This window comes from Psychrobacter cryohalolentis K5, assembly GCF_000013905.1.
Classification (GTDB): domain Bacteria; phylum Pseudomonadota; class Gammaproteobacteria; order Pseudomonadales; family Moraxellaceae; genus Psychrobacter; species Psychrobacter cryohalolentis.
Genome location: NC_007969.1, coordinates 1,441,786 through 1,499,456, shown reverse-complemented (window position 1 = coordinate 1,499,456; position 57,671 = coordinate 1,441,786). Strand labels below are relative to the sequence as shown.

42 protein-coding genes (2 of these 42 only partly in view) are annotated in these 57,671 nt (G+C 42.9%); 24 read left to right on the top strand and 18 right to left on the bottom strand.

Annotated elements, in window-relative coordinates; genetic code table 11:
• Positions 1-29, top strand: the end of a protein-coding gene (locus PCRYO_RS06315; protein ID WP_011513564.1) for an IclR family transcriptional regulator. 817 nt of this gene lie to the left of the window's left edge; 29 of the gene's 846 nt are visible here — the last part of the coding sequence; the start codon falls outside the window, past its left edge; the stop codon is at positions 27-29.
• Positions 30-477: 448 nt separating this feature from the next.
• Positions 478-2,154, top strand: coding sequence for a regulator of chromosome condensation (locus PCRYO_RS06310; RefSeq protein WP_011513563.1), 1,677 nt, complete (start codon positions 478-480; stop codon positions 2,152-2,154).
• Between the two features lie 171 nt (positions 2,155-2,325).
• Here PCRYO_RS06310 and PCRYO_RS06305 read toward each other — a convergent pair whose 3' ends face one another.
• Positions 2,326-3,252 (bottom strand): bestrophin family protein, encoded by a 927-nt coding sequence (locus tag PCRYO_RS06305; protein WP_011513562.1) that lies wholly within the window; start codon positions 3,250-3,252, stop codon positions 2,326-2,328.
• 278 nt (positions 3,253-3,530) lie between these two features.
• Between PCRYO_RS06305 and PCRYO_RS06300 the strand changes: the two genes are divergently transcribed.
• Positions 3,531-4,238, top strand: coding sequence for a hypothetical protein (locus PCRYO_RS06300; protein WP_011513561.1), 708 nt, complete (start codon positions 3,531-3,533; stop codon positions 4,236-4,238).
• A 105-nt stretch (positions 4,239-4,343) separates the two neighbouring features.
• Here the strand turns inward: PCRYO_RS06300 and PCRYO_RS06295 are convergent, their stop codons facing one another.
• The gene (locus PCRYO_RS06295) at positions 4,344-5,894 is read right to left on the bottom strand and encodes an acetyl-CoA hydrolase/transferase family protein (RefSeq protein ID WP_011513560.1); all 1,551 of its coding nucleotides are present in this window, start codon (positions 5,892-5,894) and stop codon (positions 4,344-4,346) included.
• A 615-nt stretch (positions 5,895-6,509) separates the two neighbouring features.
• Here PCRYO_RS06295 and PCRYO_RS06290 point away from each other — a divergent pair.
• A complete protein-coding gene (locus PCRYO_RS06290; RefSeq protein ID WP_011513559.1) occupies positions 6,510-7,373 on the top strand; it encodes a universal stress protein in 864 nt (287 codons plus the stop codon).
• 161 nt (positions 7,374-7,534) lie between these two features.
• Here the strand turns inward: PCRYO_RS06290 and PCRYO_RS06285 are convergent, their stop codons facing one another.
• The 3 genes from PCRYO_RS06285 to PCRYO_RS06275 all read right to left on the bottom strand — a co-directional run bounded on the left by PCRYO_RS06285 (position 7,535) and on the right by PCRYO_RS06275 (position 16,518).
• Positions 7,535-13,822 (bottom strand): YadA-like family protein, encoded by a 6,288-nt coding sequence (locus PCRYO_RS06285; RefSeq protein WP_011513558.1) that lies wholly within the window; start codon positions 13,820-13,822, stop codon positions 7,535-7,537.
• A 312-nt stretch (positions 13,823-14,134) separates the two neighbouring features.
• Entirely contained in the window at positions 14,135-15,826 is a 1,692-nt protein-coding gene (locus PCRYO_RS06280; protein ID WP_011513557.1) for a sensor histidine kinase, read from the bottom strand.
• Positions 15,826-16,518: a response regulator transcription factor gene (locus PCRYO_RS06275; protein ID WP_011513556.1), complete on the bottom strand. Its 693-nt coding sequence runs from the start codon at positions 16,516-16,518 to the stop codon at positions 15,826-15,828. Before PCRYO_RS06275 ends, PCRYO_RS06280 begins: the two co-directional genes overlap by 1 nt.
• A 290-nt stretch (positions 16,519-16,808) precedes the next feature.
• Here PCRYO_RS06275 and PCRYO_RS06270 point away from each other — a divergent pair, with 290 nt between their 5' ends.
• Together PCRYO_RS06270 and ggt are read left to right on the top strand one after the other, a co-directional pair.
• Positions 16,809-17,330 (top strand): Spy/CpxP family protein refolding chaperone, encoded by a 522-nt coding sequence (locus tag PCRYO_RS06270; RefSeq protein WP_011513555.1) that lies wholly within the window; start codon positions 16,809-16,811, stop codon positions 17,328-17,330.
• A 272-nt stretch (positions 17,331-17,602) separates the two neighbouring features.
• Positions 17,603-19,540 carry a gamma-glutamyltransferase gene (gene ggt / locus PCRYO_RS06265; protein ID WP_011513554.1) on the top strand — a complete coding sequence of 646 codons (1,938 nt, stop codon included), beginning with the start codon at positions 17,603-17,605 and terminating at the stop codon, positions 19,538-19,540.
• Positions 19,541-19,550: 10 nt separating this feature from the next.
• Here ggt and PCRYO_RS06260 read toward each other — a convergent pair whose 3' ends face one another.
• Entirely contained in the window at positions 19,551-20,354 is an 804-nt protein-coding gene (locus tag PCRYO_RS06260) for a helix-turn-helix domain-containing protein (protein ID WP_011513553.1), read from the bottom strand.
• A gap of 329 nt (positions 20,355-20,683) precedes the next feature.
• Between PCRYO_RS06260 and PCRYO_RS06255 the strand changes: the two genes are divergently transcribed.
• The 10 genes from PCRYO_RS06255 to cysE all read left to right on the top strand — a co-directional run bounded on the left by PCRYO_RS06255 (position 20,684) and on the right by cysE (position 34,179).
• Complete coding sequence (locus PCRYO_RS06255) at positions 20,684-21,682, top strand: proline racemase family protein (RefSeq protein WP_011513552.1); 999 nt, start codon at positions 20,684-20,686, stop codon at positions 21,680-21,682.
• 97 nt (positions 21,683-21,779) lie between these two features.
• Positions 21,780-23,027, top strand: coding sequence for an NAD(P)/FAD-dependent oxidoreductase (locus PCRYO_RS06250; protein ID WP_011513551.1), 1,248 nt, complete (start codon positions 21,780-21,782; stop codon positions 23,025-23,027).
• A gap of 104 nt (positions 23,028-23,131) precedes the next feature.
• Positions 23,132-24,013 carry a 4-hydroxy-tetrahydrodipicolinate synthase gene (gene dapA / locus PCRYO_RS06245; RefSeq protein WP_011513550.1) on the top strand — a complete coding sequence of 294 codons (882 nt, stop codon included), beginning with the start codon at positions 23,132-23,134 and terminating at the stop codon, positions 24,011-24,013.
• A gap of 111 nt (positions 24,014-24,124) precedes the next feature.
• Positions 24,125-25,621, top strand: coding sequence for an aldehyde dehydrogenase (locus PCRYO_RS06240; protein WP_011513549.1), 1,497 nt, complete (start codon positions 24,125-24,127; stop codon positions 25,619-25,621).
• An 89-nt stretch (positions 25,622-25,710) separates the two neighbouring features.
• Positions 25,711-27,159, top strand: coding sequence for an alanine/glycine:cation symporter family protein (locus PCRYO_RS06235; protein WP_011513548.1), 1,449 nt, complete (start codon positions 25,711-25,713; stop codon positions 27,157-27,159).
• A gap of 332 nt (positions 27,160-27,491) precedes the next feature.
• Positions 27,492-31,235: a DNA polymerase III subunit alpha gene (gene dnaE / locus PCRYO_RS06230; protein WP_011513547.1), complete on the top strand. Its 3,744-nt coding sequence runs from the start codon at positions 27,492-27,494 to the stop codon at positions 31,233-31,235.
• Between the two features lie 92 nt (positions 31,236-31,327).
• Positions 31,328-31,708, top strand: a complete 381-nt coding sequence (locus PCRYO_RS06225; protein ID WP_041753088.1) for an Hpt domain-containing protein — start codon at positions 31,328-31,330, stop codon at positions 31,706-31,708.
• Complete coding sequence (locus PCRYO_RS06220) at positions 31,708-32,589, top strand: RNA methyltransferase (RefSeq protein WP_011513545.1); 882 nt, start codon at positions 31,708-31,710, stop codon at positions 32,587-32,589. The genes PCRYO_RS06225 and PCRYO_RS06220 overlap by 1 nt, the downstream gene beginning before the upstream one ends.
• Before the next feature lie 86 nt (positions 32,590-32,675).
• Positions 32,676-33,119, top strand: a complete 444-nt coding sequence (locus tag PCRYO_RS06215) for a YtoQ family protein (RefSeq protein WP_011513544.1) — start codon at positions 32,676-32,678, stop codon at positions 33,117-33,119.
• A 187-nt stretch (positions 33,120-33,306) separates the two neighbouring features.
• Positions 33,307-34,179, top strand: a complete 873-nt coding sequence (cysE, locus tag PCRYO_RS06210) for a serine O-acetyltransferase (RefSeq protein WP_267284373.1) — start codon at positions 33,307-33,309, stop codon at positions 34,177-34,179.
• A 61-nt stretch (positions 34,180-34,240) separates the two neighbouring features.
• On the opposite strand, the gene PCRYO_RS06205 is transcribed toward cysE, so the two are convergent.
• From PCRYO_RS06205 to pheA, 6 genes are all read right to left on the bottom strand, one after another.
• Positions 34,241-34,762, bottom strand: coding sequence for a 2-amino-4-hydroxy-6-hydroxymethyldihydropteridine diphosphokinase (locus PCRYO_RS06205; RefSeq protein WP_041753086.1), 522 nt, complete (start codon positions 34,760-34,762; stop codon positions 34,241-34,243).
• Positions 34,752-35,174: a dihydroneopterin aldolase gene (folB, locus tag PCRYO_RS06200; RefSeq protein WP_011513541.1), complete on the bottom strand. Its 423-nt coding sequence runs from the start codon at positions 35,172-35,174 to the stop codon at positions 34,752-34,754. Before folB ends, PCRYO_RS06205 begins: the two co-directional genes overlap by 11 nt.
• Positions 35,175-35,224: 50 nt before the next feature.
• Entirely contained in the window at positions 35,225-36,184 is a 960-nt protein-coding gene (gene rarD, locus PCRYO_RS06195; RefSeq protein WP_011513540.1) for an EamA family transporter RarD, read from the bottom strand.
• A 234-nt stretch (positions 36,185-36,418) separates the two neighbouring features.
• Positions 36,419-38,761, bottom strand: a complete 2,343-nt coding sequence (locus PCRYO_RS06190; RefSeq protein WP_011513539.1) for a bifunctional prephenate dehydrogenase/3-phosphoshikimate 1-carboxyvinyltransferase — start codon at positions 38,759-38,761, stop codon at positions 36,419-36,421.
• A 49-nt stretch (positions 38,762-38,810) separates the two neighbouring features.
• The gene (gene hisC / locus PCRYO_RS06185; RefSeq protein ID WP_011513538.1) at positions 38,811-39,953 is read right to left on the bottom strand and encodes a histidinol-phosphate transaminase; all 1,143 of its coding nucleotides are present in this window, start codon (positions 39,951-39,953) and stop codon (positions 38,811-38,813) included.
• Positions 39,954-40,093: 140 nt separating this feature from the next.
• On the bottom strand, positions 40,094-41,275 hold the full coding sequence (pheA, locus tag PCRYO_RS06180; protein ID WP_011513537.1) for a prephenate dehydratase: 1,182 nt from the start codon (positions 41,273-41,275) through the stop codon (positions 40,094-40,096).
• A gap of 443 nt (positions 41,276-41,718) precedes the next feature.
• On the opposite strand from pheA, the gene PCRYO_RS06175 reads away from it, so the two are divergent.
• Positions 41,719-42,660 (top strand): transaldolase, encoded by a 942-nt coding sequence (locus PCRYO_RS06175; RefSeq protein WP_011513536.1) that lies wholly within the window; start codon positions 41,719-41,721, stop codon positions 42,658-42,660.
• A 185-nt stretch (positions 42,661-42,845) separates the two neighbouring features.
• A complete protein-coding gene (locus PCRYO_RS06170; RefSeq protein WP_011513535.1) occupies positions 42,846-43,298 on the top strand; it encodes a hypothetical protein in 453 nt (150 codons plus the stop codon).
• A 295-nt stretch (positions 43,299-43,593) separates the two neighbouring features.
• Here the strand turns inward: PCRYO_RS06170 and PCRYO_RS06165 are convergent, their stop codons facing one another.
• Positions 43,594-44,163 carry an adenine phosphoribosyltransferase gene (locus PCRYO_RS06165; protein ID WP_011513534.1) on the bottom strand — a complete coding sequence of 190 codons (570 nt, stop codon included), beginning with the start codon at positions 44,161-44,163 and terminating at the stop codon, positions 43,594-43,596.
• 338 nt (positions 44,164-44,501) lie between these two features.
• Between PCRYO_RS06165 and PCRYO_RS06160 the strand changes: the two genes are divergently transcribed.
• Together PCRYO_RS06160 and PCRYO_RS06155 are read left to right on the top strand one after the other, a co-directional pair.
• Entirely contained in the window at positions 44,502-44,666 is a 165-nt protein-coding gene (locus PCRYO_RS06160; RefSeq protein ID WP_011280463.1) for a rubredoxin, read from the top strand.
• Between the two features lie 28 nt (positions 44,667-44,694).
• On the top strand, positions 44,695-45,732 hold the full coding sequence (locus PCRYO_RS06155; RefSeq protein WP_011513533.1) for an alpha/beta fold hydrolase: 1,038 nt from the start codon (positions 44,695-44,697) through the stop codon (positions 45,730-45,732).
• 108 nt (positions 45,733-45,840) lie between these two features.
• Here the strand turns inward: PCRYO_RS06155 and PCRYO_RS06150 are convergent, their stop codons facing one another.
• Positions 45,841-46,998 (bottom strand): WG repeat-containing protein, encoded by a 1,158-nt coding sequence (locus tag PCRYO_RS06150; RefSeq protein WP_011513532.1) that lies wholly within the window; start codon positions 46,996-46,998, stop codon positions 45,841-45,843.
• 367 nt (positions 46,999-47,365) lie between these two features.
• On the opposite strand from PCRYO_RS06150, the gene PCRYO_RS06145 reads away from it, so the two are divergent.
• Complete coding sequence (locus PCRYO_RS06145; protein WP_011513531.1) at positions 47,366-48,298, top strand: DMT family transporter; 933 nt, start codon at positions 47,366-47,368, stop codon at positions 48,296-48,298.
• A gap of 120 nt (positions 48,299-48,418) precedes the next feature.
• Here the strand turns inward: PCRYO_RS06145 and PCRYO_RS06140 are convergent, their stop codons facing one another.
• A complete protein-coding gene (locus PCRYO_RS06140; RefSeq protein ID WP_011513530.1) occupies positions 48,419-49,852 on the bottom strand; it encodes a solute carrier family 23 protein in 1,434 nt (477 codons plus the stop codon).
• A gap of 715 nt (positions 49,853-50,567) precedes the next feature.
• Here PCRYO_RS06140 and PCRYO_RS06135 point away from each other — a divergent pair.
• Entirely contained in the window at positions 50,568-52,001 is a 1,434-nt protein-coding gene (locus tag PCRYO_RS06135) for an L-serine ammonia-lyase (protein ID WP_011513529.1), read from the top strand.
• 141 nt (positions 52,002-52,142) lie between these two features.
• Here the strand turns inward: PCRYO_RS06135 and PCRYO_RS06130 are convergent, their stop codons facing one another.
• The 3 genes from PCRYO_RS06130 to xthA all read right to left on the bottom strand — a co-directional run bounded on the left by PCRYO_RS06130 (position 52,143) and on the right by xthA (position 54,980).
• Positions 52,143-52,541 (bottom strand): DUF4377 domain-containing protein, encoded by a 399-nt coding sequence (locus tag PCRYO_RS06130; RefSeq protein ID WP_011513528.1) that lies wholly within the window; start codon positions 52,539-52,541, stop codon positions 52,143-52,145.
• A 318-nt stretch (positions 52,542-52,859) separates the two neighbouring features.
• Positions 52,860-54,083, bottom strand: a complete 1,224-nt coding sequence (argJ, locus tag PCRYO_RS06125; protein ID WP_011513527.1) for a bifunctional glutamate N-acetyltransferase/amino-acid acetyltransferase ArgJ — start codon at positions 54,081-54,083, stop codon at positions 52,860-52,862.
• Positions 54,084-54,155: 72 nt separating this feature from the next.
• The gene (xthA, locus tag PCRYO_RS06120; protein WP_011513526.1) at positions 54,156-54,980 is read right to left on the bottom strand and encodes an exodeoxyribonuclease III; all 825 of its coding nucleotides are present in this window, start codon (positions 54,978-54,980) and stop codon (positions 54,156-54,158) included.
• A gap of 317 nt (positions 54,981-55,297) precedes the next feature.
• Here xthA and PCRYO_RS06115 point away from each other — a divergent pair, with 317 nt between their 5' ends.
• Positions 55,298-55,867 carry a thioesterase family protein gene (locus PCRYO_RS06115; protein WP_011513525.1) on the top strand — a complete coding sequence of 190 codons (570 nt, stop codon included), beginning with the start codon at positions 55,298-55,300 and terminating at the stop codon, positions 55,865-55,867.
• Positions 55,868-56,483: 616 nt separating this feature from the next.
• Positions 56,484-57,671: the 5' portion of a long-chain-fatty-acid--CoA ligase gene (locus PCRYO_RS06110; protein WP_011513524.1), read on the top strand. 510 nt of this gene lie beyond the right edge of the window; the window shows 1,188 of its 1,698 coding nt (coding positions 1-1,188); it begins with the start codon at positions 56,484-56,486; its stop codon lies beyond the right edge, outside the window.

Here is a 57,671-nt window from a genome sequence, read left to right as displayed (position 1 = left end):
GTATTGAGAGCAATCTTTACATTAGCTAGATCATGTCATTAATTATAGAGATCGCATAATTATTAACACTATAAGTGAGTATGCGATTTTATTATGAACTCAGTATCATGGAAACATACATATAATGCAGTGGCATGATCCGCGCTTTTACCATACTTCCAGATAGTCGCCTAGTCGCTATCTTTACCACCATATCATAAAGTCTTATTAAAGCTCTCTTCGCTACAGCCCTATAAAAATACTGATGGCAAATCCCTATAGGCAGCACCTCATCTGTACGCCGCCATTATCATATTTGCTGCTCTGATCCGTAACATAGCATATCTAATATACTGCCATTCTAATTTACATATTGATAATAGTTATCGTTTGTAATATTATTCGCTTAAATTATTACAGTCACTTTACTAAGTGCCCCTATCTTAGGATTGGCACCGCTACCCCTTTTATTTTTATTGATCACTGATTGAGACATTTATGCGTTTATCCACTCTGACCCAAGCAGTCGCTTTGATTACCGCTACTTTGATGTTGACTGCTTGCGGCGATGATTCTGATGTCAGTACAGAAATCATTGATGGGACACCGCCACTTTTGACAACGGATAGCAACTTTTCGAGTGGTTATAGCGCAGTTGCGGCCGTATTTGTCTCAGGTCAAGTGCAAGATAGCGGTGGCATAAAGTCTGTGACTTATACATTGAACGGTAGAGCACCTCAATCACTAACTATTGACAAAAATGGTTATTTTAACGATCGCATCTTGTTAGATTTAGGCGAAAACAGCATTGCCTTAGCCGCCACTGACAATGCAGGTAACATCATGCGCTCAACCAAAAATATGTATCTGGGTGATACGGTGGCAGCTGGTGGCTCACATACCGCAGCCCTTCATGATGGGCAGCTCTATGGTTGGGGGCGTAATAACTATGGGCAAACAGGCACCGCATATACCTCGACATTCACTGACACTATGGGACATCCAGAGTTACCGACACTCATGAATAATGCCGCAAAAAACCTAGTATCTATTAAATTTAATCAAAACCACTCACTTGCTATCGACGATAAAGGTCAAGTTTATAGCTGGGGTAATGATGCTTATGGACAATTAGGACGTGGTCAGTCAAATCGTCATTCTTGTGTTAAATCCGCTGATTGTCGTCTTGATATCAGCGCGATTGCCGGTATTGATAATGCGGTTATGTTAGCGGCTGGTTATAATCATAATTTGGTGTTGACCAAAGACGGCAGCGTTTGGGCATTTGGCGCTAATGCTCAAGGGCAGCTCGGTAATAACACCGCTATAGACAGCAGCATACCAGTCAAAGTTGACTTTTCGGCGTCAGAGGGCGTCGGTCATATCATACAAGTCGTAGCCAGTAGCAGTAGCTCATATGCCTTAGATGATAAAGGTCAGGTATGGGGTTGGGGCAGCGACGGGAGCGCCAATCTTGGGCGCGGTCAAGCATGTGATAAAGCCAACAATTGCATCAATGTTACTAATAAACCGTTACGTATCAACGTCATTGCACATGATTTGGCTGATAGTACTGCTCAAGGGGTAGAAAAAGAAATAGTCACTCAGCTTGCTGCTGGTAAAGATCATGTTTTAGCACTGACCAACAAAGACTCTGTCTATGGTTGGGGGCTAAATGCTAGCAGCCAAATAGGCTACAACGGAATTGGCTTTAAAAATACCGCAAAAGCATGGGCAAGCACCATAACTGCGCCAACCAAATTGCCTTGGTTTGCAGGTAAAGAGGTTCGCCGTGTCTACGCCAATGGCAATGCCAGCTATGTATTGTTGGACAATGTTGCAGCAAATAACAGTAACACCCAAGCGTCAGATGGCATCCTTTATGCTTGGGGCATGTTTGGTGAAACAGACGGCAAAGGCAAAACAAGTTATGAAAACTTAGATGAACCAACAAACAAGCTGACCAGCTTAAAAAACATCGATAATATGGCGATGGGTACAATGCATCTGATTGCACATGAAAAACCACGCAATCAAAACAATGGCATACCTTTTAAGAACGGCAATCTGTTTACGTGGGGCTGGAGCTTTGAGGGTTCATTAGGCAATGAAAACACCTCACATACTTGGATGTATAACTACCCTATCCCTGTAAAAATTCCTAGCCAGCTATAAGCAGTGATTATTGAGCGGCGCTCATAAAAGCGATACACAAGGACCTAGTACGTAAAAAGGGATCTTACTGAGCTTTTTAAAAGGTATTTAAGGCTAATAAGCAATCAAAGTGACATACAAACATAGAAAGACCGCTCCAATCGAGCGGTCTTTTATTATCTTACCCATTATTTATGGTAAGTAGCCCTTTATAGGGCTGATATCAGCTGGCAAGTCAGTTTCACCTAAGGCCTCTAACAAGTTGATTTCAATCGTGCGCGATAAAGCCGTTAATGGCAGCTGATTGTCCGCCAAGCCAAATGGTGATTCTAACTCTTCACTTAGCGCATCAAGTCCAAAAAAAGTATAGGCAATCACGCTGCAGATTAAGGGTGTCACCCAGCCTAGAGAAGATACCAGACCAAACGGCAGCATAAAGCAATAAAGATAAGTGGTTCGATGTACAAGCAAAGTATAAGCAAATGGCAGTGGCGTATTATGAATACGTTCACACGCCGCCAGTACCACCGTCATAGAGTTCAGACGCTCATCCATATTTTGTACCATCTGCTCTGATAGCAAATGCTGCTGTCGACAATATCCAAGCTCCTTACCCATCAAGCGCATCAGATAATCAGGCAGATTTTTTGCCTGCCGCATTTTGCTATGATATTTCGGATCAACAAAGCGCTCGATATCCTCCCAAGGCGAGGTGTTTCGCAATCGATGACGCACCGCATGAGTAAAAGCAATACTCAGATGAATCAGACGGCGCTGAGTATCTCGCCCTATTGGTTTGTCTTCGTCGATATAAGAAAGCGCTTGACGGCACAGGCTGCGCGCATCATAAACCAATTGTCCCCATAGCCCCCTTGCTTCCCACCAACGCTGATAGCTGGCATTATTACGAAAGCCCAAAAACAACGATAAAGCAATCCCAAGTAAGGTAAAAGGCGCGACGCTATAAGAAGAAAAAGAGCTTGGAAAGCCGTGCTGAATATTGGTAATAAGCGCACTGATAAGACCAATCAGCAAAATTTGAGGATATACTTTGGGAAGAATTGAGCCACGCAAGGTAAAGAATAGTTTAATGGCGCTTGGGTTTTGCTTGACGATCATATTGACTTCCTAACGCTGATACTTTTGCAGAGCGAAATGATAACAGACTCACCATAATGAGGTGCAAAAAGATGCTTATCATTGAACTGTGAATAAGTATTTATCGTAAAAATACACCACTATTTTTATCACCTTGTTGTGCAATAGATGTATAACAAATCATTGGTTGTTATAGTGATGTAATGATAGCAAGGACAAAGGTAGATAGCAGATGCCATGGCACAAAAATTCAATTATAGTAGACATAGATATGCTCATATAAACAAAATAAGGAATAAATGATGAAAAAATTAGGATTATGCGCCGCAGTGGCACTGAGCTTGAGCGCATGTGCTGGCGGGATAAACGGTGGCACCATTGGCAATAACAACCAAAATACTATCGTCACTCAATATCCTGTTGAAGCAGCGATGCTCAACATTTACACCAAAGCTCGTAGTCAAAGCTTGGTAGCGACCGTCGGCAATCAAACTGCTTCAGCTGATATTACAATTACCCCAAAAGGCAGTATGGTATTCAATAATAAACAAGTACAAGCTGCCGAAGTAAATACTATTAATAAAGTAAATAATCAAATCACTGATCAATCTGTTGCCATCAATTACTTTACGTTAAATCCATTGGTTTTCCATGGTTATACTGATAGCTCAGGCAAATACTCACTAGCGACCCAGAGCACGACGCTTCCTAAGCTGGCAACCGTTGGCTCCTCTAGTCAATTGATTGCAGAGGACGTATACGCCGATAGAAGTATGCGCAGAAAGATAGGTAGCTATAGACAAGGCTGGTCATTGACCAGAGACACCAATAACACTGCATGGTTTTGTGTCGACACCTCAGCCAATCTACTCGTTGCAAATGATCCCAATGGTGTCTCATCAGAATGCTATAAAATCAATGCGCGCGGCGATATCTTAGATAGTAAAGTGACGATTAGCCAACCGACAAACAACGGTACGAAAGCGATTGTATTTACCAGCCGCTAAATAATTCGTCAATAAATCACTTAACGTTGCACAAAAAAACGCCCCTTAAATTAAATAAGGGGCGTTTTTTTGAAATTTATTTATGCTGTTATAATATCTATTATATTAAACGGCAATTTTGTAAGCTGATTTTTTGATACGCATATCACCCGTTTCAACATAACGCTGATGCCATGATAAAGCTTCGTCCAAGATATGCGGCGTTTGCATACCGGCCGTATCTGAAGCACGATCAAAATAATCTTGTAGCATTGGGCGATAGTCAGGATGGGCACAGTTATCGATAATTGATTTTGCACGTTGACGCGGCGATAAACCACGCAAATCTGCCAATCCTTGTTCGGTGACAATGACCATCACATCATGCTCAGTATGGTCGTGATGCGAGACCATCGGCGTAATACAAGAGATGGCGCCATCTTTTGCCACTGATGGCGATACAAAGAATGACGTATAAGCGTTACGGGCGAAATCACCTGAACCGCCCAAGCCATTCATCATGTTAGTTCCCATGACGTGGGTTGAGTTGACGTTACCATAAAGGTCGCATTCAATCATGGCATTAATGGCCAATACACCTAAGCGACGCGCGACTTCAGGATGGTTGGTGATTTCTTGTGGACGCAATACAATACGCGCACGCAGCTCTTCGATATTGGCATTAAAACGCTCTAGCGCATCTGGGCTTAATGACAGTGCAGTGGCAGATGCCATGGTCATTTTGCCAGACATAATTAGGTCTAACATACCATCTTGCAATACTTCTGTGTAGCCGGTCAAATTCTCAAACGGGCTGTTTTGTAGTCCTGCCAATACGGCATTGGCTACGTTACCTACACCAGACTGGATCGGTAATAAATTTTCTGGCATGCGACCTTTTTTGACTTCATCATGGAAGAAATCAATGATATGACTGGCTATTTTGTTTGAACACTCATCAGGATCAGCAAACTTGCTGTTGCGATCAGGCGAGTTCGTTAGGACAACGCCAACCACTTTATCCAAGTCACAATGTAGATACGGCACACCAATGCGTCCGCCTGGGGTCACAAGTGGAATCGGCTTGCGGTTTGGCGGCATACCGATATCATTATAGACATCGTGCATACCTTCTAACATCAAGCTTTGCTGCGCGTTCACTTCTAAGATGATTTTGTCTGCATTTTCTAACCAGGCATTATTGTTACCGATAGAAGTCGATGGAATCAAACGACCATCTGGCAAAATACCCGACACTTCAACGACCGCTATATGCATCTTGCCATAGAAACCGATGGTGCTCTGCTGCGCTACATGCGATAAATGCATATCGAAATAATGCGCTTCACCTGCGTTGATTTGTTTACGTAAAGCAGGCTCTGATTGATATGGCGTGCGCCACTTGATGCCGTTCGCTTCTGCCAATACGCCATCACATTCGGTTGCGGTAGAGGCACCTGTCAATAAACCAATTTGAAAGTCTTCACCGCGAGCATGAGCCGCTTCCATATGTTTGGCAAGCGCAGCGGGTATCGCTTTTGGGTAACCGGCACCGGTAAAGCCACTCATACCGACATTCATGTCGTTTTTGATGAACGCTGCTGCTTGATCAGCAGACATAATTTTTTTGCTTAGACCGTCGTGAAGCACGCGACCTTCATGATTTAATGATGTCATACCTTTTTTCCTAGTAACTTCCATATTAAAATCAAACCACTTCGCGATGAAGCGTTTGATACGAAACCAACAATAAAATGCATTGCTGCATATTAGCAACTTTCCCGCAAAAAACAAGTTGAATGACTTAAATTTACCTGTAGAGATTTTATCTGTCTCATATAAACTAACATTAGTTCGTTTTTTAATATCGTTTATATAACGTTCTTTTTCTCTTTAAATTGCAGTCAGATCTATTTTTCTTTATCTCAAAGAGATATGCTTACCGTAAGGTATGATGGTTAAAAATCCTTATTATTTATTTTTCTTAGATAGGTATCAACGCATTTAAAAACTATACTTTGAAATATAGAATGGGGTATTTTTGATTAATAGAAAAACATTAACGATAATATTTCTGGTTTTTTGTCTATAGACCCAAAAAAATTATAGTAAGATTATCAGTGTCATATTTTTAAAAGGACTCTACGCATGTTATATTTTAGAAACTGGCAAAATTTTTTAACTAAAGGTTATACTGATAAAAACTGGTGCTAAATTTGATATGAAAGCAGTTCATTATTAGCTGATTGACATAAAGTTGGTAGCGAAAAAATAAGCATTTAAGGATGAATGATGACAACTCAACAGCACGTTTTGGCCTGTATTGACGGCTCAGCAGTGACAGAGTCTGTTTGTGACTATGCAGCATGGTATGCAAGGCGACTCAATATTTCGATAGGACTGTTGCATGTCAGCGATGTGGCAGCGTCTATTAGAAGAGACTTGTCTGGGGCGATTGGCATCAATAGCCGTCAATTCTTGCTAGATGAATTGTCTCAGCTGGACGAGCAAAGAGCCAAGGTAGTCAATAGCTATAGTAACGCCTTGGTGCAAGATGCCAAAAGCCATATCAAAAATCAGTTTGATGACGTAGATGTCTATGTTTATCAGCGCCGTGGCAAGCTATTGCCTGCTATTGAGCATTTTAAAGCGCATAATCGTGCCATCGTTATGGGACGCCGCGGTGAAGACCATAAACATAGTCGCATAAATATCGGCAGCCAAATCGAGACAGTTGCACGAGCGTCAAACGTACCGGTGCTTATTTGCTCAGAAAAATTCAAAGAACCTCACTCGTACATGATAGCCTTCGACGCCAGTAAAACTGCCATTAAAGCCATAACTATGTTGTCAGAGAGCAGCTTATTAAAAGGCATGCAAGGTCATATCGTGATGATCGGCAATGATAATGAATCTGCTAAAAAAAGTCTGGCTAATGCATGTACGCAGATGACATCGGCAGGTTTCTTGGTAGAGACCCATCATCTTCAGCAGCTTGATGCGGTCAATGGCTTATTAGCTTTTCAAATGGAACATGCAATCGATATTATTGTGGTGGGTGCTTATGGCAGCTCAAAATTACAGCATCTATTTCTTGGCAGCACTACGACAGAGATTATCGCCAGTACGCTGTCACCAGTGATTTTGGTACGCTAATAGCTGAAAATCCGGGTCGAGACGTTTGATAAATACCAATGACATTCTTTATAGCTTGATAAATAGTCACTAAAAAAGCAAGGCATCTGGTGCCTTGCTTTTTTATGTTTATCCAACAGATTTCATGGTTATTTGACTTAGATGTTTAGTCACATAGGTGCTTAGTCAAAATGGAAACCTGCACCGATGGCGGCACCTACGTTGCCTTGGGTGTCCGCTGTACCATTTAGCTTCATCACCCAGCGTCCATCATTAGACATTTTCGAGAAGCCAATCGCGACAGCACTTTCACCATTATAGGTCGCGATACCACCGCCTATCATCGGTTTACCGATAATGTACGCTTGTGGCAATGAAGACATCGCCATGGCGGCTGAGATACCGGCATTGGCGTCATCTTCGACTTCGCCAATTCTGTAGCCAAGCTCATTGATGCTGTTGCCTAGATTTCTATTGACTGCGTCCAATTGACCGAAGTTTACAGCGTCTCTAGGTTGCATGCCATCCGCAACATTGGTTATCTTAGTGCCAGCAGCATTGATACCAGCAGCCGTCATACTAGGAGCTGTTTCGGCATTACCAGTATATATACCGGTTTTAGTGATACTAGGGCCACCTGCAATAACGACTCCGTTTGTGCTGACGGTTGTATCACCAGTCGTCACGCTGTCGACATTAATGTTGCCGTTTAAGTCAAACTTGATGCTACTGCCTGCTGATGTCGTGGTGATATTATTGCCACCTTTAAACGTAAGTGGAGCAGAACCTGCTTTTTTGTTGATAACAGGACCAGTATCTGCATCGAAGTTGAGTCCAGAGCCCATCTCAGCTATCGCAGCTGTCTGTGTATTGATGGTAGATAAAACTTCAAATAACTGTCCACCATTGACGGCATCTTTACTCGCTACCTCAATGAAGCCATTAGCCACATTGGTGATCTTGTTACCACCAGCATCGACACTGGTTTTAGTAAATTTAGGGCCGCCTGCGATAGTTAGACCACTATTATCCATCGTAGTATTACCCGTTTTTACGCTATCTATAGCGATGTCTTTACTTAAATTAAAGCTAACATTATTACTCTCTGCTGTTTTAGAGACGGTTATATTGTTATCTGTATTGTTTAAGTCGACTGTATCGCTTGGTTTCACTGTGCTGGTATTTGCTCCTTGGGCGCTAATATTCCAACCTTTATTAGCATCAGCTGCACTTTGTTTGACTTCGTTTAACTGTTCAACATTAACAGCGTCAGTAAGCTCAGCACCTCGCGCAAGGTTGGTAATAACCTTACCACCATTATTGAGGCCGCTGCTACTTAAGCCTACTGTACTGTCACTAAAGCTGACACCACTAGTATTTACTATAGTAGCCCCTGCTCTTAATCCATTAGATGAGATCATAACATCACTGCCAAAGGCTGCACTATTGAGACCAGTTAAGTCTTTAGCTAATTTGACTGTTAAAGTGTTGGTAGTATTGTCAGCAATAACACCAATATTGTCATCAGATAAATTAGTGAGGTTAGTATTACCACCCGTAGTTTTCAATACTTGACCAGATTTACGTGTAATGACAGAGGTGGGGCCAGTATTATCACCAGTGAAATCCAAGCCTCGGTTCACTGCATTATTAGTAGTTTCTAGTTGACTATAATTAACGGCATCTAACGGATTTGAACCTGCTTTAACATTGATAACTTTTTTGTTACCAGCGTCAATACCAGCTTTAGTGACGCTTGGGCCACTAACAACATAAAGCCCAGTGCTATTTAGATTGGTAATGCCAAGAGGACTTGCTACCGTAACACCAGTAAGGTCTATTGAAGTATTAGCGAATGCATTTCCAGTTATCATACCTAAACGGTCAACAGTAGTGACAGGACCTAGACCAAGTGGCAAGCTGCTACTATTTCCCATTTTGACACTGCCATTAGTGTTTAAATCAAGGTTATTATTTAAGACAACTTTAACTTTGCCACTGGCAGCTGTAGTCGTAATATTACTATTAGAGCCAATAATTTCAACTACTTCGCCCAGATTTTTTTGGACGGTATTATTATCGGCTGCTTTGATGCCAAAGCCTAAAGTAGTAACGCCGCCAATAGCATTTTTCACGTCACCGATGTTTGCGGCATTTAGCTGGTTATTTATATCCGTAAGACTACCACCACTTAATACCCTCGTGATCTGCTGATTACCAGCATTGATGCCAGTAGCAGTAAAGCTTGGGCCACCAGCAATGGTTAGACCATTATTGTTAAGTACACTATTACCAGTTGTAACACTAGTAAGTTTGATATTGTCCGCCAGCTTAAAATCAATGACGTTACCAGTTTTAGCTACTTCAATGTTGGTTTCGCCAGCGGCAGTACCGATATCAACTGTGTCACCAGCTTTCACAGTACTAATTGTTGCACCATTAGTCTCTAAGCTAAAGCCTTTATCTAGTTCTGCGATAGCGCCTGCAACGCCAGTTTGGTTATTACCATTGATTTGATAGACTGGAGTGCTAACCGTACCATCAGTATTAACGACTGAACCACCGCCGAAGTTATTAGCGATAGACTGTGCGGTACCAAATAACTGACTACCGTTGATGGCATCAGTTGAAGTAGCGTTTACATCACCTTTACCTACATTAACGACTTTAAAACCGCCGTTATTAAGCCCAGTGTTTGTTAAGCTGACAGTTTTAGTTGGATCAGTGTTAGTGATCGTAAAACCTGTCCCGCTTAAGCTTACGGTACTGCCTGTAAAGCTGATGCCACTTGTATTCATGACAGTATTACCTGTCGTGACACTATTAAGACCAGTCAAGTCTTTAGCAAGCTTGATATCTAAATCATTACCATTAGCGACCACACCAATGTTATTACCAGACGCAAGCTTACTCGCATTACTCTCACCACCTTTGATGGTAAGGGTATCACCAAGCTGACGATTGATTACAGTTGTTGTATCATCGCCAGTAAAGTTTAAACCATCACCAACCGTGCTACCCAAATCACCAATAGCTGAGTTAGTAGCAGATAACTGACTGCCATTAATCGCGTCAGTACTGGTTGCACTTACAACACCCGGAGCGACGTTTTGGATTTGTCGTTCAGCACCGACAGTGCCAACCGATACCGTTCTAGCACCACTAATCAGACCAGCGACTGGCATAGTGTTTATGGCAAAAGTGCCGGTATGCTGAGATCCAGTGATAGAGCCGTTTCCTAACGCCACGTTACCTGACTGCCCTGCAATAGCGCCACGACCTAAAGCTGTAGCATTGCTGACTGCACTAGAGGCTTGACCAACAGCAGTACCGCCAATAGACGCTTTGGATTTAGAGCCAAGCGCTACCGCGTAGTTACCTGATGCAGAGTCATCACCCAAGGATACGGCATGGTTACCAGAATTCGATCTCACACCTATTGCTAGACCGTTTCTAGTACTAGCAGCGGCAGTTGCGCCTCTACCAATTGCGATACTATCTTCACCATTGATTATTGCACCCTCGCCAAGAGCGATTGAATTCTTATCACTGGCTTTGATCGTGACGTTATTGCCCAGAACAAAGGAGTTGTTAGCCGCGATGGCATTGTTATTACCAACCGCGTAACTACCCATACCACTAACGATATTAGGGTCACCAAATGCACCTGAATTATTACCACTAACAATATGGCCAGTACCCACAGCGATTGAGTTAGCGCCGTTCACTGTATTTCCTTTACCTATCGCTATTGACTCTTTACCACCTACTATACTTCGATCACCTAGAGCAACAGAACTGAGGCCATTTGCTTCTGAAACAAAGCCCATAGCCGTTGACCATTGTTTAGTTGCTTTAGAACCAACACCAACTGCGGTGCTTTGTATTCCAGTAGCGCGCGTACGTGAACCGATAGCAGTACCTGTAAGAGTAGTAGCTTGCGCACCTTCACCTATAGCCACTGAACGCTCACCTAAGGCTTTTGCATTTACGCCAATCGCTGTTGCATTTTTATTAGTAGCTTCAGCATTAAAGCCAACAGCTGATGCATTTTCACCTACGGCTTCAGAGAAACCACCTAAAGCCATGGCACCAGCACCGTCTGCTTTAGAGCGACGACCTAGCGCTACACTATCTTCGCCTCTAGCGTTTGCAGTAGGACCAACAGCTGTGGCACCTAAACCTTCCGCACTACTCCTGACACCTAGAGCAACTGATTCGCCACTTTTAGCTTTAGCTTCAAAACCTGATGCCAAACTGCTACGGGCTGTTGCTTCTGCACCTGCACCAAAGGCACTAGCCTGAATACCAATAGCTTTAGCATTCTCTCCAACAGCAGTTGAGCGGTCACCATTTGCTATAGCATTAGAGCCAACAGCAAGAGCATCAGTACCTGTTACTGACGTGGTGTATGGTTTTGCATTGCTAGAGCGGATAGGGAAATCAATGCCAGCAACGATAGTATCTAACGCTCTTAGCTGAGATACATTGACCGCATCACTATCATCTCTACCAGCTGCGACATTAACTATCTGACGGTTGCCGTCAGCATTATTGCCTACAGAGACAGCACCAAGTACAGTACTTCTAGTAGATTCAATAGCTAATCCACTTGCTGATGTTGGGACAAACACTGTACCTAAGCCAGTAGCAGTACGGTTAGCTACTGATTTCGATCCTAAAGCTACACCATTATTAACGTTAACTATAGAGCCATTACCTATAGCAGTTCCTTCGATAACAGTAAGAGTAGCAGACATTGTGGTGCCTCCTGCATCTGCGTTATCACCGTATGCTGCACCACCATTCCCTGCACGTGATCCTACACCAATAGCTTGTGACCCTGTAGCTAGCGAATTTTTCCCAATCGCAATAGCATTTTCACCACTGGCCTCAGCTCTATCACCGACAGCAATAGTACCTGTTGCTGAGGCGATAGATTGAACACCAATACCAATAGCATTAATTCCAGCAGAAACAGACCCACGTCCAAGCGCCATGCTACTGTGACCTTGAGCTGAAGAGTTAGTACCTACTGATATGCTGTTTTTACCGATCTGTCCGTTCTGGAAATTGCCAGCATTATTACCGATAGCTACTGTTAAATCATTAGTAATACCTGCACCAGCTTCATTACCGATCGCAACGTTTCTTATTCCACTGACGTTTTTACCAGCTTCAGTACCCAACGCTACGTTACGGTCACCTCTGACATTTGCACCAGCGAAGTTACCAATCGCTGTGTTATAGTCGCCACTGACAATAACGCCTGTATTCGGACCCATAGCAATGTTAGCGCTACCTTTCACATTGTTACCTGAAAAAGACCCGATAGCTGTATTTGCATTACCATCAACAACACGACCTGATCGCTCACCCAATGCTGAGTTGTAATTACCTGCTATGTCTCTACCAGCATCAGCCCCTATTGCAACGTTTTGTCCTTTAATAACAGGAAAGGGATTTATAGCAGATGTAGTTATAGATGTTATATTTGAGCCTGCACCTCTACCTATACCTACGTTACCCGATGATAGTACATTTTGACCTGAAGCATTACCTACAGATACTCCCTCTCGAGTACCTGCAGTTGATCCAGAACCAGAGTTCAAACCTATGGCTACTGTAGTCTGTCCAACTGCAGAAGCACCCTTACCAATCGCAATTGCGTCTGCACCTTGAGCACCTAGGTTATCTTCATTAGTGCCACCTGTTGAGTTGATACTGACGTATTTTATCTGGTTGGCTACAATATCACCAATGGTTGCAGCGTTATGTTGATTATTGGGATCTGTTAGTAAACCCCCACTAGCGACGTTCGTGATTTGATTACCGCCGTTGTTAAGACCAGCACTGGTTAAGCTGACAATTTTAGCTGGAACAGTATTAGTGATCGTGATACCTGAGTTATCAACCAAAGTATCCCCCATCGTTACACTTCCATCAGCGTCAAGGTCAATATCTTTAGCAAGCTTGATCATTAAGATATCGCCATCTGCGACAACACCGATATTATCATTATTGGATAAATTGTTTGCATCAGTCTCACCACCTAAAATATGAAGTGTTTCACCCTGTTTGAGTGCAATAGGATCACCAATATCACCTTCAAATTCTAGAATTATTGAAGTATCCGAATTATCACCTTCTTTCTTATGACTATTGTTAGTAGTATGAGTATGTTCACCAAGACCATGGGTATGAGTAAAAGGATAATCGATATTGTGATTACTCGAGTTACCATTATTTGGAATAGCACTCGCTTGTATACAAAAACCAGCCGCCATTAAACCCAGCCCGATAGCCGTGAGTTTGAAAGCACTGGTAGATGAAAGATTTTCTGTCGTGTTGATGGTAGCGTTTGCACTCACGCTAGATTTGGAAGATTTGCCACGTGCCTTTGCGTATTCACCAACTGCAGTGAAACAGTTTAAGGCTTCATTCCATATTACCTTATAGATGCGGTTCATGATGTATACTCCCTTATAGATTTGTCTGATTTAAAAAATCGAAGTTAAAATCCATTTTGTAGAGAGTTGATGTAACAAAAGAAAACAGTTATGAGGCAATAGGATTAGAAGTTAGGGTTAAAAAATTACTTAGATGATTATTTGAGACATAAAGCGTCTTATTTTGTAAATCATTATAACTCTCTGTATATTATTATTAACGAATATACAGAGAGTCTCAATACCACACATCGGCAATTTACTACCGTCCATCGGTTATATTCTTATTAGTGAATATATGTTGATGAAATACGTTCTCATTTGAGGTTATTTCTATTTAATAGGTAGTATTACTTTTATCACAAGCCCCAATATACCATCTTGGCGATTATGGACAGTGATCTGACCTCTATGTGCCATCACTACGGCATGGACGATTGCCAACCCCAGTCCATAACCGCCCGTTTCGCGATGGCGCGCCGTATCAAGCCTAACGAAAGGCTGAAAAATACGCTCCAGATCCTGTTCTGCAACACCGCCCCCCTCGTCAGTGATGCTTATTTCAATAGCTGACATTTTATTATTCATCTTCACTGCTTGTATCTCAGCCATCACTGCCGAATCAAAAGCAGTATGCATAAAAGCATTACGGATGATATTTTCAAGGGCACTATGCAGCTGTTCTTGATTGCCCATTACTGTGCAAGAATCTGGCAATAAAGACGGATTCACATGCCATTGCCAATATATATTTTTATGCTGAAACTCAAAACAGACATCTTGACCAATCTCATTGATAATTTCACAGATGTCTACTGCCTCATTTTCTAGAGTGTCGACGGTATATTGCTGCATTTGCAACGATTGAATACGGATAATTTGCTCAATCAGCTCATTCATCCGCGTTGACTCTTTATCGATACGGTCAAGATAACGACTGGCGTTGGGCGCAAAATCTCGTGTCAGCTCAGTCGCTACATCGAGACGGGCCAGCGGCGAGCGCAGCTCATGCGAGATATCACTTAACATCTGCTTGCGTGCCAGCTCACTGTCAGCGAGCCGCGTTGATAGTAAAGCGACATCTTTTGCTAATAACCCCAATTCGTCAGAACCCAGACTTGATAACTGCGGATTGACTTCATAGTTGCCATCTATCATCCGGTGTACGGTATCCTGCACACGCCCAATACGCCGAGTCAACGTACGACTGAGCCAAAAGCACACCAACACGCTAAAGAGTATAATCAGCAAGAGCCGCAGCATAAAATTGCCCCGCTGTAGCTCTAACACATCTTTAAATAATAGGTGCGGACGCAGCTGTATGATAACGCTGTCATTATTTGGCATAACCACTGTAACCTCAGCTAACTCAGGTCGGCTATCAATGTCAGCAATGGCTTTATGAGACGGCATTGGTTTTAAAATATCATCGAGGCTAAAAGGTTTATTATTTGGGTGCGCGCTTTTGACGCCATCCTTATCAAAGGAATACGCCCTATAAGGGTTCTTATCGACACGCTCTTTATCACTAATTTCATGATAATCAGATGTTTTATTGTCAGTACTGCTACTCACAGAATTGTGCATATTCAGTGGTACAGATGATTGCTCACCTTCTATCTGCAAGTCTATTGCCTTTATACTTGCCACGTCACGTGCTTGACGCCGCTTGACACGATTTTCTCGAAACCGATATCTTGGAAATATAATAGCGCCCTGCTCATCGTATATCCTGATTTGGCTCATGAGTCTTCGATCTTCGTTATAAATCTGCTTTACAGTAGATAAGTCACCCGCTTCCAAGGATATGACCAGCCGCTCACGCTGAATAAGCAGCTTATCAATTTGAGAATCCATACGATTAGCAAGCTCTCGCTCATTAAGCCAGCGCTCTACTGCTATAGATAAGATAGAAGTGATCAGAATCATAAATAGCAAACTCAAAAAGAGTCGCCAAAATAGCGACACAGGTATGCTCAGCTTCGATTTGTTTATCGCTGTAGGATTTTGGGCAGCTTCTGTCATTAGAGTACCAACTGATAGCCTTTACCACGAATTGCCTTGATTGGCTCATCATGGAAAGGTTGAAGTTTTTTACGCAGGCGCGAGACATGGACATCAAGGCTACGGTCAAAAGGCTGTAATTCTCGCTGCAAGACATGCTGTGATAGCCACGATTTACTGACTACCTCACCTTTTTGTCGTAATAAAGCCAGCAATAAATCAAACTCTGTACCTGTTAATTGCAGCTCAACGCCATCTATCTGGCAAAGCCTTTGCTGTTGGTCAAGATATAAGCGACTACTCGGCAGCGGTAATTGCTCGGTAAAACTGACCGCAATACTGGTGCGCTTAATCACCGCATTGATGCGTGCCAGCAGCTCACGTGGATTACAAGGCTTGGTAATATAATCATCAGCGCCAAGCTCCAGCCCGATGATACGGTCTATCTCCTCCCCTTTTGCGGTAAGCATAATGACAGGGATATCACTAATAGCAGGCAGCTGACGTAACACACTGAGCCCGTCTATTTTTGGCATCATGATATCGAGCACCAACAAATCATAAGGCGAACTATCTTGCATCGTCGTCTTTAATCGCTCTATGACCGCTTCTCCATCATGCACGCAGTCACAACGAACACCGTGATTATGCAGATATTCTTGCAGTAATTGAGTCAACTCTTCGTCATCGTCACCCAATAAAATATTTGACATTGTTATCACCTTATTATTGTACCTCTCAACCATTTTATGGCTCATATTATCAAGCAAGCGCTACCTATGCGCTATAAACGTTACCTTTCTTAATGTTTCATAAATGTTCGTAACCTCTGACTGTCGTATGATAGTGGTTATCAAAAACAAGTTGATGCTAATTTACAATGTCGAGCAATGATTCATATTAGTGATTTATAGTAGTGATTCATAGTGACTATCCGGGACGCTCGATCAAGACTAGAATTATCAGATATACCCTCACTTTTACAAAAATTAAGGTAACTCTTATGCAAATGATGCAAATGAAAAAATTATTGATGGGTTCAATATTAGCGATGTCTAGCGTATTGACCGTGACTGCCTGCAGCAGTGTCAATGCCTCTACTGAGGCGACGCCAACAACAAGCAAAATGCAGCATAAAGGCATGAAAGACGGCATGAGAGGTCCAATGGCACAGCTAAATCTAACAGCGACGCAGCAGGCACAAATCAAAGCCATCATGCAAGAAAAACAGGGCGATCACAAAAATGACCGTGCAAAACACCAAGCAGAACGTATGCAAATGCAGCAGCAGATGCAGGCATTGACGAACGCTAATACCTTGGATAACGCTGCCATCAATCGTCTTGCAGACCAGCAAGCAGCTAAAAGCAAGCAGCGCTTTATTGAACGCGTTCAAACCCAACATGCCATTTCGCAAGTACTCACAGCTGAGCAGCGTGCAAAAATGGCACAGTTAAAATCAGAAAGAACAACCAAAGGTCATCATGGTTCAAAACAGCGTAAGATGCATAACCAAGCGCAGTAAGATATAAGCTATACAATTAGAAAGCATTAGTTAGATAAAGTAAGAACATTTAAAGAAGCGTATCGGCTTACCGATGCGCTTCTTTTCCTCTGTATTTTACATTTCCTAAATTCAATTACCTCATAACCGTTTTCTTATCTGAAAACGAAAGATGTCAAAGTCCTTTCTACTACTCGCAATATTCGTTACTATTTAACCTTATCAGTTAATCTTATTGATTAATCCTATATTTTTAGCCCAATTTCTTTCATCCTCGTAAAAAGGACTTTGCGATGTCAGCTCCATATTCTTATTCTCATCAGACACAAGCGCCCACTTATAAGACTTTAAAATCTGCAACGTTAATTATTGGCAGCACGCTATTATTTTCTGTATCTGCCCATGCGGTAGACACAAATACTGCTGTCGCCTCAAAAACCATTAATCCAACCTCGATTAATACCAGTGCGATTAATCTAACGGTTATGAAAGAAAATCCCACGGTATTGTCTGAGACGCAGCGCGTGACACGAGCGAAAAGTAACACGTTCACGCCTAAGGCCACGCAAGCCAAAACCGATCAAGCCATCTATTCTGTGGACGCTATCCACCATCCTGTTTGGGCAAAAAACGGCATGGTTGCTACCCAAGAAGCACTGGCTTCTGATATCGGCTTAAAGATTTTGAAAGATGGTGGCAATGCCGTTGATGCTGCTGTAGCTGTTGGCTTTGCGTTAGCTGTGACATTACCGCGAGCCGGTAATATCGGCGGTGGCGGATTTATGATGGTATATGACGCCAAACAAGGTAAAACAGTCGCACTCGATTATCGTGAAAAAGCCCCTAGTAGCGCCTCGCGTGATATGTATCTCGATAAGGAGGGCAATGCCGTCAGTGATTTATCTCGTTATCATGGCTTAGCAGTTGGTGTGCCGGGTACGGTCGCAGGCTTACTCAAAGCGTTAGAGGATCATGGCACCATGAGCCGCGGGCAAGTGCTGGCACCAGCGATTGCGCTGGCTGAAAACGGTATCGAAGTCACTGCTGGATTATCAGAGTCCCTAGAAGCGTTAAGCGATCGCTTACAAAAATGGCCAAGTACCAAAAAGATATTCTTTAAAGCCGATGGCAGCACTTATCAACCGGGTGAGCGTTTAAAACAGCCGGAGCTGGCAAAGTCCCTTAAACTGATTGCGGCAAAAGGTAGTGATGGTTTTTATAAAGGAGAAACCGCCCGTAAATTGGTTAAAGCGGTCAATGAAGCAGGCGGTAAAATGAGCTTGCAGGACTTGGCAAATTATCAAGCTATTGCCCGTACACCGGTCAAAGGCGATTATCGTGGTTATGAGATTGTCTCCATGCCACCACCGTCTTCTGGCGGTATTCATATCGTGCAGATTTTAAATATCTTAGAAGGTTATCCGCTAAAAGACTATGGTCAAAACAGCGCGCAAACCATTCATTTAATGGCTGAAGCTATGCAGTTGGCTTATGCAGATCGTTCTGAATATTTGGGGGATTCTGATTTTATTGACGTACCTGCCAGCGGTTTAACTGCCCAGCCTTATGCTGATAAGCTACGCACGTTAATCAACCCAAATAAAGCCACGCCAGCAGCAACTATTAAGGCAAATAACCCTCTACCTTATGAGAGTGATCAAACCACGCATTTTTCTATTGTCGATAAAGATGGCAATGCGGTAGCCAATACGTATACGCTGAACTTTTCTTATGGGACGGGGCTTGTTGCTGAAGGTACGGGGATACTGCTCAATAACGAGATGGATGATTTTTCTGCTAAGCCCGGTGTGCCAAATGGTTACGGCTTAATCGGCGGCGACGCCAATGCGGTTGAAGCCAATAAACGCCCGTTATCTTCTATGAGTCCAACAATCGTATTTAAAGACAGCAAACCTTATATCGTCACAGGCAGTCCGGGTGGTAGCCGCATTATTACTACCGTCACGCAGGTGATCTCAAATGTCATTGACCATGATATGAATATCGCTGAAGCGACGCATGCGCCACGTATTCATGACCAATGGCTACCGGATGAGATTCGTATCGAAAAAGCACTAAATATCGATACTATTAAGAAACTGGAGTCCATGGGACATAAGGTCAGTCAGCAGTCAGCTATGGGATCAACACAGTCTATTATGGTTACCCCAAATGGCGTGTATGGATCTTCAGATCCACGTATTGTCGATGCGGCAGTCGTTGGTTACTGATTTAACTTTTTCATGATAAATGCGTTTGGCGAAATTGGCTGGGTGACAAGCCCGTAAACTGTTTGAACTGGCGGCTAAAGGCACTATGATCGCTATAGCCGCAGTTCAACGATATTTGAGTGACTGACATCTCAGGCATGGCTAATAGCTTAACCGCATATTCTAATCTCAGCTTTTGTACAAACTGTAAAGGCGACATATTTAGCACTGCTTTAAAGGTGCGCTCTAACTGCGATAAGCTAAAATGTGACAGCTCCGCCAGTTCTGCTATATTGATTTTCTGATCCAGATTACCGCGTACGAACTGTGCTACGTCAGCCAGTCTCGCGTGTTTACGTAAAATGCGTTCGTTATCCTCATCAATATCGACGGATATCCCAACCATCGCGACCACTTGTTGATTGTCATTATAGATAGGCAGTTTATTGGTAATACACCAGCCTAACTGACCAGATGCATAACTGTGTAGCTCTAAATTATCAACGATTGACTTCCCATCTCGCAACACTTTCATATCCTGCAAGATATAATCCTTACTCTGCTGATGAGAAAACACCTGCTCAGTGGTAAAACCTACGATGTCACTATGCTGACTTAACTTACAACGCTTTAACAATGTTTTGTTTGCCAGCTGGTAGCGCGCCTGCTCATCTTTCACAAAAAACACCACATTCTTTAAAGTATCAAGTAGAGGCAGTAATAATGAGACATTACCAATAAATGCCTCACTACTTTCTGAATAATAAGTAGCCATGCTCTGCCGCAACGAGGCAGTAAAACCGACAAGCCCCGTCTCTTCTATTACATCCATCATCCTATGTCATCCCTGCCATCTCAATCCCAGTCATTAACAAGCAATACTATTTGCTCGTCCCTTGCTAAAGATAGTAAATCTCTATCAAAACACTACTTAATCAGAAGCTATCTCACGATGGATTTTTCTCATTAAAAACCATCATTATAGCCTCTAGTGTACACCGAGCCACTGTGCAGGAATGCGCATTTTTTCATCAGAAAACAGCAAGACGCTGTATCTAAAAAAGTTCATTCTATATACAGACCGCGTTAACAGGATGGTTTTGACAAGGTCTAGCAAACAACAATGGAATGTTACTTTTTCACGGATGAATTAGGATGTCGGTCATGGCTTCTTCTCTATTTAATTTCAAAATTATTGACTCACATACGGGCGGTGAGCCTACTCGTATGGTCTATGACGGCTTTCCTGACCTCGTCGGCGATACTATTCAAGACAAACTACAATCCTTCAAACAAAACTTCGATCACCTACGTCAAAGTATCATTTTAGAGCCCCGCGGCAATGATGTCCTTGTTGGCGCGCTACTTCTTCCCGCAAGCCATCCTAAAGCCACAGCGGGCGTTATATTTTTTAATAACGCTGGTTATCTGGGCATGTGCGGTCATGGCACGATTGGCGTCATCGTCTCTTTAGCTTATCAACAAAAAATATCAGCAGGCGTACATTGGCTTGAGACTCCCGTAGGTCTGGTTAAAGCAACCCTACATGATGATGGCAGTTGCAGTGTACAAAACGTCCCTTCTTATCGTTATAAAAAACAAGTCGAAGTTCACGTTCCTGAGTTAGGGCTTATTCGCGGTGATATCGCTTGGGGTGGCAACTGGTTCTTTTTAGTTAGTGAGCATGGACAAGACATTCAAGCCAGCAATGTTAAACAGCTTACTCAAGTAACCATGCAAATTAAGCAAGCACTGGTCGCCGCCAACATCACTGGCGAAAACAGTAGCGAGATTGACCATATTGAGTTATTTGCCGATAGCGATGATACACAAGTAGATAGTAAAAACTTTGTTTTGTGCCCAGGTTCAGCCTACGATCGCTCCCCTTGTGGTACCGGCACAAGTGCCAAACTTGCTTGCCTAGCGGCTGACAATAAACTGGCTCCTGAACAATTATGGCAGCAACAAGGCGTCGTCGGCAGCGTATTTACTGGCAGTTATCAGTATGCATCTGAGCTTAATACTACGCTCAAAAATCCAGCTGGTGCAGCTTATCCTGAACAGACCATCATCCCAACGATTTGTGGTCATGCTTATGTTTGTGCTGAAACCACGCTCATTATGCAAGAAGACGATCCCTTTAAATGGGGAATCCCATCTTAATAAAATCGCAGCATTATTTATGCAATGACAGGTTTATTGATAAACGCATGAACACTCTTAAAACTACTTCATCGACCGAACGTAATCGAGAAAAACCATGACGATCTCAAACTTCGACTTACATATTATTGGCGGCGGTATTATCGGCCTAGCAACGGCAGTGACGTTGCAAGCACGAGGCGTCAAGGTCGCACTGCTAGACGCCAATGAAGTGGGTCAAGGCGCATCATTAGGTAACGCTGGTCATATCGCTACCGAGCAAGTATTCCCCATTGCTGATGCGAGCATGCTCCGTCATGTACCCGCCATGCTATTGAATCCGACTGGACCGCTACGCATAGACTGGCGCTATCTGCCGCGTTTGATGCCTTGGGCAATGCAGTTGCTAATGAATATGCGCCCTGAGCCATTTGAGCGGATTCATCAAGCGTTGTTAAGCTTAAATAAAAATAGCCTGCAAGCCTGGCAAGGTTTTGCCAATCAATGGCAATTGGAAGAATGGGTGCAAGTAAAAGGTTCATTATTGACGGTCGAAAAGACAAGTAGCGTCGATTTTCTCATAACACATGGCAGTCGACTTAACGATATTGGTGTGGCTAATGAGCTATTGACCAGAGAAGCGCTATTAGAGCGTGAACCTGCTTTACAAGATAACCAGTTAGCGGCGTTATTTTTCCCAAATACAGGACATATCACCAATTTAAAAGCCGTCATTAATCAGCTTCACCATATCTTTAGACAATTAGGCGGTCATGTCATTGAACATTGCCATGTCCTTGCAGCGACCAATGATACAGATGGCATTCATCTAACAACCAGTCAAGGTGATATGACAGCGTCTAAAGTGATGCTAGCAGCAGGCGCCCACTCTAAGGCATTGGCCAAGCAGCTAACAGGCGTGAATGTACCGCTAGATACCGAACGCGGTTATCACTTAATGCTACCGCATGAAAGTACGCGCTTACAGATACCGGTATCAAGCATGGATCGCCGTTTTATTATGACACCGATGCAAGACGGCCTACGTTTGGCGGGTACGGTGGAGTACGCAGGACTGGACGCGCCTGCCAATATGCAGCGTGCACATATGCTATTACAACAAGCGCAGCCTATATTAAAAGCGCCGTTAGATGCTAGCGATAGCGTGTCATGGATGGGGTTTCGACCATCAACTGCAGACTCTTTGCCAGTCATCGACAAAATCGAGCGCGTATTTTTAAGCTTTGGTCATCAGCATTTAGGCTTAACGCAAGCTGTCGTTAGTGCGCAAATGATTGCCAACTACTATTTTGATGAAGACCACACTATCGATCCAAAACCGTATCAACTTGCCCGCTTTAAATAAGCATCTTATTAAACGTTTATGAACTAAGCAAAAACCAACCGATTCAGCATTGAATCATCACCCGTTAAATCACCAACAATATCAACCCCAATAAGGATAGTCTCATGAACATAAATGGAATTTTAGTCCCAATCGTCACCCCTTTTGACAATAACGGCGACGTTGATGCGCAAAAATTAACGACACTGGTCGAAGCCTTTATCGACAAAGGCGTAGCCGGTATCGTCGCTTGCGGTACCACAGGGGAATACTATACGTTTTCGGCAGCGGAGCGCGAGCTGGTATTAACCACTATCGCTGAAGCCGCAAAAAATAAAGGCGCTGAGAATAAAGTCACTCTGATTGCTGGTATCAACAGCTTATCGACTGACCACTCTATTGAGCTTGCCGCACAAGCCAAAGCCTTAGGTTATGACGGCCTGATGCTGTCTGCCACCCCTTATAGCTTACCTGAGCAAGATGGCATCATCGCTCACTTCGAAAAAGTCGCGGATGCTAGTGAGCTGCCGATTATTATGTACAACTTCCCTGCTCGTGTTGGCGTTGCCATTGAATTTGACACCGTCGCTCATCTAGCTAAGCACCCTAACATCGTCGGCGTAAAAGAAAGCAGCGGCGACTTTAGTCATGCGCTACGCATGCTGCAAGCTAATTTTGATGACTTTGAGGTGGTTTGTGGCTGTGATGATCAGCCGGTTGATTTCTTCTTTTGGGGTGCAAAAAGCTGGATTGCAGGCGCAGCCAACGTTTTCCCAGCAGAGCAAGTTTCATTATTTAATGCCACTCAGCAAGGGGACTGGGATAAAGCCAAGCAAATTATGAGCGAGATTTATCCTGCTATTCATTCTATGGAATCTGGCAACTACAACCAGAAAGCCAAAGCGGGCTGCTTAAAAGGCAGCATGGATGTTGGCTCAGTGCGTGTGCCATTAACTGATATGCCAGCAGACGAAAAAGCAGAGTTTTTAGCATTATTGGCTAAATAGCACTCAGCTCAGCTTAGTAAAAACAATGTTAAGGATAACCAATGCTAAATTTGATGCCGTATTCAAATCTCGAATCAATGGCATCAAACTTAGCAGATAAGGATTAGAAAAATGAGCACTAAACAACAAGCCACTAAAGAGCAAATATTTGAGAAAGCAAAGCAGCAGCAACTATGGGCTGGTCACTTAATAGCGGCTGACCATTTATCAGAAGCGACTTTGGACAATTACACGCCGATTGATAACAGTATTATCGGTCAGATTGCCTCAGGTAATAGCGATGATGTCGATACTGCCGTGCAAGTCGCTCGCGATGCTTTTGAAAACGGTGAATGGCGTCGTCTGGCTCCTGCTGAGCGCAAGGCTATTATGCAGCGCTGGTGTGCACTCATGCATGAGCACGTCGAGGAGCTGGCAGCATTAGATTGTGTGGATGCGGGTAAGCCGATTACTGAATGCTTAAATACCGATATCCCAGCAACTATCGAGACTTTTGAATGGTATGCCGAGGCCGCTGATAAGGTATTTGGCAAAGTCGCGCCGACAGGTAGCGCAGCTTTAGGACTTATCGTGCAAGAGCCCATTGGTGTCGTGGGTGCAGTATTACCTTGGAACTTTCCAGCCCAAATGTACGCTTGGAAAGTCGCCCCTGCTCTTGCTATGGGCAACTCCGTTATTGTTAAACCTGCTGAGCTGACCTCTTTATCTGCCTATCGTTTAACTGAGCTTGCCTATGAAGCTGGCGTGCCCAGAGAAGCGCTGCAAATGGTCTGTGGCCTTGGTGAAAATGTCGGTGCCGCACTCGGTCAGCATATGGATGTCGATATGGTGTCATTCACTGGCTCGACTGAGGTTGGACGTTTGTTCTTACAGTATTCGGCACAAAGCAATCTAAAAGAAATCGTCTTAGAATGCGGTGGTAAAAGCCCACAAATCGTCTTTGATGATGCCGTACTCGATGACGCTGCGATTAACGATATCTTATCAGCCGCGTTTTGGAATATGAGTGAAAACTGTAGCTGCGGCTCACGCTTATTAGTTCACAGCAGTCAAAAACAAGCGTTACTTGAGCAACTAAAAAATGGTCTGAAAGGTTGGAAGGTCGGCTCACCTTACGACCCTGATACCGCCATTGGTCCTATGATTGAAAAAGCGCATTTTGACAAGGTTTGTCATTATCTTAAGACCGCAAAAGAGGAAGGTGCAACGATCGTTGCAGGTGGCAACATTCGTGAAGATTTAGGCAGTGGCTGGTATATCGAGCCGACTATTTTTGATCATGTCAGCGCTGACATGACTTTATTCAAAGAAGAAGTCTTTGGCCCTCTACTTGCCGTCACCAGTTTTGAGACGGAAGAAGAAGCCATCAAATTAGCCAATGAAACCAATTATGGACTTGCGGCGTCTTTTTATACACAGAACATCAAGCGCGCTTATCGTGTGGCATCGTCTATCAAAGCAGGCACGGTCTCTATTAATGGCTTTTCAGAAGGTGATATCACCACGCCATTTGGCGGTTATAAGCAATCAGGGTTTGGCGGTCGTGACAATGGTTTAGAAGCCTTAGCACAATACGCACAGACCAAAACCATTTGGCTGGTTAATTAACAAACGTATTCAGTCAGTACAGTCATCAATTAAAACAACAGCTTAAATGATTTAAGCCTTTAGTCACATACTTACAGGGAAGTAAGGCCATGGAAGCGATTATTAATACCATCGTCGGCTATATATGGAGCGATGCGTTAGTTTATTTGGCACTCGGTGTCGGCATTTATTTTACCGTGATGACCCGCGGCGTACAGTTTCGCTATCTTAAAGAGATGGTTAGGCTGTTGTTTGACAAGCAAACCTCAACCCAAGGTATTAGCTCATTCCAAGCCTTTAGTATGGCCTTATCAGGCCGAATCGGCGTCGGTAACATTGCAGGGGTTGCCACCGCAATCGCAGCTGGTGGACCTGGCGCAGTATTTTGGATGATAGTTATGGGTCTGCTTGGCGGTGCCAGTGCCTTTATCGAGTCAACACTTGCACAGGTATATAAGCATACCGTTGATGACCAGTATCGTGGCGGCTCACCCTTTTATATCGAGCGTGGCCTAAAGATGAAACCCTTTGCTATTTTAGTAGCTACGGTGACTTGTCTTTCTTATGGTGTTTTGGTGCCTGGCGTACAGGCCAACACCATCGCTGATTCTTTTAATACCGCTTTTAACATCCCACCTGTTGCAACTGGTTTCATTATCGTTGCGCTGTTAGCATTTATCATATTTGGTGGCATAAAACGTATTGCAAGCTTCGCTGGCAAGGTCGTGCCTATTATGGCGATCGGCTATGTTTTGATGATGGTTATCGTCTTAGCCTTTAATGCCTCAAACCTACCTGCTATGTTCGCCTTGATTTTCAAAAGCGCGTTTGGTATGGATGCTGTATTTGGCGGTATCGTCGGTCTAGCCATATCTTGGGGTGTCCGCCGTGCGGTATTCTCTAACGTTGCTGGTGCAGGCGAAGCAACTTTCAGCTCAGCAGCTGCAGAGGTTTCTCATCCTGCCAAGCAAGGCTTAGTACAGAGTTTTTCTATCTATATCGATACGGTTGTTGTCTGTACCGCTACTGCATTGATGATTTTATCTACTGGTATGTATAACGTCATTCCAGCAGAAGGCTTGGTACTAGTCGAAAACATGCCAGGCATTGAAGCTGGAACCGCATTTACCCAAGCAGCTGTATCGACAGTGTTTAGCCAATATGGAAGTGGCTTTGTCGCTATCGCCATCTTCTTGTTTGCCTTTACTTGCTTGATTGCTTATTACTATATTGCTGAGACCACGCTAGTATACTTAGACAATAAATTGCGCTACCCTGTTTTAAAACCATTATTAAAAATATTATTCTTAATAGTTTGCTTTACCGGTAGCATGCAGTCTGTTGGCGTGATGTGGGCGCTAGGTGATATTGGTTTTGGCAGCATGTGTTACCTTAACTTCATCGCTATCGTATTACTCAGTAAAACGGCGCTAAAAGTGTTAAAAGACTACGATGAGCAAATGAAGCTGGGACTTGACCCTGTCTTTGACCCTAGAAAAGCAGGCGTTGAAAATGCAGACTTTTGGATAGAATATAGTGATAGACATCATAAGCGTTAAATTCTAGCTAAATAATCGTAATTTTCCCCCATATAAGCCTCCTATATCATAATGATGTAGAAGGCTTTTTTCTATTATTAGGCCCATTATCAATAACACACTATGCTATTTGATAACTCCGAATGAGTGGCTGTATGTAGCAAACAATGCTATTATTAGCGGCTAAGACAAAGCTTATATAGCAAAGTTATCTGCATACTAAGTTATTAAAAATACATTATAAGATATTGATATAATAAGTTTTATATAATAAATCACTAGCGGTCTTTCTTAATTTATCTCTGACACTAACTCGTACCATTTCCTTTTGTTTGCATCCGTAAGAGTCTTCTATGGCATTTGTACACCTTGGCATCCACAGCGAATATTCCATTACCGATTCTATCGTGCGTATTAAGCCGTTGGTTAAAGCGGCGGCGGCAGACAATCAAAGCGCCCTTGCCTTGACGGATCTATCCAACCTGTATGCAACGGTGAAATTCTATCGTGCCTGCTTAGGTGCAGGTATCAAGCCCATTATCGGCAGCGAAGTCATCATGGAGAATGAAGACACGCGCTTAACTTTATTGGCGATGAACAACGAAGGCTATCAAAACATCACTCGTATCGTATCGCTTGGCTTTACCGAAGGACGTGCTGATCCTGTTAATCACGGTACTCCTGTTATTAAACGCAGCCATATTTTAGCGCATGCGGCAGGTGTCATTGTCTTATTCACTGAAAAGTCAGACGTTGGGCAAGCATTGATTGGCTCAATGCCAGAAAAAGCCGATGAGCTACTGACAGAATGGCAAGCGCAGTTTGCTGATCGCTTATATTTTGCGATTAAACGCACCAATCGTACTGGCGAAGATGCCTTTATTAAAGCTGCTATTCATTCAGGTGCTAAGCATCATATTCCTATCATTGCCCACAATGACGTGCGATTTTTAGAACAAGATGATTTTGATGCTCATGAAGCGCGGGTTTGTATTGCTGGCTCTTATGTCCTTGCTGACCAAAATCGTCCGCAAACTTATTCCGATGCCCAGTACCTGAAAACCCAAGCGCAGATGGAACAACTATTTGCTGATATTCCGCAGGTGATTGATAATACCTTGCGCTTAGCAACGCGCTGTAATGTGAGCTTAACGCTAGGTATTAACGTACTACCAGAGTTTCCAGTACCTGAGGGCGAAACCACTGAATCTTTCTTTCGCTTAGAATCGCAGCGTGGGCTTGACAATCGTTTAGACAAGCTCTTTCCAGTTGACGCGCGCAGTGATAATTGGAGTGATATACGCCAAAGATACGATGACCGCTTAGAGTATGAGCTCAAGGTTATCTTATCAATGGGATTCCCCGGTTACTTCCTGATCGTGATGGACTTTATTCGTTGGGCAAAAGCCAATGGCGTACCCGTTGGACCCGGTCGTGGTTCTGGTGCTGGCTCACTAGTCGCTTATGCGCTCAATATTACCGACCTTGACCCTATTCATTACGATCTACTATTTGAGCGCTTTTTAAACCCTGAGCGTGTGTCCATGCCCGATTTCGATATTGACTTTTGTATCGAAGGTCGCGACCGCGTTATTGATTATGTGGCGCAAACCTATGGTCGTGAAGCGGTTTCACAGATTATCACTTTTGGTACCATGGCAGCAAAAGCAGTCGTACGAGATGTCGCACGCGCGCAAAGTAAATCTTACTTCCTTGCCAGCAAAATGTCTAAACTTATTCCCAAAACACCGGGGATCACACTCAGTCAAGCGCTTGAGCAAGAGCCACAACTCAAAGACTTAATTTCCAATCCTGATAATATGGATTATGAAGATGCCATCGAAGTATGGGAGATGGCTATCAAGCTTGAAGGCATTTGCCGGAACGTGGGTAAACATGCCGGCGGCGTATTGATTGCACCGCACAGAATCACGGATTTTAGCGCCATTTATTGTGATGATGAAGGTCACCGCGTCAGTCAGTTTGATAAAGATGACGTTGAAGCCGTTGGGCTGGTAAAGTTCGACTTTTTGGGTCTACGTAACTTGACCGTGATTGATGCTGCTGTCAGAAATATTAACCTGCGCCGTGCTAAAGAAGGCAAAGATGCGTTGGTGTTAGAAGACCTACCGTTAGATGATGCTAAAGCCTATAAGTTACTACAAGATGCCAAAACCACTGCCGTCTTTCAGCTCGAAAGTATGGGCATGAAAAAGTATCTGGCAAAATTGCAGCCAACCAACATTGAAGACGTTATCGCCATGTGTGCGCTCTATCGTCCCGGTCCGCTAGATGCGGGTATGGTAGAGATGTATATCGATCGTAAGCATGGTCGCGAAGAAGTGATTTATGACCATCCTAATCTTGAACCGATTTTAGAAAACACCAATGGCGTTATCGTTTATCAAGAACAGGTTATGCAAATCTCGCAGGTAATGGCAGGCTATAGCTTGGGCGGAGCGGATATGCTTCGCCGAGCTATGGGTAAAAAGAAACCTGAAGAGATGGCAAAACAGCGCGATATTTTTGTTACTGGCGCCACTGCGCAAGGCATTGATGAAGCGACATCAGGCGGCGTCTTTGACTTGATGGAAAAGTTCGCCGGTTACGGTTTTAACCGCTCGCATTCTGCCGCATATGGCGTACTTGCTTATCAGACCGCGTATCTAAAGCAGTACTACCCTGCTGAGTTTATGGCAGCTGTACTCACATCAGATATGAACAACACCGATAACGTGGTGTTCTTTATCAATGATTGCCGTGAAAACTTTGATTTAACGGTAGTCAACCCATCGGTTAATCGTAGTGAGTGGCATTTTGTTGCTGATACCCCAACCAATATTATTTATGGCTTGGGTGCGATTAAAGGGGTCGGTGAAGGCGCGGTCGAGTCTATTGTCGATGCACGAAGACGTGAAGGACCTTTTAAAGATCTATATGATTTTTGCCGTCGCGTTGATATTAAAAAGGTCAATAAACGCACGCTTGAAGCCTTGGTCAGTGCTGGCTGTTTTGATGACTTTGCGGCGACTTTACGTCCAGACTTGCCAGCCGATGAAGCCTACGAGATTCGCGGTGCATTAATGAGTCAGCTGCCAAGTGCGGTACAGGCGGCTGAGCAAGACCGTCAAAACCGTGAAATCGGTATGATGGATTTGTTTGGTGAAATGGATGGTGTCGTCGCTGCCCCGCCACTCGTTATGACGCCAGAGCTAATTTGGGGTGATAAACACCGCCTAAAAGCAGAGAAAAATACTCTAGGGCTTTATTTGACCGGACATCCTATCGATGAATATCGAGACGAGCTCAAACGCTATACCTCAGGTGCTCGTCTCGATAAATTGACTGATACGGGCTATAACGGCAGCTGCTATTTTGCCGGTCTTATCATTGATATCGCCAACTTTGGTACTCGTAACGTTATTACCTTAGACGATGGGACATCAAGGTTAGAGGTCAGCTGTTATGCTGAGCGCTTTAACCGTGTCAAAGAACAGTTAAAAATAGATGAAGTCGTCATCATTAAAGGCAGCATCCGTGAGCGTGATGGGCGTTTATTTGCTCGTCTTGATAATGCCATGAGTATGGTCGATGCTCGCCTAAGATGGCTCAAAAAAATCAGTATTAAAATTCATGGTAGTGATATCGACCTGCTGACACGCATGCAGCCTTTACTGAAATCGGCACAAGTCAGCATGATTCCAGCACCAAAAACATCTCATAACGATGAGCAAGACGAGCAAAGCGACAATACTAATAACAATAGTTTTGTCGGTTATAATGCCTCAATGGGTGGCAGTCTATATGATGAAAATGGTAATGATTTGTTGGCATTAGAGAACAATATGGCACAAGATGCTTATTCAAATGACACTGACCCAAGCCTAAGTAACAAAAGCTACGCCAACAACGCTTTGAGCAACACCGACGTCTCTATCAATGATAATTGTCTACCCCTTGGACTCAGTATTTATGAAGAATATGGCATTGCTAATGTAGGACTGTCTGAGCATTGGCGCATCTATCCAAATGATGATAATTTACAGCAGCTAAAAAGCATGATTAGAGAAGATAACTTACATTTTCACTACAGCTAACGAATGTATTATCGTTAGCATATTCATTAGTAGGAAAATATTTATTATAATAATTCTTTCTGCGCTAACTTTAATCCTATTGGAACATGACTATGGCTACTATTACGAACAAGGATATGACCGCCATAACTGATGACGAGATTATCAATACTGAGCAGTTTGAAGATATGCGCGACTTATTAGAAGAAGACTTTGTCGATTTGATACAAGTCTATTTTACTGATTGTCGTCACCGTATCACAAAACTAAGACAAGCTCAGCAAGAAGAAGATAATGCCAATGGCTTTGAGCTTGCTCATGCACTAAAAGGAGCCAGTGTCAATTTGGGCGCAACCCAAATGACGCGTCTTGGCAGTCAATTGCAAGAGCTTTGCCGTGAGCGTCTTATCAGTGAACAAGCCCCTCTTATCGAGGACATCGCAGTTGCATTGCAACGTGCTGAGCAAGACATCAACCAGCGACTAGGACAATAATGAGTAACAATGCACCCTCATCTTTAGCAACAGCAGTATCAAACGTCAGCAATTATTTGTCTTGTGTTCAAGTAGTGATGGTCAATACGACATTGCCTGCCAATATTGGTTCAGCAGCACGCGCCATGCACACCATGGGGTTATCGAGATTGACGGTGGTTGATCCAAAATTACCGATTGATGACACTAGCGTCTCACATGCTGCTGGTGGCAGTGATTTGCTATCATCAGCAATCATCGCACCAACGCTTGAGTCTGCTATCGCTGATTGCCAATTGGTATTTGCGGCCAGTAGTCGTAGCCGTCATTTGCCGCGTCCTGTGGTCACGCCGACACAAGCTGCCAAAATCATGTTGGACTTTATTGATAAGCAAAGCACAGTTAATGGGCAAGATGGTATAAATACAGCGCCCAATATTGCTATCCTGTTTGGGCGTGAAGATCGCGGCTTGACCAATGAAGAATTGGCTTATGCTGACTATCATGTTCAAATTGATGCCAACCCTGCTTATCCAGTGCTCAATGTTGCTTCAGCCGTGCAAGTGATCGCGAGCTTTATTTATGCTTATGCACAAACTCATATCCAAGCTGACAGCGAAGTTAATGATATAGCACAGGTAACTGACAACCTAGAGACGCTTGAACAAGGGATGCTTAATACCTATGTGCGCCAGCAATGGGATGAGCCAGCGATTACTCAACAGCAATTGCAACTGCTTACTGAGCGTACCACCGCATTAATGGTTCAACGCAAACTGGCAGATAGTGAAAACTTAAAATCGCTGCCATCACGCTTATCTAGACTCGGTTCACGTATTCAACTCGACCAAAAAGAGTATCAGTTACTCAGTGCTCTGCTAGCAAAACTTTTAAAAGACTAACATTTAATCAGTTAATTTTCTTGCCACTATGGGCATTATTAGTAGTACAGGTAGTCATATCATTTAACAATAAAAAGGGATTTACGATGAATTGGACTGTTTACTTATCCGGAGAAATACACACTGACTGGCGACAGAAAATTATGCAAGGCGCAAAAGAACAGGGTTTAGACATTACCTTTATATCAGCAGTGACTGAGCATGAAGCCAGCGATGCGGCAGGTGATGTACTCGGTAAAGATGACAATGGATTCTGGCGCGACCATAAATCATCCAAAGTTAATGCGATTCGCACCAAAAATATGATCCAAAAGTGTGACATTGCTATTATTCGTTTTGGTGATAAATATAAGCAGTGGAACGCCGCATTCGATGCCGGTTATTGCGCCGCGTTGGGCAAACCGTATATCACATTGCATGCTGAGGATATTATTCATCCGCTAAAAGAAGTGGATGCCGCGGCAATGGCATGGGCCCAAACGCCTGAGCAGATTGTTGAATTGCTCAAATATATTGTCAGTAATAGCTAAAGGATAAGAGTAATCGTCTGGAGATGAAGCGCTAATTATTGGCGTTTTATCTACAGACGATTTTTTATTTAAAGTACATTGCTATATTTTTTGCTATAAAACTGCTATAACTAAAGAGATTGTAACCAAAAATACGATAGGACGATTTATGTCATTGCCAACTGCTTTATTCAAATCGCTCGTCCGCATCAAAAGAGACCTAAAAGAAGATATCGATGCGGTATTCAATCGCGACCCTGCTGCGCGTAATAGTCTAGAGGTAATCTTAACTTACCCTGGCATCCACGCGCTTATTCTACATCGCGGCGCGCATTGTCTTTGGCAAAATGAGCAAAAGCTTGCGGCTCGAGTGATTTCTTATGGCTCGCGTATCATCACTGGTATCGAGATTCATCCTGCTGCTAAGATCGGTCGTCGGTTTTTTATTGACCATGGCATGGGTATCGTCATTGGCGAGACAGCAGAGATTGGTAATGATGTGACCCTTTATCATGGCGTCACGCTTGGCGGCGTTTCTTGGAATAATGGCAAACGCCACCCTACTTTGGAAGATGGCGTCATCGTCGGTGCCGGTGCTAAAGTATTAGGACCATTCACTGTTGGTAAAGGCGCTAAAATTGGCTCAAATGCTGTCGTGGTTAAAGCGGTGCCAGCAGGCGCAACCATGGTCGGTAATGCTGCGCGTATGATATCAGAGCATCATGACGAAAAAGGCAACCCTATTACGACCAAAGTCAATGATGCCAATCAACAAGAAAAAGCGGTTCAAGCTGCTTCTACCGAAAACCCCGCAGATAAAAAACCAACGAATCACACAGCGCGCGAAACCACTTTTCAAGCTTATGGCATTGATCCCATGTCACAAGACCCTGTTGCTGAAGCCTTTGCTAAAATGCTTGAACACATTCAACAATCAGAAAATCGTTTAGATCAACTACAAACTGCCATGTGCAAAATCGACCCTAACTTTTGCAAAAAAGAATATGACAAATTGTGCTTAGAAGATCTGGACGTGATTGGCAAAAGTAACATGAATGAGATAGGTGCTGAATCACAATAACTTTTTATTCTTGGGCTGAGTTTAGTATTAAGCTTAGCTTAGATTTTTCGTTTTATAACTGTCAGCTATCTATCCCTGCTACCAATTCTTTTATCCCTGCTCTCTCATGCGCTTTAAATGGATAGCGATTTGCCATTATTATCCATTCAGAATCATTATTTTTGCTTAGGCTATTATCTTTATCCAATTTAACAAGCAATATATCAATATCCATCGTGACTTGTTTTATACTTGTGGATGGTTCTTTTAAACGCTGTCTTTGACAATCGCACTCAAACTGTTTAAAAGATTGTTGTAGCTGCTGCAAGGTTACAGGCTTTGCCAAAGACAAATAAATACACTGATTGGTGTAATCAGGTTTTGGTAATTCTATAGTGGCAGTGAAGTCAGGATTTTGAAAGGCTGTTGAGAGTGTTATAGCACCAATACTTGTCAATCGCTCTCGGACACGCGGTAAGTGTATCTGCGCATCATGGTTGCTACCTAAGGCCAGTAGCACAGCTTTTACAGGCTGTGCTTGCAGCGTTTCAGGATCGCAGCTTATCAGTGATTCAAATAAATCAACCAAGGCTTTATGCATCATCAGACAAGCTAGTATTAGCTTGATTGGTAGATACGCTAGATGCGGCTTTGGCATAGCGGGTGATTTGTACACCAACTGCATCTGCTTGTTGAATAGCGGTAGGCTTAGCAATACTTAAGGAAATTTTATCGCAGCTATATTTTTCGAGCAATTTATCAGCGATTTGCCCAGCCAGATGTTCAAGTAACTGAGCCTTAATAGCTTGGCACCACGCACTGACATCATCACAAACTTCTTTGTAATTTAGCGCATCGTTTACATCATCTGACACCGCAGCACGACTGATATCAGTTTCCATTGCGATGTCTATTAATAACGGCTGTGTAATGGCGCGCTCCCATTCATAAACGCCAATCACTGCCTCTACTTTTAAGCCTTTTACAAATACGACATCAGACTGGGTATGAAACATACAAGCATCCTTGTTAATGATATTTTTACTATCTATTTTAATTTGATGATTTATTTAGACGTTAATGCTTCTTCACGTAGGCGTGCTGCTTTTAGCTGCTTACTTGGGCGATGACGCCATAGATCGATACTGAATAATAGCAGACCCAGCCAAATTAAACCAAAGACTGCCAAACGATGTAAATCAAAAGGCTCATTGTAATAGAATACCGCCAAGAAGAAAATAAAGGTCGGCGTCAGATAATTCATAAAACTGAGGATACTATAAGCGACCAGCTTGGTGGATTTGTTAAACATCAATAGCGGTATCAGAGTAATAGGTCCTGCCAACATAAGCAGCCAAATAGAAGGCGTAAACCAAAAGCTGATATTACTACTCGCCACATCAGACTGCCAGAACCATGCGATAAAAATAGGCAATAGCATTGCTGTCTCAACAAACATTGCATCGACTGCTGTCAGAGGGGTTTGGCGCTGAATGGTGCCGTAAGTACTAAAGCTAAACGCCAATATTAACGATACCCACGGCAGGCTACCTAGCATGACAACTTGAATAACGACTGATAATAGCGCAAAACCAATTGCAACCCATTGCAAAGTACGCAGGCGCTCTTTGAACAGTAACATCGACAACCCTACGCCAACCAGTGGTCCAATAAAGTACCCCAAACTGGCCTCTAAAATCTGGTTGTTATTGACCGCCCATACATAAGTGAGCCAGTTTATCGCGATGATAATACCTGACACAAAGGTATAGGCTATCCACCTCGGGTTTTTCTTTAGCGTGTCAATCCACTGCCAGCGCTTGGTCACTACTAGCACAACTAAAAGACAAGCAAAGGTCCAAACAATGCGGTGACCAATGATTTCGGTGGCATTATAGTCCGATAATTGCTTAAAGTATAAAGGAAAAGCGCCCCAGATAGAAAAAGCTATCAGCGCGGTGACAATACCACGTCTGGTCGTTTTAATGGGAGCAGCAGGTTTTTTGATGACATTTTGGGTAGTCATAAGATAGGACAACTTTTTAGAGCAAAGCGCACCCTCACCCAATTATTATCATTGATGGTAATTTGGTGTTAAGAGTACAGGGTCACTACAGATAGAATAAAAGGTAAAAAGCAATGAGTTGATACTAGAAATCGTATCAACTCATTGCTGCCGAAAACCATAATTAAAATAATAAAATTAATAGCTCATTTTATTGCTAAGCTATTATCATTGGCTCAAATTAAAGTTACTGCGTTAAGCACTCACAACGTCAATAGACATGCCAATTTGGTTGGCAAGTTCTGCAAATCCTGGGAAGCTGGTATTGACGGTTTCAACGCCTTCAATGGTAATCTGCTTAGAGGCGCGTAAGCTGGCAACCGCAAAACTCATAGCAATACGGTGGTCATGATGCGAGACAATATGTCCACCACCAAAAACCGATTGGCTATTATTCACATCATTACTCTGACCTACCACCCCTTTACCTTCAATGATAAGACCATCTTCAGTAACGGTACAGTCAACGCCTAATGTCTGCAAGCCTTCTGCCATTACTGCAATGCGATCTGATTCTTTGACACGCAGCTCTTTTGCACCGGTCAAAACGGTACGGCCTTGGGCACAGCTGGCTGCGATAAATAATACAGGAAATTCGTCAATGGCAAGTGGTACTAGATACTCTGGTATTTCAATACCGACCAAGTTTGAGCTTCGAATAGTAATATCCGCTACTGGCTCACCGCCAACATGAGTCTCATTACTTAAGCTGATATCCGCTTGCATCAGCTTAAGAATATCAATAATGCCGGTACGCGTAGGATTGATACCGACTTGCTTTAAGGTCAATTCGCTACCCTGGCTGATGGCCGCAGCCACCATAAAGAATGCTGCCGATGAGATATCAGCAGGTACTGCGATATTACCGCCTGTGAGCGCACCGCCGCCTTCAACACTGATACGATTGCCATCGACAGTGACTGGATAACCAAAAGCTGAAAGCATACGCTCGGTATGATCGCGGCTAACTTCAGGTTGAGTAACGGTCGTGGTGCCTTCCGCCCAAAGTCCAGCCAGCAATAAGCAAGATTTAATCTGTGCAGAAGCAACTGGCATATCGTATTCAACCCCTTGTAGAGGTTTGCCAACACTATCTCGACCAGTAATACTCAGTGGCGCTGTACCTTTTTGACCAGTGCTTTGAATCACCGCACCCATCTCACGTAATGGTGCTGCCACACGCTCCATTGGACGCTTATTTAGGCTAGTGTCACCCGTCAATACGCTATCAAATGCTTGCGCTGCTAAGATGCCTGAAAGCAGACGCATACTGGTGCCAGAATTGCCCATATATAAAGGTGTTTTGCTTGGCTTTAAGCCATTCATACCAACGCCATGAATGGTTAAATTGCCATTATCAGGACCTTCAATGGTCACGCCCATATCGCGAAACGCTTGCAAAGTGGCAAGCGCATCTTCCCCTTCCAAAAATCCAGTCACTTTAGTTACGCCAGTAGCAAGGCTACCGAGCATAATACTACGATGCGAGATAGACTTATCCCCAGGAATGGCAATAGTACCAGAGACGGTGTTGCTTGGGGTGATATAATAAGAAGCTGACATAGCAGAAGTATCCGTATAAGGGGTGCTGGCTAACATATGGCCAAAATGTCGCCGTGCGGCTTGCGCGCGGCCCAAAAGTCCCATCAGGGCGGTTGAATCTTTATCAATAATAAGCTGACGAATATCATTTAAATAACCGCTGTACTCATCAAGGGCGCTTACAATCGCGTTTTGGTTGGCAAAAAATATATCATGCCACATTTTAGGGTCGCTGGCAGCAATGCGGGTAAAATCACGAAAACCACCTGCAGCATAGCGGAAAATATCTAAATTATCATCATGGCTTGCCAGCTGTTCAACCAAATTAAAGGCGAGCAAATGCGGTAAATGACTGGTATGTGCCAATATAGAATCATGATGAGCGGCATCCATCGGCATGACGCTTGCACCCACTGCTTCCCATAACTGGCTTAATTTGGCAATTGCTACATGGCTAGTCGTTGGGAGCTCACAGACAATAACGCTATGATTGACAAACAATGTAGCGCGGCGAGCATGATACCCTGAATTCTCGGCACCAGCAATTGGATGTGCAGGCACAAGCCCGACAGGCAATGTCTCGAACACAGTCTTGGCAGCATCAATAATATTAACTTTGGTACTGCATACATCGGTAATAATACAATCAATAGCAAGTAGACCACTATCCATTGCATTTTTGATATCTATAAATACCGCTTGTGCCGCTTGTACTGGCACCGCAATCACTATCAAGTCACTATCAGATATCACGTCATTAAGTACTGAGCTACCAGCGTCTAGTAAACCGTGTTGAATAGCTTCCTCTAGACTTGGCTCGTGTCTATCGACTGCAACGATACGCTCAGCTAAACCATTGTCTTTAATCGCTTGCGCAAGACTTGCACCAATTAAACCCAAACCTATCACACATACTTGCTGGAATAGCGGCTGCGTAGAGGATGGAGTCAGTTTAGTTGCTGTTTGAAGATTTACGGCGTGATTTATTTTTTGCATATTGTTTTAATTATTAGGTGGCTTATTAAATTACTTATTAGTTATTGATTTAATCATCGGTCAAAATAGAGCGCAAAGTATCAATTAGACGCATATTATCTTCTGCGACCCCTACACTAATACGCAGCCAATTATGCAAACCATAAACCTCTAGTTGTCGCACAATAACGCCTTGCTCAAGCAATGCCTGATAAATAACAGCAGCGTTCGTATCTTCCATTTCAACTTCGATTTCGACCATAATAAAGTTGGCATGTGACTTTATAAAGCCCAGTCCCAGTGCATCAAACTGTTTTTCTAACCAGCGCATCTGCTCGTTGTTCATTAGACGAGTTTTTTCAATAAAGTCTTGATCCGCAAGTGCCGCTGCCGCTGCCGCCAGTCCAATGCGGCTCACATTAAATGGCTGACGAATGCGATTGAGTAAATCTGCCACAGCTACCGAGCTTAACGCATAGCCAACACGCAGACCTGCCAGCCCATAGGCTTTAGAAAAGGTGCGAACAATAACCACATTATCAAATTCATCTAACAGCGCCCGATTATTGCTCTCAGGGCTATATTCAATATAAGCTTCATCTAACACCACCAGTACTGAGCTTGGCACACTAGCGACAAACTCTCTCAGCTCAGCATGTTCAAGCTGCGTACCGGTTGGATTGTTCGGATTGGCGATAAAGACGATTTTGGTATTAGAGTTATCCTGAACCGCTTGGCTCATGGCTTTTAGGTCATGACCAAAGCGCTGAGCAGGCACTTCAATATCCATAGCACCCTGCATTTTAGCGAGCATCGAATAGACCACAAAGGCATACTGACTATAAACGATTGCATCATCTGCACCTACAAAACTACGCGCCAAGATATCGAGCAAATCATCAGAGCCATTGCCCAAAGTAATCTGATCAGCATTGACATCATTAAAATCAGCCAATGCTTGCTTTAGATAATAACCATTGCCATCAGGATAACGTGACAGCTGACCTAGCTGTTCAGTAATCGCTAGCGTAACGTGCGGTGAGCAGCCGATCGGATTCTCATTACTGGCAATTTTTACCACATCTGAGACGCCATACTCTCGCGTTAGCTCTTCAATAGGCTTGCCAGTTTGATACGGTGCCAACGCCAAAACACTCTCGTAAGCAGGTACGAGCGGTAATAAATTTGACTCTGTCGATTGCGCAGACTGCATGATTAATCCTTAGATGTGATAACGCACCTATCATTGGCTAAGCCCATTAATGTCACTGGTGACCGCTATTTATGACAAGGCAATTTATAAACGCTTGCGGCCAATACTAATAAAACAATGACTCATAGAAACCAGTAAGTTTATAGTACCGCTTTTGGATAAGAGCCTAATACACGTAAGTCTTTGACCAATGGGCGAATATCAGCGATAGCAGCGCTCACATTTGGGTCTTCAATGTGCCCATTCATATCAATAAAGAAGACGTAAGCCCATTTATTAGGACGCTCAGGGCGCGTTTCAATGCTGGTCATAGACACGCCATGATACGACAAAGGTTTTAAGATTTCGATCAGAGCGCCCGCTTTGTCATGCGCTGATACCATAATCGAGGTTTTATCTTGACCTGATGGTGCAATTGCTTCATGACCAATAATCAAGAAACGGGTCGTATTGCTTGGATTGTCTTCGATATTTGAATATAGCTTATGCAAATCATATTCTGCTGCTGCCACGTCACCCGCAATTGCTGCCGAATGCCACTCATTCTTCAAGCGACGTGCCGCTTCACCATTACTCGATACCGCAACACGCTCGACATTGGGATAATTCACATCAAGCCAATGACGACACTGCGCCAATGATTGCTGGTGCGAGTAAATACGGCTTAACCCATCAAGTTTGGTATGTTCAGCGACCAAAAAGTTTTGATGAATCGGCAGCTCGACTTCACCAATTATCTTTAGTGTAGAAGATAAAAAGCCATCTAGCGTATGGTTGACTACGCCTTCAGATGAGTTTTCAACGGGCACGACACCATACATTGCGGTGCCCGCTTCGACTTCACGAAACACATCAGTGATGGTATTCAGCGGTACAGTATCCGCCGCTTTACCAAAGTGCTTTAAGGCAGCCGCATGAGTAAAAGTGCCCAGTGGACCCAAAAACGCAATGCGCTGCGGCGCTTCTAAATCAAGGCATACCGACATAATCTCTCGAAACAAGCGTGCCATTTTTTCATCGGCGATAGGTCCTTCATTACGCTCCATGACGGCTTTTAGCACTTGCGCCTCACGCTCTGGACGGTAAAAGATAGGGTTGGCATTTTCAGCAGCAGAATCATTGGCAATGTGGTTCTTTTTCACGCTCGCCACTTGCTGAGCCAATTTGGCACGATTGTTAATCAGCGTCTGAATTTCGCAGTCTACCGCATCGATACTGCCGCGCAATGTATTCAAAAACTCTTTATCCGTTGCGGTAGTACTGATGCTTGCGGTGGTTTGGTTTAGATTATCATTGTTTTGTTCTGGTGACTGCTCACTCATTACCGCCCATCCTTTTTAGATTTTATTACTGTTAGGTATAAATACTTGTCAATGATGACCATAAATACTTCGTTAAAAGACATGAAGACTTTTTAAAGAACATAAATATTTTTGCTCTTATATCACCAATTTATCATTATTGGTTTTTTAAAGCAGCGCTATGTTCTTAGTAAAGTTCGTAGTATTCGTAAAGCTCAACCACTGACCGGCTCTACTATAACAAAAACTACGGACAGTGCCCATTCGTAAATGAACGTAAAGTGGCAAATCGCTATAAATCTTAGCATAGTTAAGCGATATACGGGCTTAGCCTGCTAAAACTATCAGGTAACATGTGCCTAAATCTATGTTACAGTTTAAACGGACATAGGATTTTATCCATAATAGACCACAACCATCCATAAGAAAATAACACCATTAATGAATAATACCAAGGATATCTGATGAGCGCATTACAACAGCTTCGCACTATGACTACCATTGTCGCTGATACAGGCGATCTTGCCGCCATTGAGCGTCTAAAACCTATCGATGCGACCACCAATCCAAGTCTAATTACCAAAGCACTGATCCATCCTGATAATGAAGCGGTATTATCAGAAACCATGAGCCGCCATCGAGATGATATCGATGCGGTAATTGATGAGCTAACCATTCAAATCGGCTGTAATATTTTATCTTTAATTGAAGGACGTGTCTCAACTGAGGTCGATGCTCGCTTGTCCTATGACACACAAGCGACCATTGATAAGGCATTGGCATTCATGGAAGCCTATCAAAAAGCAGGTATCGACTCAGAGCGTGTGTTGATTAAGATGGCAGCGACTTGGCAAGGTATTGAGGCGGCACGCTACCTTGAAACTCAAGGTATACACTGCAATCTCACCTTGCTCTTTGGGCAACATCAAGCTATCGCTTGTGCCGATGCTGGTGTAACCTTGATATCCCCTTTTGTTGGACGTATTTTGGATTGGCAAAAACGCCAGCAAAACCGTCAAAACATACCTGTCTCTGATGACATGGGCGTACAATCGGTTAAGCTCATTTATCAATACTACAAGCAGCATGGCTATAAAACGCAGGTAATGGGCGCAAGTTTCCGCTCAACTGAGCAGATATTGGCGCTGGCAGGCTGTGATTTACTGACCATTGCACCTGACCTCATTGATGAGCTAGCAGCAATGGATATCGAGGTTACACGTCAATTATCAGAAAGCATGTCGATAGACATGACAGATATGACACGAGTGAGCTTAAGCGCTGAAGAATTCAGTAGCGCCTATCAACAAGATACCATTACTCAAGATCTTTTACCAAAAGGCATTGACGGCTTTATCGGTGCGCGTGATGAGCTTGCTCATATGCTAGCGAGTATGCGCAGCTAAGCTATGTATATGATTAATATGAGTGTATAACCAAACCTATCTGGCTTGAGAGTTACTTACTAAAGTACTATAAAACAGTGGAAATATTACATAGGTATACGCAGCAGGTAATAAAAGAAATTTGCCTGCTCATAGTAAGTTGGCTATTATGAGCGACCTAAAATGACTACAAGCAAGGCTTAATTATGAAACGGCTAGCAGTGATATTAGCAAGCAGTACGCTTGCGATTGGTGCTCATGCAGTAAACTGGTCGAAAGTAACAGAAAGTCAGACCGGTTCCATTTTTAGCTTAGATTTGGATTCTATCGAACGCTCTGACATCAATATCCTTGATGAAAAGCGGGTCGAAAATATTACCGTCTCCATTCGTAGAACCTACCCTGCATTAAAAAGTGCAACGAGTGATAGTAAAGAAAGCGGTATTCATCATAGCGACCAGCAATGGCTTATCTCTTGTAAGGACGCCAGCTATTACAGACGGGCATACGTTTATTATACCGCTGACGACAAAGTAATAAAGTCTTGGCAATCAGAAAAACCTCTCCTGACTACCAAAGATTTTAAAATTACTGCCCCAAAAACTGTCAGTCGTATACTAGTCGAGCAAGCTTGTAAAAATTACGAGCAAGCCAAATAGCACACGTAACATACAAGCAGTCTAAAAAACCCTGATTAAAAAAGCGCGCTGAATAGGTTCAGCGCGCTTTTTTAATGATGCTTAGTTGTATCATCTCAAAGCCATAGAAAACTGGCTTTTATCGCATTTTACTTATAATTAAGGTACCCTAAAAACGCTACGATACTGCTGGTATAAATTTTTTGCAGCCTCTGTCTGCGTAGGCACAGCAAGCAAGAAAAATTAATACCAGCAGTACATAATGTATCGATATTACTTTTTATTTTTACCCACTGTAAGTAAAACCGCCACTCATTTACGCCTTCAATACCGTATAAACAGGCACTGGAAAATCGCCATGTAAATCCACCAAATCTAATAAGACTAATGCACCAACGACCGTATGATCGGCTGATTGACATAGCTCATAAGCGGTGGTCAATGTGCCGCCCGTTGCCAAGATATCATCAATCAATAGCACGCGCTCTGGTGGCAGATTGTTCTGCATCTCAAGGGTATCTTTACCGTACTCTAACGCGTAAGCTTTATTGGCAACAGGCGGTGGTAACTTGCCGGGTTTACGTAGCAGAATCATGCCTTTACCCAGACGTCCTGCCAGCAAACTTGCAAACACGAATCCACGGGCTTCAACAGCACCCAAACAATCCACCTCATCCATTATGCCTTCAGGTAGGACAGCCAGCAGTGCATCAATGACTTCATTAATGTGACTGCATAGTAACGGTGTAATATCATAAAAATCAATACCGACTTTAGGGAAGTCTGGTACTGTGCGAATGATGTTCCAAAATGGATGATCGGTATTGAGCGTATTCGATGACTCGATTGCGGTATCAACTGCTGTAACAGCGGTGTTTGCGCTCATAATAACCCTTAACGTCTATAACTTAGATAATGATGTAACAATAGCAAATAATCTATGTATCAGAAAATTAACGGCGGTTATTATAGCATAATTGCCTTTAATATTGCGCGGCAATAGGGAAAACACCACTTATTAAGTCAATAAAATCAGGCATAGTGACTTGATAAACGTTTATCAATCTCAATATACAAGTGTAAACTTAACTATGAAAACAACGGTTATATGCTAAACTAGCTGCGTTTTTACAGTCTAAATATTGACGGTAATCATTCTTGATGTGCCATCAATGTCACCTTAAAAACGTATAGTAACACTAGTAATAATCGATAGGACTCTTTATGAAACGTTATGAATGTATTGTCTGCGGCTGGATATATGATGAAGCACTGGGCTGCCCTGAAGAAGGTATCGCACCGGGCACTAAATGGGATGATATCCCTGATGATTGGACATGCCCAGAATGCGGCGTTGGCAAGCTTGATTTTGAGATGCTAGAACTTTAAGCCAATGACCTTTTAGATAGGACCGTTCATGACAGAAAAAAATAACATTGATAATGCTGCTAAGTTGCCTGATTCATCAGATAGTAGCTCGAGTTACCCGACGCCTGAATGGCAAAAATTTGGTGAGCACCTGTGGGACGCATCAGACCTCAGTGAGCATCTTTATCAAGCCATGATAGATATCGGCGACGGTATTGAGCTGTGTGTTGAAGCTGGTGGTAATCCTAATCATCCGCCACTGCTTATGATTATGGGACTTGGCTCGCAAATGATATTTTGGCCAAATCATTTTATTAAACGCCTTATTGATGCTGGTTTTTTTGTGATTCGTTTTGACAATCGTGATATCGGTTTGTCTTCTAAAGTACAAATCGATGGTCTACCGCGTATTAGTCAACTTAAAATGATGATGCGCCTGCAAACGGGACTGTCTAATAAAGGTGCACAGGTTGCCTACAATTTAACCGACATGGCAGAAGATACGGCGCGTTTAATCAAGGCTTTGCAGCTTGGCAAAACACATTTGCTGGGTGCTTCTATGGGTGGCATGATTGCCCAAATCGTAGCGGCACGTTATCCAAGCCTAGTACAGCGGATGGCATTGATGTTTACCACCACCAACCGTGCCTTTTTAAAACCACCAAAGCCTAGACAGCTATATACGCTGATTAATCGCCCTGAGAGTCACTCTGAGCGTGATATCGTGCGCCATAGCGTTTGGTTTATGAAGACTGTTGGCACGCCAGGGCATGTAAATGTCCGCATGGTACGTGATATTGCCAAGATACGGTATCAGCGTAACTTTCATCCGCTCGGTACGGTGCAACAGCTCAATGCTATCTTGGCATCAGGTTCTATCAGTCGATTTAGCAAACAAGTCAAAGCCCCTACTATCGTATTACATGGCAGCGCTGATGGCTTAATTCCTGCCTCACAAGGTCGCGTGGTTGCCAAAACCATCCCTAATGCCAAATTTCATTTGATTGAAGGCATGGCGCACGATATTCCTGAGTACTATCAGCCGTATATGGTTGATTTAATTAGCAATCACTTATTAGAAAAATAGTTTTAATGAGTTAGCTTGTGAAATTTTCCGGCTACAAAAAAGAGCCTATAGCAATCATGAATCGCTATAGGCTCTTTTTTTGGTCAAAATAAAATATGCTGTTAGGATTTAATCACAGGCGACAGCCGCGCCTTCTTTGTCAATACACATCTTAGTGCCGTTCTCTAACCTGCCAATCCAAGCCTTATCCGCTACAAACACAAAAGAAGGTTTGTCCTTATAGCGGCTATCAAGACTGAGGCTCTTATTATTGGAATCATTAAAGTTATTAGAGCCGTCAAAATCCTTAAAGTTAAAAGGAATCACAAGCTCGCCGCCAAGATTGATAAAGCCCCACTCTGCATCAATGCGCACGCCCGCTAGCCCTTCCGAGAATGGACGTACTTCGTCGAAAGAATACGTAATCATAGTGACATTATTGTCATCAACAAATCCCCATCTACCGTCTTGTTGACGCGGCTGCAGCGTGGTAAAGCGATTAATTGGTATGGAGGCTGAATTTTTCTGTGTGCTATTTGCGCGAGCACTCGGTTTAACTTCTGATTTACTGGCAGCGGTTCGGTCATTTACACGGCTGTTTTTGGCACTCTTACCGTCATTACTTTTACTACTATCTTTTTTGACACCGGCATTTTGAGTATTAGTGCTTTGAGTATTGGCGTTCTTAATATTGCCCTCTTTATCAAGCCAGCTTATCGCTTTGTTTTTACGTACACGAGCCATACCGCCTCGGTAGTCATCAATATCACTAATCGCTGCTGAAAATGGGACAATAGTCCTATTTGCCGTATCGATGACGCCATAGTGACCGCCCTGCTTGACCACGATACGCCCTTCAGATACCGGACGCGCCCAACCTTGACCGTCATTTAGCACATCGTACATCACAGGAATCACTTCACGACCTTGCATATTCAGATAACCGACATGACTATTACGCATGACAGGCAATAGACCTGCTGATATTTTATCTGCATCCACTTTTTGATAGCGCGTTAAATCAACAAGGCTTTTACCTTGCTTATCGATAAGGGCGACTGGTGCGCCAAAGTCTTTCACCGCTAAGAAATAACCACTACTCGCCGTACAAGAGACGTTCTTATAATAACTCTTAGGGATTTTACAGCTGGCAGCTTGCGCGCTTGGTATGACAAATAACGCGGTTGTTAACATACCAATTGTCAGAGCACAGCACTTTATTAGGGCTGACTGATTTTCAGATGTCGTTAATAACAGTGATCGTTTTGATAAGGTACGTTGGAGCATAAGCAAACCTAAGCTAAAGTAATGATGGCGGTTAAGGCAATTTAAATGAGATATTTTAAGGGTATTAGTTTTTTAAGCTGATGATATTACAATATAAAAGTAGAAATGAGGGTAACAAATCGCAGTAAGAACGCCAATGATATTCCTGTAAGGATATTAATTGGCAGTAGCTTGTCTTTATACTTTAGATGAAACCTTAGAAAGTTCATATTCTCTAAAGTCATAAAATACCACTATAAAATAAAAATAAATAATATCAAACCATTTCAATTTTAGCTCAAAACATCGACAATACGGCTTGTGGTAAAGATGATGTCTTTAGTACGCAATAATTGAAATAAAAGTTGTCATGATATAAGGATAATATATGGCTATTGCCTCTTCACGCTCCGCTGCTACTGGCTTGCTCATTGGCTGTGTGATCTTTGGTTTGGGCAGTTTAATCGTCGCTCATGTTGACATCGGTGGCTGGGCAATGGCTTTTTGGCGCTTGGCTATTTCAGGCGTGGTGTTTGCGGTATTAGCAAAAATGACAGGGCAACGGCTACCGCGCTCAAAACGTGCTGTTTTTTATGGCTTATTATCGGGTGCATTTTTAGGTTTGGATTTGGCACTGTGGCACGAGAGTATCTATGCGGTGGGTCCCGGCATTTCAACCTTACTAAACAGCTTACAGATTTTCTTTTTGGCAGCCATTGGCTTTTTATATTTTAATGAGCGCCAATCTATATTACAGCTTGTCAGCTTGGTCTTGGCAATGTTGGGTGTGGCAATGATCGGTAGCCCAGAATTTGCCCAGAATAAGGCCGCTACTTGGGGATTTATTACTGGTATCGTGTCAGGGGCTATGCTCGCAGCCTCAATGACCTTTATACGTAAGACCCATGATACTGAGCCGACGCCGATATTCATGCTTATGCAGCTGATTAGTATTGGGGGCGGACTGGCAATGATTGTGCCAATGTTTGTCTTTGATATGGGTAATATACTGCCTAATAGCTGGTCTGATATTGGCTGGATATTGATTTATGGTACGGTCATGCAGTGCCTAGCATGGGGGCTTATCGCCTACTCTATTCCCAAGCTGTCTTTAGCATTAACTGGATTGCTATTATTGACCGAGCCGGTTGCGGCATTGGTAATTGATTATACTTGGCTTGATAAGCCCATCAATACCCTACAATGGAGCGGTGCGTTACTCACGATGTTTGCCATTTATTTGGGTTCGCTAAAGCCTAAACCACGCGCCCTACGCCGTTATCGGTTTTTTGCACGGTTTTATAAGCGTGATTATAAGTAAAGCTCGTATAGAATAAAAACGATCATAAACAAGCGCCTTAATAGATAAAAGCCACAATGATTATTGTGGCTTTTGCTTATCAATATAGTGAGTTATTTGAAGCTTAAGATAGTAAAAAAGTTAGTCTTTTTGGCGATTAAATAGAGCGTTAAGCACAATTGCTGTTAAGGTAGCCGTACCGATGCCACCCAAATCAAAGCCGCCTAGATGCAAGCTAAAGTTACCGGTTCCCATGATCACAGTGACTGCTGCGATGATAAGATTGCTGTTTTTACTAAAGTCGATATGGTTGTCTATCCAAATTTTCGCACCAGCGATGGCAATCAAACCAAAAACTACGATAGAAGCACCGCCCAATAATGCGGGCGGAATGGTTTGAATAATCGCACCAAATTTCGGTGACAAGCCCAGCATGATAGCAACCAAACCTGCTACGACAAAAATAGTCGTACTATATACTTTGGTGACCGCCATCACGCCGATATTTTCTGCATAAGTCGTCACACCCGTACCACCAAAACCTGCCGAAAAAGTCGTCGCTAAGCCATCAGCAAAGAAGGCGCGCCCCATATAAGGCGTTACTCGCGCTTTAGTCATGCCTTCTACCGCTTTAAAATGTCCCAAATTTTCAGCAACTAAAATAAAGGCGACAGGGGCAATTAATATAATGGCGCTCATCTCAAAACGCGGCGCATGAATACTTGGCAGACCAAACCATGAAGCCGTCGACACACTACTAAAATCAATCGGCACGCCATAGCCCAATACATTGGTCATCACAAAATAAGCAATATAAGACAATATTAAGCCAACTAATAACAGCAAACGACGTAGCATGCCGCGGGTAAATACCGCTACCCCACTGATAAGCAATACCGTTAACGTCGCCATCCATGCATCAAATTGGTTGACAGACACCCCTTGAATGGTCACAGGCGCTAAATTAAGACCAATAATCATTACAATCGCACCGGTAACAATCGGTGGCATTAAGCGCTCAATCCAGCCTGTACCCGTCTTCATGACCAGCAGACCTATCAATGCATAAATAATACCGCAGGCCATAATGCCGCCCAATGCAACATTCAGATTGGAATTAAACCCTACGCCAGCATATGCCGTCACGGCAATCACGGGACCAATAAAAGCAAAACTCGAACCCAAATAACTTGGCATACGTCCACCGGTAATCACAAAAAACATCACCGTACAAATACCAGACATCAAAATCGCTAAGTTTGGATCAAAGCCCATTAATAATGGCGCAAGCACTGTCGCCCCAAACATCGCAAAGGTATGCTGTATACCCAGTAGCATGCTTTTTGAGGGCGGTAAATACTCATTAATGCCAACCGGATCCCGATCCAAATCACCGCCATATGGACGCCATGTTGGAAACCAGCGACCATTATCAAAGTCTGGGTTGTGCGGTAAGTTCATTGTCGCCGAGCCAGTTGCAACATCAATACCTGCTGCTTCTAATGCATTTGGCGTTGATGGTTCTTTCTGACTATGCGGCGTCGATTGAGACGAGTTTTTTGGAGGGGTTATCATGCGCGATTGTCCTATAGGCTTAAGCTAATAATAACAGACTGGTAATGACTCATTAACGATACAGGCTAATAATAGCTCGAATAAATAACGAGATAACAAATAACGCTATTTACTATAAGTGCTGTTATAAATAGTGGCTATTATATGAGATAGCTATCTATACAATAAAAAGTTAATGGAAAAATAATGAAATCTAGCTATTACTAACTACGGATTCTTGTATGGATACAGAGCTATTTTTGATATTTTTAACACACTGTCTCTCTTGCTTAATCTTAATATATCGCAAGAACATCCTTTTTACTTCTATGTTTTTCTACACTATTTTTCTATCTCCAATCAGCTGTTTGGAAATATCATAATAATAGGTATTATTTTAGAGTATTACCACATTTTGCTAGCTGTATTGACTAAGATATGCTTTACTAAATTCAACGCTTTGGCTGCTCATACCGTGTATTCTATAGCGACAGCTAACTTACAGGATGTTACATAAGCGTTGATGCCGAGCATCATAACGGAATTTAATAATAAACAACAGCTATTATTCACCCGTCACTCGAACGAACACGTTTAAACATTTTCATAGACAATGCACTAAATTTATCGATGATCGATACTTATTATCTATTGTTGCCCGTTATAATTTTATATGGGCGCAGTAGTCTTTGCTATGCGGTTTTTCTGAATCCCTTTTATTTTTTGGTAACTTATTATGATTAGTGTCTTTGATTTATTCAAAATCGGCGTTGGCCCATCAAGCTCTCATACGGTTGGTCCTATGATAGCGGCTAACTTGTTTGTACAGTCACTCCTAAAGCAAACCAATCTGAGCGACATCCAGTCTTTAGAGATTGAGTTATATGGCTCGCTTGCGGCAACTGGTAAAGGACATGCTACAGATACTGCCATATTACTGGGCTTACTTGGTCATGCACCTAGCACCATCGATACGCGTTTGACCAGTGAATATCTAGCACCGATCTTTTCAGACAATCAACTCAATATCGCAGGCGAGCACGTTATTGCTTTTGATACAGAGCGTGATATTCACTGGTATGATGAGACGGTTCTACCTTATCATCCGAATGCTATGACTATTCGTGTGTCTTTGGCGAATGGCAGCCATTATCAGCAGACTTATTATTCCGTAGGAGGTGGATTTGTTATCAATGAAGAAGATGCGACCAATCCTGATGAAGATAATGCAACGCCGACTATCGATGTGATTCCTTATCCTTTTAATAGCGCCGCAGAGCTATTAGAACAATGCCGTAAACATCACTTGAGCGTGAGCGAGCTGGTATTAGCAAACGAATGCCATTACCGTGAGCAGGCAGAAGTATTTGCGTATTTAGATTCTATTTGGGAGTCGATGCAAGATTGTGTGACCCGTGGCTGCCAAAACAGCGGTATTTTACCGGGTGGCTTAGATGTGAGACGCCGTGCTCAAGCATTATACGTGCAACTGTGTGCTGAAAAAGATCAGCCGATTGCGCAAAATGACAAATTGGTTGCGATGGATTGGATTGATTTATATGCTTTAGCAGTCAATGAAGAAAACGCCAATGGCGGCAATGTGGTCACCGCTCCTACCAACGGCGCCGCAGGTATCATTCCTGCAGTGATGCATTATTATCGCGATTTTTTATCAAACTATAGCCTTGATGGCGCGCGCAAGTTTTTGTTAAATGCCACAGCAATTGGCAGCTTAATCAAACAAAACGCTTCAATATCGGGTGCTGAAGTTGGCTGTCAAGGTGAAGTCGGTTCAGCTTGTGCAATGGCGGCGTCTGCATTGGCAGAAATCCTAGGCGGAGATCCTGCTAAATGTCTTAATGCTGCTGAGATTGGTATCGAGCATAACTTGGGTCTGACCTGTGATCCTGTTGGTGGCTTAGTCCAAGTCCCTTGTATCGAGCGCAATGCGATGGGCGCAGTCAAAGCAGTCAATGCTGCACGACTTGCCTGTCGTGGTAACGGTCAACATTTTGTCTCTTTAGACAAAGTCATTGAAACTATGAAAGTTACTGGTGCTGACATGTTAGATAAATACAAAGAAACTTCTCGCGGTGGATTGGCAGTATATGCTGACAACCGTATACCGACTGCCACTCATGGCGTCAGCGTAAAATACAGCCAGTGCTAATGATTGGGCAGCTTATAATTCAATAGAACATATAAAACCTATTATAAAAAAAGACCTCTAATCATTAGAGGTCTTTTTTTGAGCTAACTACTATTGAACTAACGGTAGTGCTATTTATTGCAAAAGATACTTAATGAGCAATTATTCCGCTTTTTTTGACACTACTTGGTTAAGTATCCAAACTGGCTTAACTGCATTCGTTACTTCATCCATCATCGCTTCTTGGCGAACGTCCAAAACATAACGATAATTTGGCTCATACGTAAAGCCTTGAATATTACCATTTAAAGGGGTGTAGTTTTTCTGATACGTTTGGCGATACTGCAAGCACTCTGACTCAATCATGGCACCATTAGAAGCTTGTAGCTCACAAACTGCTTTCAGCGGGGCTATCTCTATTTTAAAACTTGGAATGTTAATGACTTTAACCACTGCTGGTTCACCTTCAATGACCATGGTACGCGTATCGTCAGTTGCCATGGTTGAACAACCTGATAAAACAAACGTTGCCATCACTGCTGCTAATGCTAACTTTTTCATTATAAAATCCTCAATGTATTCATAGTTTTATTTGTTTGGACTCGATTTATTCATTTTAGAATAACTGGTTTTTCGATATCACTTAAGCATTTATTATTAACTCGACCAGTATAGGGCGCAAAGTAACTGCGCCTCTATAACTGCTTTGTAACTTAACGTCAGCTTTTGCAACTGTTGTTAATCAATAGTAAGTAAATATTTTTGATATTACCGACAAATACATCCTACTTTCAATGATATCAGTTTAAAATACTAAATAAAAAACGCTCAGAATCATGATGATTCTGAGCGTTCTTTATAATTAAGTATTAAGGTTGTTTAGCTACGATAGTCCGCATTTATTTTGACATAGTCGTAAGATAAATCGCAGGTATAAACGGTGTCATGGGCATCACCGCGTGCAAGATCGATATGAATGGTAATCTCAGGGCGACTCATGACCGTCTTGCCCGCCTCTTCCGTATAGTTTGGCGCGACACCACCATTTTGACAAATCATAACTTCGTCTAAGTAGACATCGACTTGTTCGGTATCAAGGTCTTCAATCCCAGCATAACCGACGGCTGCTAATATACGACCCCAGTTGGCATCACTGGCAAAAAATGCCGTTTTAATCAAGGGTGAATGCGCAACGGCATATGCCACATCGCAGCATTCTTGTGTGGTTTTGCCACCTGTAACTTTAACTGTCATAAATTTGGTGGCGCCTTCACCATCACGTACGATCAGTTGTGCCAAACGTATAAAGACTTCAGCTAACGCATCAAACATTGGCTGATAATGTGGGTGCTCAGGGCTATCAATGATATCTGAGCTCGCAGCACCTGTCGCTATCAATACACAACAATCATTGGTCGAGGTATCACCATCGACCGTAATACGGTTAAAAGACTGCTCATTGATAGCACTTAACATCTCTTGTAATAAGTCAGCAGCAATATTGGCATCGGTTGCAACATAGCCAAGCATGGTTGCCATATTGGGACGTATCATGCCTGAGCCTTTTGACATCCCCGTAATATGATAACTACTACCATCAGCATCGATTTTTTTACTCGCGAGCTTTGGAATCGTATCCGTTGTACGGATACCATTTGCAGCAGCAAGCCAATTATCAGGCGCTAGATTGGCTAATGCGTTGTCTAGTCCTGCGATAATTGCCTCACTATTTAATGGCTCACCAATAACACCCGTCGAAAATGGCAATACAGTATCACTAGCCACGCCAGCTTTAGCAGCCAATGCCGCACAGATATCTGTGGCGCGGCGTTTGCCATCAGCACCGGTTCCAGCATTAGCATTACCAGTATTGGTCACCAAATAGCGCGGAGAAGCTGCAGCAAAGTGTTCACGTAATACGCGCACAGGCGCAGCGCAAAATGCGTTTTTGGTTGTCACGACAGCAGTAGCCGCATCAGCTGCGATCTCAATAACTACCAAATCATCACGATTTTTATAACGTACGCCTGCTGCGGTAGCGCTTAATTTGATGCCTTCAATAGGATAAATCGTCTCAGGTACTGCAACATTACCAACTGCCATCATTCACTCCTTAATTATTGATATTGGTATATTTTTATTGATTGTAAAGCCTTAGTCGTAATAGTAAAAACATCATACTTTGTTTAAATCAAATGCTGTCCAAATAGGCGCATGGTCAGAGGGTTTTTCCATAGCGCGCAGCTCATAGCTGATACCCGCATCAACACAACATTCAACAAGATCAGGCGTACATAAAATATGATCAATACGCAATCCACGCTTAGGATCATCATCAAAACCGCGACTGCGATAATCAAACCAGCTGTATAATTCGGTGCTTTCTGGATAATGCAAACGGTAGGTATCAGTCAACTCACGTGACATAAGATTGCTATACCACTCACGCTCCTCAGGTAGGAAGGAAGTTTTTCTATTTTTCAACCAGCGCTTAGCATTTACTTCACCGATTCCAATATCGATGTCTTCTGGGGCAATATTCATATCCCCCATAATCACTAGCGAGCGCCCTTCTGCTTTTAGCGTATCAATATAGGCCATTAAATCAGCATAATAAGCACGTTTCATCGGAAATTTGGTCGGATGATCTTGACTCTCACCCTGTGGGAAATAGCCATTGAGCACATCAATCTCACGCCCATCAAACTCATAACGCGCATGAATAAAACGTTTTTGCGCCTCTTCATCTTCGTTAGGGAAACCCTTTTGCACAAAAATAGGCGCAACTTTCGATAATAATGCCACACCGTAATGCGCTTTCTGTCCAAAATACTCGACGTGATAGCCCAAGCCTTCTACATTTTCAAGGGGAAACTGCTCATCATGCACCTTGGTTTCTTGCAGACCCATGACATCAGGATCGATAATATCTCGCACCGCCTCCAGCTGATGTTGACGAGCTCGGATACCATTGATATTAAAACAAACAAAACGGGTCATAAATTATCCTATCCTATATAAATAACTGCTTTGATAAGTAAATGCAGTTTTAAAATGCACTTATAAATAAATCTAAAATAAAACAAATACGGTTATGATAACAGACATAGACAGCGCTAGCTGTTGCACCCTTTTATATCTTGAGTTAGAGTGTTTGTTTGGTCTAATTACTTGGCTGTTTGCCGTGTCATTTTATCAAAACATGCTATCAAGCCACTCTTATTGACTATCCTACTTTTTATTAAATCATGCTTATCAAGCAGCGGCATTTAAACAACTTATAACACCCTATTATTAAAAATCTATTGAGCATTATTATGACAAAAGCAACTGATAAGAACCCAACTGCCGTATCAAAACCTCACATAATTACGCCGTTATTTGCGACCAACTATAATGTCTACATCAATCATACTGATGCTGGCGGTATAGTCTATCATGCCAATCACTTAGTATTCTTTGAAAACTGCCGCCGCGATTGGTTTACTCAATTGGGATTAAATGGTTATTTCTTGGAGACCAATGACGGTCAGATTCAGCATTTCGTCGTCACTCAAGCGGACTTGCAATATAAGCGCGCTATTTTATTAGATGAGGTCATTAATGTACGCATTGATAACGTTGAGATAAAACCTGCCAGCATTGTATTTTATCAAAGCATTTATCGTCAGCCCTCTCAAGAGAACACTACCGACACTGTAAAAGCGGTTTTGCTAAGCAGCACTAAAATCGTTGTTGCCTGTGTACAAAATCAAATCACACCGGATGCTATAGAGAATGATGCGTCAAATAAAACCATCTCAAATACCGCGCCAATGCGCCCTATTCGTGTGCCAAAAAAATTGCGTGTTGCTATTGAGCAAGCAATTTCAGAATACAATAAGTAGCTTCTATAATAATTGATTTCTTAAATATCTTTAGAAAAATCTGTTTTTCCTACGACAATAATTAGTCATCTTCTCTTTTTGTATGATATATAGAATCGATTTGATTTAAAACCGATACAGCTCTACTGCTATAGACTTTTCGTAGCCCCTGTGAAGCATGCTATGCCTACAAGGACTGCAAAACATTTATTCCAGCCTCGCTGTATCATTTTTACATTGAGCTGGCTATAGACCTTGCTATATATTCATTTATAAGGATATTTCCTGTACTGAGCAGTACTCTTATCATCATAGTGCCTTAGCCTAGATTCATGCTAACGTATTGCTTAAATGTATCATTATATATTTGATATATTATTTTTTTGTGGTAGATGGTTGGTAGAAAAAATTAATTCAGCTAGTTTTTTAAGATTACTCAGATAGCTTCTTAATTAAACACTTATTTTTTACCATTTACTGATGCCAAATAACCCAATAACACCAGCAGTCTGTCAATGGATAAGGATATTATTAAATTCAGCGATCGCTTTTATGTCAGCGCTGTTTTTTTATTGACAAGGATCTGACTGCTTAGCTAGCAACATTTAACCTCTCTCATATTTCAAGGACGCTGACTATGACGCCAAATAAACCTTGGCTTGCAAATTACCCTATTGGTGTGCCAAAGACGATTGATCCAGACAAATATAGCAGTATCATGGAGCTATATGAAGAGTGCTTCGATCGCTTTCGCATGCATCCTATGACCATCTGTATGGGCGTTACTCATACCTACGACGATGTCGATAAAGCCTCTATGGCGGTTGCTGCATGGTTACAGGCAAAAGGTCTGCCTCAAGGTAGCGTAGTCGCGCTTATGATGCCAAACGTGCCGCAATACTTGCCAACGATGATTGGTATTTTGCGGGCTGGTTATATCTGTACACCCGTAAACCCTCTATATACTGGTCGCGAGCTACGCCATCAATTGAATGACTCTGGCGCTCAGGTTATTTTTGTCGTCGATAACTTCGCTCAAGCACTTGAGCAGGTTATTGAAGAAACCCATATCAAACACATTGTCCTATCAAAAATGGGCGATATGATGGGTCTAAAAGGTATATTGGTCAACACCATTATCCGTCAGGTCAAACGCTTGGTACCCAAGTATAATCTGAATGACCCAAAATACGATGTCACTAAGTTCCCTGATGTGCTCAAGAAAGGCAAAAACCTGTCGTTCCAAAAGCCAAAACTGTCTTTGAGTCAAACCGCCTTTTTGCAATATACAGGTGGTACAACAGGGCTTTCTAAAGGCGCTATTTTATCTCAGCGTAATATTGTCGCAGGCGCGATGCAGTCAGAAGCTTGGACTCGCCCTATTACCTCAGAGATTAATGAGGTATATATCAATATGGTGATGGCACTGCCGCTGTATCATATTTTTGCCTTTATGCTGAGCTCACTGGGTATGCGTGCAGGTTACACCTTTATATTGGTTCCTAACCCGCGTGATATACCAGGCTTTATTAAGACATTATCAAAACAGCCCTTCCATATTTTCCCTGCGGTCAATACCTTATTTAAAGGCTTACTCGACAATCCGAACTTTAAAAACCTAGATTTTAGCTCATTACGCATCTCACAAGCAGGCGGCATGGCAGCGACTGAGCAAACAGCAAGACGCTGGCTTGAGACGACAGGCTGCGCTATGATTGAAGGTTGGGGAATGACGGAAGGGGTTGCTGTTGGTACTGCCAACGTCATCACTGATCGCAAGTTTAATGGTACGATTGGCGTCCCTGTACCTAGTGTTGATGTCATT

Bases quoted from the DNA above. Each gene is read 5' to 3' on its own strand.
- PCRYO_RS06310 (WP_011513563.1), top strand. From the start codon at position 478: ATGCGTTTATCCACTCTGACCCAAGCAGTCGCTTTGATTACCGCTACT.
- PCRYO_RS06305 (WP_011513562.1), bottom strand. From the start codon at position 3,252: ATGATCGTCAAGCAAAACCCAAGCGCCATTAAACTATTCTTTACCTTG.
- PCRYO_RS06300 (WP_011513561.1), top strand. From the start codon at position 3,531: ATGATGAAAAAATTAGGATTATGCGCCGCAGTGGCACTGAGCTTGAGC.
- PCRYO_RS06295 (WP_011513560.1), bottom strand. From the start codon at position 5,894: ATGACATCATTAAATCATGAAGGTCGCGTGCTTCACGACGGTCTAAGC.
- PCRYO_RS06290 (WP_011513559.1), top strand. From the start codon at position 6,510: ATGACAACTCAACAGCACGTTTTGGCCTGTATTGACGGCTCAGCAGTG.
- PCRYO_RS06285 (WP_011513558.1), bottom strand. From the start codon at position 13,822: ATGAACCGCATCTATAAGGTAATATGGAATGAAGCCTTAAACTGTTTC.
- PCRYO_RS06280 (WP_011513557.1), bottom strand. From the start codon at position 15,826: ATGACAGAAGCTGCCCAAAATCCTACAGCGATAAACAAATCGAAGCTG.
- PCRYO_RS06275 (WP_011513556.1), bottom strand. From the start codon at position 16,518: ATGTCAAATATTTTATTGGGTGACGATGACGAAGAGTTGACTCAATTA.
- PCRYO_RS06270 (WP_011513555.1), top strand. From the start codon at position 16,809: ATGCAAATGATGCAAATGAAAAAATTATTGATGGGTTCAATATTAGCG.
- ggt (WP_011513554.1), top strand. From the start codon at position 17,603: ATGTCAGCTCCATATTCTTATTCTCATCAGACACAAGCGCCCACTTAT.
- PCRYO_RS06260 (WP_011513553.1), bottom strand. From the start codon at position 20,354: ATGATGGATGTAATAGAAGAGACGGGGCTTGTCGGTTTTACTGCCTCG.
- PCRYO_RS06255 (WP_011513552.1), top strand. From the start codon at position 20,684: ATGGCTTCTTCTCTATTTAATTTCAAAATTATTGACTCACATACGGGC.
- PCRYO_RS06250 (WP_011513551.1), top strand. From the start codon at position 21,780: ATGACGATCTCAAACTTCGACTTACATATTATTGGCGGCGGTATTATC.
- dapA (WP_011513550.1), top strand. From the start codon at position 23,132: ATGAACATAAATGGAATTTTAGTCCCAATCGTCACCCCTTTTGACAAT.
- PCRYO_RS06240 (WP_011513549.1), top strand. From the start codon at position 24,125: ATGAGCACTAAACAACAAGCCACTAAAGAGCAAATATTTGAGAAAGCA.
- PCRYO_RS06235 (WP_011513548.1), top strand. From the start codon at position 25,711: ATGGAAGCGATTATTAATACCATCGTCGGCTATATATGGAGCGATGCG.
- dnaE (WP_011513547.1), top strand. From the start codon at position 27,492: ATGGCATTTGTACACCTTGGCATCCACAGCGAATATTCCATTACCGAT.
- PCRYO_RS06225 (WP_041753088.1), top strand. From the start codon at position 31,328: ATGGCTACTATTACGAACAAGGATATGACCGCCATAACTGATGACGAG.
- PCRYO_RS06220 (WP_011513545.1), top strand. From the start codon at position 31,708: ATGAGTAACAATGCACCCTCATCTTTAGCAACAGCAGTATCAAACGTC.
- PCRYO_RS06215 (WP_011513544.1), top strand. From the start codon at position 32,676: ATGAATTGGACTGTTTACTTATCCGGAGAAATACACACTGACTGGCGA.
- PCRYO_RS06205 (WP_041753086.1), bottom strand. From the start codon at position 34,762: ATGATGCATAAAGCCTTGGTTGATTTATTTGAATCACTGATAAGCTGC.
- folB (WP_011513541.1), bottom strand. From the start codon at position 35,174: ATGTTTCATACCCAGTCTGATGTCGTATTTGTAAAAGGCTTAAAAGTA.
- rarD (WP_011513540.1), bottom strand. From the start codon at position 36,184: ATGACTACCCAAAATGTCATCAAAAAACCTGCTGCTCCCATTAAAACG.
- PCRYO_RS06190 (WP_011513539.1), bottom strand. From the start codon at position 38,761: ATGCAAAAAATAAATCACGCCGTAAATCTTCAAACAGCAACTAAACTG.
- hisC (WP_011513538.1), bottom strand. From the start codon at position 39,953: ATGCAGTCTGCGCAATCGACAGAGTCAAATTTATTACCGCTCGTACCT.
- pheA (WP_011513537.1), bottom strand. From the start codon at position 41,275: ATGAGTGAGCAGTCACCAGAACAAAACAATGATAATCTAAACCAAACC.
- PCRYO_RS06175 (WP_011513536.1), top strand. From the start codon at position 41,719: ATGAGCGCATTACAACAGCTTCGCACTATGACTACCATTGTCGCTGAT.
- PCRYO_RS06170 (WP_011513535.1), top strand. From the start codon at position 42,846: ATGAAACGGCTAGCAGTGATATTAGCAAGCAGTACGCTTGCGATTGGT.
- PCRYO_RS06165 (WP_011513534.1), bottom strand. From the start codon at position 44,163: ATGAGCGCAAACACCGCTGTTACAGCAGTTGATACCGCAATCGAGTCA.
- PCRYO_RS06160 (WP_011280463.1), top strand. From the start codon at position 44,502: ATGAAACGTTATGAATGTATTGTCTGCGGCTGGATATATGATGAAGCA.
- PCRYO_RS06155 (WP_011513533.1), top strand. From the start codon at position 44,695: ATGACAGAAAAAAATAACATTGATAATGCTGCTAAGTTGCCTGATTCA.
- PCRYO_RS06150 (WP_011513532.1), bottom strand. From the start codon at position 46,998: ATGCTCCAACGTACCTTATCAAAACGATCACTGTTATTAACGACATCT.
- PCRYO_RS06145 (WP_011513531.1), top strand. From the start codon at position 47,366: ATGGCTATTGCCTCTTCACGCTCCGCTGCTACTGGCTTGCTCATTGGC.
- PCRYO_RS06140 (WP_011513530.1), bottom strand. From the start codon at position 49,852: ATGATAACCCCTCCAAAAAACTCGTCTCAATCGACGCCGCATAGTCAG.
- PCRYO_RS06135 (WP_011513529.1), top strand. From the start codon at position 50,568: ATGATTAGTGTCTTTGATTTATTCAAAATCGGCGTTGGCCCATCAAGC.
- PCRYO_RS06130 (WP_011513528.1), bottom strand. From the start codon at position 52,541: ATGAAAAAGTTAGCATTAGCAGCAGTGATGGCAACGTTTGTTTTATCA.
- argJ (WP_011513527.1), bottom strand. From the start codon at position 54,083: ATGGCAGTTGGTAATGTTGCAGTACCTGAGACGATTTATCCTATTGAA.
- xthA (WP_011513526.1), bottom strand. From the start codon at position 54,980: ATGACCCGTTTTGTTTGTTTTAATATCAATGGTATCCGAGCTCGTCAA.
- PCRYO_RS06115 (WP_011513525.1), top strand. From the start codon at position 55,298: ATGACAAAAGCAACTGATAAGAACCCAACTGCCGTATCAAAACCTCAC.